General features: G+C 73.2%; 54 protein-coding genes (2 of these 54 running past the window's edge). 34 read left to right on the top strand and 20 right to left on the bottom strand.

The window, feature by feature from the left end; translation table 11 throughout:
- Positions 1-965, bottom strand: the 5' portion of a protein-coding gene (locus AC5RWQ_RS04025; RefSeq protein WP_494281619.1) for a GTPase. Its footprint begins 697 nt before the window's first position; 965 of the gene's 1,662 nt are visible here — the first part of the coding sequence; its start codon is at positions 963-965; the stop codon falls past the left edge of the window.
- A 17-nt stretch (positions 966-982) separates the two neighbouring features.
- Positions 983-2,827 carry an ABC transporter gene (locus tag AC5RWQ_RS04020; RefSeq protein WP_494281383.1) on the bottom strand — a complete coding sequence of 615 codons (1,845 nt, stop codon included), beginning with the start codon at positions 2,825-2,827 and terminating at the stop codon, positions 983-985.
- Positions 2,828-3,036: 209 nt separating this feature from the next.
- Between AC5RWQ_RS04020 and dnaK the strand changes: the two genes are divergently transcribed.
- From dnaK to AC5RWQ_RS03995, 5 genes are all read left to right on the top strand, one after another.
- Positions 3,037-4,890, top strand: coding sequence for a molecular chaperone DnaK (gene dnaK / locus AC5RWQ_RS04015; RefSeq protein ID WP_494281382.1), 1,854 nt, complete (start codon positions 3,037-3,039; stop codon positions 4,888-4,890).
- 48 nt (positions 4,891-4,938) lie between these two features.
- Positions 4,939-5,694, top strand: coding sequence for a nucleotide exchange factor GrpE (gene grpE, locus AC5RWQ_RS04010; protein WP_494281381.1), 756 nt, complete (start codon positions 4,939-4,941; stop codon positions 5,692-5,694).
- Positions 5,695-5,776: 82 nt separating this feature from the next.
- The gene (gene dnaJ / locus AC5RWQ_RS04005; RefSeq protein WP_494281380.1) at positions 5,777-6,964 is read left to right on the top strand and encodes a molecular chaperone DnaJ; all 1,188 of its coding nucleotides are present in this window, start codon (positions 5,777-5,779) and stop codon (positions 6,962-6,964) included.
- 28 nt (positions 6,965-6,992) lie between these two features.
- Positions 6,993-7,430: a heat shock protein transcriptional repressor HspR gene (locus AC5RWQ_RS04000; RefSeq protein WP_334486727.1), complete on the top strand. Its 438-nt coding sequence runs from the start codon at positions 6,993-6,995 to the stop codon at positions 7,428-7,430.
- Between the two features lie 230 nt (positions 7,431-7,660).
- Positions 7,661-7,870, top strand: a complete 210-nt coding sequence (locus AC5RWQ_RS03995) for a hypothetical protein (protein ID WP_494281379.1) — start codon at positions 7,661-7,663, stop codon at positions 7,868-7,870.
- A 166-nt stretch (positions 7,871-8,036) separates the two neighbouring features.
- On the opposite strand, the gene AC5RWQ_RS03990 is transcribed toward AC5RWQ_RS03995, so the two are convergent.
- The 3 genes from AC5RWQ_RS03990 to AC5RWQ_RS03980 form a co-directional block, all read right to left on the bottom strand.
- Positions 8,037-8,468, bottom strand: a complete 432-nt coding sequence (locus AC5RWQ_RS03990; protein WP_494281378.1) for a hypothetical protein — start codon at positions 8,466-8,468, stop codon at positions 8,037-8,039.
- A 175-nt stretch (positions 8,469-8,643) separates the two neighbouring features.
- A complete protein-coding gene (locus AC5RWQ_RS03985) occupies positions 8,644-9,849 on the bottom strand; it encodes a cation:proton antiporter (protein WP_494281377.1) in 1,206 nt (401 codons plus the stop codon).
- A gap of 5 nt (positions 9,850-9,854) precedes the next feature.
- On the bottom strand, positions 9,855-10,355 hold the full coding sequence (locus AC5RWQ_RS03980) for a cation:proton antiporter regulatory subunit (RefSeq protein WP_334486717.1): 501 nt from the start codon (positions 10,353-10,355) through the stop codon (positions 9,855-9,857).
- Positions 10,356-10,387: 32 nt separating this feature from the next.
- Between AC5RWQ_RS03980 and AC5RWQ_RS03975 the strand changes: the two genes are divergently transcribed.
- Positions 10,388-11,485: a beta propeller repeat protein gene (locus AC5RWQ_RS03975; protein WP_494281376.1), complete on the top strand. Its 1,098-nt coding sequence runs from the start codon at positions 10,388-10,390 to the stop codon at positions 11,483-11,485.
- 81 nt (positions 11,486-11,566) lie between these two features.
- Here the strand turns inward: AC5RWQ_RS03975 and AC5RWQ_RS03970 are convergent, their stop codons facing one another.
- A complete protein-coding gene (locus AC5RWQ_RS03970; protein WP_494281375.1) occupies positions 11,567-12,703 on the bottom strand; it encodes an epoxide hydrolase family protein in 1,137 nt (378 codons plus the stop codon).
- Between the two features lie 82 nt (positions 12,704-12,785).
- On the opposite strand from AC5RWQ_RS03970, the gene AC5RWQ_RS03965 reads away from it, so the two are divergent.
- The 15 genes from AC5RWQ_RS03965 (at position 12,786) to AC5RWQ_RS03895 (ending at position 25,922) form a co-directional block, all read left to right on the top strand.
- On the top strand, positions 12,786-13,427 hold the full coding sequence (locus tag AC5RWQ_RS03965; protein ID WP_494281374.1) for a TetR/AcrR family transcriptional regulator: 642 nt from the start codon (positions 12,786-12,788) through the stop codon (positions 13,425-13,427).
- A gap of 85 nt (positions 13,428-13,512) precedes the next feature.
- Positions 13,513-16,104: an ATP-dependent chaperone ClpB gene (gene clpB, locus AC5RWQ_RS03960; protein ID WP_494281373.1), complete on the top strand. Its 2,592-nt coding sequence runs from the start codon at positions 13,513-13,515 to the stop codon at positions 16,102-16,104.
- A gap of 111 nt (positions 16,105-16,215) precedes the next feature.
- A complete protein-coding gene (locus AC5RWQ_RS03955) occupies positions 16,216-16,593 on the top strand; it encodes a hypothetical protein (protein ID WP_494281372.1) in 378 nt (125 codons plus the stop codon).
- A gap of 54 nt (positions 16,594-16,647) precedes the next feature.
- Complete coding sequence (locus AC5RWQ_RS03950; protein ID WP_494281371.1) at positions 16,648-17,592, top strand: hypothetical protein; 945 nt, start codon at positions 16,648-16,650, stop codon at positions 17,590-17,592.
- A gap of 83 nt (positions 17,593-17,675) precedes the next feature.
- The gene (locus tag AC5RWQ_RS03945; protein WP_494281370.1) at positions 17,676-18,308 is read left to right on the top strand and encodes a DUF4178 domain-containing protein; all 633 of its coding nucleotides are present in this window, start codon (positions 17,676-17,678) and stop codon (positions 18,306-18,308) included.
- A 2-nt stretch (positions 18,309-18,310) separates the two neighbouring features.
- Positions 18,311-18,823, top strand: a complete 513-nt coding sequence (locus tag AC5RWQ_RS03940; protein WP_494281369.1) for a DUF2617 family protein — start codon at positions 18,311-18,313, stop codon at positions 18,821-18,823.
- Entirely contained in the window at positions 18,820-19,245 is a 426-nt protein-coding gene (locus tag AC5RWQ_RS03935; protein ID WP_494281368.1) for a DUF4247 domain-containing protein, read from the top strand. The genes AC5RWQ_RS03940 and AC5RWQ_RS03935 overlap by 4 nt, the downstream gene beginning before the upstream one ends.
- A gap of 33 nt (positions 19,246-19,278) precedes the next feature.
- Positions 19,279-19,701 (top strand): DUF350 domain-containing protein, encoded by a 423-nt coding sequence (locus AC5RWQ_RS03930; protein WP_494281367.1) that lies wholly within the window; start codon positions 19,279-19,281, stop codon positions 19,699-19,701.
- Positions 19,701-20,507, top strand: coding sequence for a hypothetical protein (locus AC5RWQ_RS03925; protein ID WP_494281366.1), 807 nt, complete (start codon positions 19,701-19,703; stop codon positions 20,505-20,507). The genes AC5RWQ_RS03930 and AC5RWQ_RS03925 overlap by 1 nt, the downstream gene beginning before the upstream one ends.
- Complete coding sequence (locus AC5RWQ_RS03920) at positions 20,504-22,072, top strand: polyamine aminopropyltransferase (RefSeq protein ID WP_494281365.1); 1,569 nt, start codon at positions 20,504-20,506, stop codon at positions 22,070-22,072. Before AC5RWQ_RS03925 ends, AC5RWQ_RS03920 begins: the two co-directional genes overlap by 4 nt.
- A gap of 81 nt (positions 22,073-22,153) precedes the next feature.
- Positions 22,154-23,194: a hypothetical protein gene (locus AC5RWQ_RS03915; protein ID WP_494281364.1), complete on the top strand. Its 1,041-nt coding sequence runs from the start codon at positions 22,154-22,156 to the stop codon at positions 23,192-23,194.
- An 82-nt stretch (positions 23,195-23,276) separates the two neighbouring features.
- Entirely contained in the window at positions 23,277-23,984 is a 708-nt protein-coding gene (locus AC5RWQ_RS03910) for a hypothetical protein (RefSeq protein WP_494281363.1), read from the top strand.
- Entirely contained in the window at positions 23,981-24,790 is an 810-nt protein-coding gene (locus AC5RWQ_RS03905) for an SDR family NAD(P)-dependent oxidoreductase (protein WP_494281362.1), read from the top strand. The genes AC5RWQ_RS03910 and AC5RWQ_RS03905 overlap by 4 nt, the downstream gene beginning before the upstream one ends.
- Before the next feature lie 157 nt (positions 24,791-24,947).
- Positions 24,948-25,487 (top strand): orotate phosphoribosyltransferase, encoded by a 540-nt coding sequence (gene pyrE / locus AC5RWQ_RS03900; RefSeq protein WP_494281361.1) that lies wholly within the window; start codon positions 24,948-24,950, stop codon positions 25,485-25,487.
- Between the two features lie 57 nt (positions 25,488-25,544).
- On the top strand, positions 25,545-25,922 hold the full coding sequence (locus AC5RWQ_RS03895) for an ArsR/SmtB family transcription factor (RefSeq protein ID WP_210777125.1): 378 nt from the start codon (positions 25,545-25,547) through the stop codon (positions 25,920-25,922).
- A 172-nt stretch (positions 25,923-26,094) separates the two neighbouring features.
- Here AC5RWQ_RS03895 and AC5RWQ_RS03890 read toward each other — a convergent pair whose 3' ends face one another.
- The 4 genes from AC5RWQ_RS03890 to AC5RWQ_RS03875 all read right to left on the bottom strand — a co-directional run bounded on the left by AC5RWQ_RS03890 (position 26,095) and on the right by AC5RWQ_RS03875 (position 32,751).
- Positions 26,095-26,982 (bottom strand): DedA family protein, encoded by an 888-nt coding sequence (locus AC5RWQ_RS03890; RefSeq protein WP_494281360.1) that lies wholly within the window; start codon positions 26,980-26,982, stop codon positions 26,095-26,097.
- 128 nt (positions 26,983-27,110) lie between these two features.
- Positions 27,111-29,630 (bottom strand): polynucleotide kinase-phosphatase, encoded by a 2,520-nt coding sequence (locus AC5RWQ_RS03885; RefSeq protein ID WP_494281359.1) that lies wholly within the window; start codon positions 29,628-29,630, stop codon positions 27,111-27,113.
- Positions 29,627-31,075: a 3' terminal RNA ribose 2'-O-methyltransferase Hen1 gene (locus tag AC5RWQ_RS03880; protein WP_494281358.1), complete on the bottom strand. Its 1,449-nt coding sequence runs from the start codon at positions 31,073-31,075 to the stop codon at positions 29,627-29,629. Before AC5RWQ_RS03880 ends, AC5RWQ_RS03885 begins: the two co-directional genes overlap by 4 nt.
- Before the next feature lie 113 nt (positions 31,076-31,188).
- Positions 31,189-32,751, bottom strand: a complete 1,563-nt coding sequence (locus AC5RWQ_RS03875) for an LPXTG cell wall anchor domain-containing protein (protein ID WP_494281357.1) — start codon at positions 32,749-32,751, stop codon at positions 31,189-31,191.
- 261 nt (positions 32,752-33,012) lie between these two features.
- Between AC5RWQ_RS03875 and AC5RWQ_RS03870 the strand changes: the two genes are divergently transcribed.
- A complete protein-coding gene (locus AC5RWQ_RS03870; RefSeq protein ID WP_494281356.1) occupies positions 33,013-33,498 on the top strand; it encodes a SigE family RNA polymerase sigma factor in 486 nt (161 codons plus the stop codon).
- Entirely contained in the window at positions 33,495-34,553 is a 1,059-nt protein-coding gene (locus tag AC5RWQ_RS03865; protein ID WP_494281355.1) for an LCP family protein, read from the top strand. The genes AC5RWQ_RS03870 and AC5RWQ_RS03865 overlap by 4 nt, the downstream gene beginning before the upstream one ends.
- 33 nt (positions 34,554-34,586) lie before the next feature.
- Here the strand turns inward: AC5RWQ_RS03865 and AC5RWQ_RS03860 are convergent, their stop codons facing one another.
- Positions 34,587-34,799 (bottom strand): hypothetical protein, encoded by a 213-nt coding sequence (locus AC5RWQ_RS03860; RefSeq protein WP_334486654.1) that lies wholly within the window; start codon positions 34,797-34,799, stop codon positions 34,587-34,589.
- A gap of 130 nt (positions 34,800-34,929) precedes the next feature.
- Here AC5RWQ_RS03860 and AC5RWQ_RS03855 point away from each other — a divergent pair, with 130 nt between their 5' ends.
- Complete coding sequence (locus AC5RWQ_RS03855) at positions 34,930-35,313, top strand: phage holin family protein (protein WP_494281354.1); 384 nt, start codon at positions 34,930-34,932, stop codon at positions 35,311-35,313.
- A 125-nt stretch (positions 35,314-35,438) separates the two neighbouring features.
- Entirely contained in the window at positions 35,439-36,461 is a 1,023-nt protein-coding gene (fbaA, locus tag AC5RWQ_RS03850) for a class II fructose-bisphosphate aldolase (protein WP_494281353.1), read from the top strand.
- 53 nt (positions 36,462-36,514) lie between these two features.
- Here the strand turns inward: fbaA and AC5RWQ_RS03845 are convergent, their stop codons facing one another.
- Complete coding sequence (locus AC5RWQ_RS03845) at positions 36,515-37,720, bottom strand: LOG family protein (protein WP_494281352.1); 1,206 nt, start codon at positions 37,718-37,720, stop codon at positions 36,515-36,517.
- Positions 37,721-37,986: 266 nt separating this feature from the next.
- On the opposite strand from AC5RWQ_RS03845, the gene AC5RWQ_RS03840 reads away from it, so the two are divergent.
- Positions 37,987-38,415 (top strand): DUF3151 domain-containing protein, encoded by a 429-nt coding sequence (locus AC5RWQ_RS03840; RefSeq protein WP_494281351.1) that lies wholly within the window; start codon positions 37,987-37,989, stop codon positions 38,413-38,415.
- Positions 38,416-38,466: 51 nt separating this feature from the next.
- Here the strand turns inward: AC5RWQ_RS03840 and AC5RWQ_RS03835 are convergent, their stop codons facing one another.
- On the bottom strand, positions 38,467-40,323 hold the full coding sequence (locus AC5RWQ_RS03835; RefSeq protein ID WP_494281350.1) for a MinD/ParA family ATP-binding protein: 1,857 nt from the start codon (positions 40,321-40,323) through the stop codon (positions 38,467-38,469).
- A gap of 75 nt (positions 40,324-40,398) precedes the next feature.
- Positions 40,399-41,397, bottom strand: a complete 999-nt coding sequence (locus tag AC5RWQ_RS03830) for a diacylglycerol kinase family protein (RefSeq protein WP_494281349.1) — start codon at positions 41,395-41,397, stop codon at positions 40,399-40,401.
- Between the two features lie 123 nt (positions 41,398-41,520).
- On the opposite strand from AC5RWQ_RS03830, the gene AC5RWQ_RS03825 reads away from it, so the two are divergent.
- From AC5RWQ_RS03825 to AC5RWQ_RS03805, 5 genes are all read left to right on the top strand, one after another.
- Entirely contained in the window at positions 41,521-42,810 is a 1,290-nt protein-coding gene (locus AC5RWQ_RS03825) for an adenylosuccinate synthase (protein WP_494281348.1), read from the top strand.
- 185 nt (positions 42,811-42,995) lie between these two features.
- On the top strand, positions 42,996-43,916 hold the full coding sequence (locus AC5RWQ_RS03820) for a type IV toxin-antitoxin system AbiEi family antitoxin domain-containing protein (protein ID WP_494281347.1): 921 nt from the start codon (positions 42,996-42,998) through the stop codon (positions 43,914-43,916).
- Between the two features lie 110 nt (positions 43,917-44,026).
- Positions 44,027-45,274 (top strand): phosphoribosylamine--glycine ligase, encoded by a 1,248-nt coding sequence (gene purD, locus AC5RWQ_RS03815; protein ID WP_494281346.1) that lies wholly within the window; start codon positions 44,027-44,029, stop codon positions 45,272-45,274.
- A gap of 59 nt (positions 45,275-45,333) precedes the next feature.
- The gene (locus AC5RWQ_RS03810) at positions 45,334-45,849 is read left to right on the top strand and encodes a SigE family RNA polymerase sigma factor (RefSeq protein ID WP_494281345.1); all 516 of its coding nucleotides are present in this window, start codon (positions 45,334-45,336) and stop codon (positions 45,847-45,849) included.
- Positions 45,842-46,693, top strand: coding sequence for a hypothetical protein (locus AC5RWQ_RS03805; RefSeq protein WP_494281344.1), 852 nt, complete (start codon positions 45,842-45,844; stop codon positions 46,691-46,693). Before AC5RWQ_RS03810 ends, AC5RWQ_RS03805 begins: the two co-directional genes overlap by 8 nt.
- A gap of 61 nt (positions 46,694-46,754) precedes the next feature.
- On the opposite strand, the gene AC5RWQ_RS03800 is transcribed toward AC5RWQ_RS03805, so the two are convergent.
- From AC5RWQ_RS03800 to AC5RWQ_RS03790, 3 genes are all read right to left on the bottom strand, one after another.
- Positions 46,755-48,320 (bottom strand): AMP-binding protein, encoded by a 1,566-nt coding sequence (locus AC5RWQ_RS03800; RefSeq protein WP_494281343.1) that lies wholly within the window; start codon positions 48,318-48,320, stop codon positions 46,755-46,757.
- Between the two features lie 168 nt (positions 48,321-48,488).
- Positions 48,489-49,703 carry an acyl-CoA dehydrogenase family protein gene (locus AC5RWQ_RS03795; RefSeq protein WP_494281342.1) on the bottom strand — a complete coding sequence of 405 codons (1,215 nt, stop codon included), beginning with the start codon at positions 49,701-49,703 and terminating at the stop codon, positions 48,489-48,491.
- A 1-nt stretch (position 49,704) separates the two neighbouring features.
- Positions 49,705-50,157 (bottom strand): SCP2 sterol-binding domain-containing protein, encoded by a 453-nt coding sequence (locus AC5RWQ_RS03790; RefSeq protein ID WP_494281341.1) that lies wholly within the window; start codon positions 50,155-50,157, stop codon positions 49,705-49,707.
- 78 nt (positions 50,158-50,235) lie between these two features.
- On the opposite strand from AC5RWQ_RS03790, the gene AC5RWQ_RS03785 reads away from it, so the two are divergent.
- A complete protein-coding gene (locus tag AC5RWQ_RS03785) occupies positions 50,236-50,880 on the top strand; it encodes a TetR/AcrR family transcriptional regulator (protein WP_494281340.1) in 645 nt (214 codons plus the stop codon).
- A 6-nt stretch (positions 50,881-50,886) separates the two neighbouring features.
- Here the strand turns inward: AC5RWQ_RS03785 and AC5RWQ_RS03780 are convergent, their stop codons facing one another.
- From AC5RWQ_RS03780 to AC5RWQ_RS03770, 3 genes are all read right to left on the bottom strand, one after another.
- A complete protein-coding gene (locus AC5RWQ_RS03780) occupies positions 50,887-51,504 on the bottom strand; it encodes a DedA family protein (protein WP_494281339.1) in 618 nt (205 codons plus the stop codon).
- A gap of 85 nt (positions 51,505-51,589) precedes the next feature.
- Positions 51,590-52,417 carry a MaoC/PaaZ C-terminal domain-containing protein gene (locus AC5RWQ_RS03775; RefSeq protein ID WP_494281618.1) on the bottom strand — a complete coding sequence of 276 codons (828 nt, stop codon included), beginning with the start codon at positions 52,415-52,417 and terminating at the stop codon, positions 51,590-51,592.
- Positions 52,418-52,644: 227 nt separating this feature from the next.
- A complete protein-coding gene (locus AC5RWQ_RS03770; protein ID WP_494281338.1) occupies positions 52,645-54,003 on the bottom strand; it encodes a 3-oxoacyl-ACP reductase in 1,359 nt (452 codons plus the stop codon).
- Between the two features lie 56 nt (positions 54,004-54,059).
- Between AC5RWQ_RS03770 and AC5RWQ_RS03765 the strand changes: the two genes are divergently transcribed.
- Both AC5RWQ_RS03765 and AC5RWQ_RS03760 read left to right on the top strand, forming a co-directional pair.
- Complete coding sequence (locus tag AC5RWQ_RS03765) at positions 54,060-55,352, top strand: acetyl-CoA C-acetyltransferase (protein ID WP_494281337.1); 1,293 nt, start codon at positions 54,060-54,062, stop codon at positions 55,350-55,352.
- A gap of 159 nt (positions 55,353-55,511) precedes the next feature.
- Positions 55,512-55,936, top strand: partial view of a glycosyltransferase family 2 protein gene (locus AC5RWQ_RS03760; RefSeq protein ID WP_494281336.1) — the beginning only. The gene runs 601 nt beyond the window's last position; the window shows 425 of its 1,026 coding nt (coding positions 1-425); it begins with the start codon at positions 55,512-55,514; its stop codon lies beyond the right edge, outside the window.

The following is a 55,936-nucleotide window of genomic DNA, read 5'->3' as shown; positions in this document are numbered from 1 at the left end:
CGGTGCCGGTACGCCCCCTCGACCGCTTCCGCGACCGACGGGACCCCGGCCGCGCCGGCCAGGGCCCGGTCCAGCTCCCGGACCGTCGCGTCGTCCGGGGCGCCCTTCGGCACCTCGGCGGTGACCAGCTCGGCCAGCCCGTCGACCACGATGTCCACGTCGCCGGCGAGCCGGCGCAGCGCGGCCTGCCGCTCGGTGACCGTACGCTCCAGCGCCTGGCGCAGCCCCTCCAGGCCGGCGGGGTCGACGGCGGTGGTGGCCAGCAGCGGCACGCCGTCCAGCCCGTCGGCGTCGAGCAGCCGGCGCAGGTCGGCCAGGACCCGGGGCAGCTCGGCCGGGACCAGCCGGTCGGCCTGGTTGAGCACGACCAGGGTGACGTCCTTGTGCCGCTGGAACTCACGCAGGTAGCTGGTGTGGATCACCCGGTCGGCGTACTTTTGCGGGTCGACCACCCAGACCACCTGGTCGACCAGGCCGAGCAGCCGGTCCACCTCCAGCCGGTGGGACCGCTGCACCGAGTCGAAGTCGGGCAGGTCGAGCAGGATCAGCCCGTGCAGGCCGGACTCGTCGTCGGCGTCCAGCGCGCTCTCCCGGACGAACCGGTGCCGGGGCAGCACACCGACCCAGTCGAGCAGCCGGTTGGCCCCGTCGAGCTGCCCCCACACGCAGGCGTGCGCCACGCCCGTGGTGGGGCGGCGCACTCCGACCGGGGAGAGTTCCAGCCGGGCCAGGGCGTTGAAGAGGCTGGACTTGCCGCTGCCGGTGCTGCCGGCGAGCGCGACCACGGTGTGGTCCCGGGACAGGGCCAGCCGGGTGCCGGCCCGCTCGACCAGGGTGTGCGCGGCGACCAGCCGGGAGTCGGGCAGCTGGCCGTCCACCGCGCCGAGGAAGCGGCGGACGGCGTCGAGGCGGGCCACCAGGGCGTCCGCGTCCACCCGCTGGTCGCCCCGGAACGCCTCGCGCATCCGGCCGACGATGTTGGTCACCGGGCGCCGCCCTCGGTGGTGGGGGCGGGCAGCGCCGACCCGTGGTGGTCGGCCAGGCCGCTGCGGTGCCGGGCCACCTCGACCCGGCCGGCGGCCCGGCGCAGCTCGGCGCCGGCGTCCGCGCCGGGCCGGGCGTCGGCCGTACGGGTCAGGTAGCGGGCGGCCTCCTCGTCCAGCAGCGCGCGGACCCGTTCCAGCAGGTCGTCCCGGGCCTTGTTGGCGAGGTTACGGACGGCCTGGTCGCCGAAGATCGCCTGGAGCACGGCCTGCGCGGCGACCGTGGTGCCGGCTCCGGTGGCCACCTCGAGGCCGGTCGGGATGAACGCGGTCGAGGCGAACACCGCGATCATCACGGCGAGCCCGGTGGCGTTGACCGCGTACGCGGCGGTGCGGGCCACGAACCGTCGGTCGCCGCCCTCCTCCTTGACCAGTTCCAGCACCCCGCGCTGCCAGTCGCGGACCATCCGCTCGGCGCGGTCGGGCAGGTCGTCGGTGGGGTGGGCGAGCGCCGGGTCGAGCAGCGCCGCGCCGGCCGGGTGCGCCCGCCACCCGGTGTACGCGTTCTCGGCCGCCTCGGAGGCCACCCCGCGCAGCAGGGTGACCAGCTGGGACTCGATGGCGTTGCGCAGCTCGACGGCGGGGGCGGGCCGGCCCGAGACCGCGGCGACCAGCCGGTCGCGCATTCGGCCGATGCGCGCCTCCAACGTACGGAAGAACTCGCCGGTGCCGACGAACTCCTGCCAGCGGGCGAGCACCTCGCCGCGGAGCAGCCGACCGTCCCTGAGCCCCTCCTCGACCGACCGCCGCGCCCCCCGGTAAGCGGCCTGGACCCGGTCGTCCAGGGCGTCGGCGGCGGCGACCTGCTCGTCGGCGGCGTCGGCCAGCGCCTCGACCGTCGGGTGCAGCGAGGCGAGCGCGCCGTCCAGGGTCTGCCGGACCACGGCGGCGCGGGCCTCGGCGTCGGCGGCGAGCCGGGCGAACCAGGCGCTCAGCGCCGCGGTGACCTTGCCCGGCAGGAGGCCCTGCCCGTCGACCCAGGTCTCCGGCAGCACGAAGAGCGGCGCGGCGGCGAGATCCTGGGCGGCGAGCATCTCGGAGAGGTGGGCGGAGATCTCGTCGGCGGCCTCCGGCGGCACCCGGTCGAGCACCATGGCGATCGCCGCGCCCCGGGCCCGGGCGCTGCGCAGCAGCTCCCAGGGGACGGCGTCGGCGTAGCGGGCGGCGGTGGTGACGAAGAGCCAGAGGTCGGCGGCGGCCAGCAGTTGGCCGGCGAGGGCGCGGTTGGCGTCAACCACCGAGTCGATGTCGGGCGCGTCGAGGAAGGCCAGACCGGCGGGGAGTGCGGGCGCGGTGACCAGGTGCAGGGTGCGGGGATCATCGCTCGGCTCGTTGGTCCGGGTCAGGCCGGGCAGCAGTTCGCCGCGGCGGAACCAGCCGGAGTCGGCCGGGTTGCAGACCAGCACCGGTGAGCGGGTGGTCGGCCGGAGCACCCCGGCGGCGCTGACCCGGGCCTGGACCAGGCTGTTGACCAGGGTCGACTTGCCGGCGCCGGTGGAGCCGCCGACGACGACCAGCAGGGGCGCGTCGAGTCGGGCGAGCCGGGGCAGCAGGTAGTCGTCGAGCTGGTCGCCGAGGGCGGCGGCGGTACGTCGGGCGGGCTCGGCCGAGGGCAGGGTCAGTGGGAACCGGGCGGCACCGATCGCGGCCCGGAGCCCGGTCAGCGCGGCCGGCAGGCCGTCCCCGGCGGTGCCGGGCGGAGCCTCCCCAGCCTCCGACGACCCGGAGCGGGCGGCGACGGTGGGCGCGCCGGACCGGGTGGCGGGATCGCCGTGCGTCGTCACCGCTAAAGCGTGCCCGACCGATGCAAGGGAAGACAACCGGACGGTAATAACGGTCGGGTTGCGCCGGGTGGACTCAACCTCGACTTGCGGTTTGGCGACGGCGTGGCACTATTGAGTCAAGTTCACTCAACTTGTGGTGCGGTCGCTGCGGGCGACCCGCCGGGCAGGCCCTCCGACCTGCTTAAACGTTATGAAGCGAGGAAGCGAAGATGGCACGTGCGGTCGGTATCGACCTCGGCACGACGAACTCCTGCGTCAGCGTTCTCGAGGGCGGTGAGCCCACCGTCATCGCCAACGCTGAAGGCTCGCGGACGACCCCGTCGATCGTCGCGTTCGCCCGCAACGGGGAGGTGCTCGTCGGTGAGGTCGCCAAGCGCCAGGCGGTGACCAACCCGGACCGGACGATCCGCTCGGTCAAGCGGGAGATCGGCACCAACTGGTCCGTCGACATCGACGGCAAGAAGTACACCCCGCAGGAGATCTCGGCGCGCACGCTGATGAAGCTCAAGCGGGATGCCGAGGCCTACCTGGGTGAGCAGATCACCGACGCGGTGATCACCGTCCCCGCCTACTTCAACGACGGCCAGCGCCAGGCCACCAAGGAGGCCGGTGAGATCGCCGGCTTCAACGTGCTGCGGATCGTCAACGAGCCGACCGCGGCCGCCCTGGCGTACGGGCTGGACAAGGGCTCCAAGGAGCAGACCGTCCTGGTCTTCGACCTGGGTGGCGGCACCTTCGACGTCTCCCTGCTGGAGCTCGCCGAGGGCGTCATCGAGGTCAAGTCGACCAGCGGTGACAACCACCTCGGTGGTGACGACTGGGACCAGCGCATCATCGACCACCTGGTGAAGACCTTCCGCGGCGAGCACGGCATCGACCTGGGCCAGGACAAGATGGCCCTGCAGCGGCTCCGCGAGGCGGCCGAGAAGGCCAAGATCGAGCTGTCCGCCGCCACCACCACCAACATCAACCTGCCGTACATCACCGCCGGTGCCGCCGGCCCGCTGCACCTCGACGTGACGCTCAGCCGCGCCGAGTTCCAGCGGATGACGCAGGATCTGCTGGACCGCTGCAAGGGCCCGTTCGAGCAGGCCGTCAAGGACGCCGGGATCAAGGTCTCTGACGTCGACCACGTCATCCTGGTCGGTGGTTCGACCCGGATGCCGGCCGTGACCGACCTGGTCAAGCAGCTCACCGGCCGCGACCCGAACAAGGGCGTCAACCCGGACGAGGTCGTCGCCGTCGGTGCCGCCCTCCAGGCCGGCGTGCTCAAGGGCGAGGTCAAGGACGTCCTGCTGCTCGACGTGACCCCGCTGAGCCTGGGCATCGAGACCAAGGGCGGCATCTTCACCAAGCTCATCGAGCGCAACACCACCATCCCGACCAAGCGCTCCGAGGTCTTCACCACGGCGGACGACAACCAGCCGTCGGTGCTGATCCAGGTCTTCCAGGGTGAGCGGGAGATCGCGGCCTACAACAAGAAGCTCGGCACCTTCGAGCTGACCGGCCTCCCGCCGGCGCCGCGCGGCGTGCCGCAGATCGAGGTCACGTTCGACATCGACGCCAACGGCATCGTGAACGTGCACGCCAAGGACCTCGGCACCGGCAAGGAGCAGAAGATGACGATCACCGGCGGCTCCTCGCTGCCGAAGGACGACATCGAGCGGATGCGCCGGGACGCCGAGGAGCACGCCGACGACGACAAGCGTCGCCGCGAGGAGGCGGAGACCCGCAACGTCGCCGAGGCGCTGCAGTGGCAGACCGAGAAGTTCCTCGCCGAGAGCGGCGACAAGCTGCCCAGCGAGAACCGGGAGCAGCTCAACGAGGCCCTCGGTGAGCTGCGCGGCGCGCTCGGCGGCCAGGACATCGAGAAGATCAAGGCGGCCCACGAGCGGCTGGCGCAGGTCTCCCAGCAGGCCGGTTCGCTGCTCTACTCGCAGCAGGCCGAGCAGGGCGAGCAGCCCGGCGCGGCCGGCCCGGGCGCGGGTGCCCCGGGTGGCCCGCAGGCCGGTGCCGCCGACGACGTGGTCGACGCGGAGATCGTGGACGAGGACAAGAAGTGACGGTCCGTCCCGGACCCCGACCCACGGCACAGAAATCGAGGTAGTCGCATGACGGAGAAGCCACGAGCCGCCGACCCGGCCGCCACCGGGTCGGCGCCGGGTGGCTCCGCGCCCGCCGAGCAGGCCGCCGGCGACGGGCCGCGGGTCGTCATCCGCAACAACCGCAAGATCGGCAAGACCGAGGAGGAGCCCGCCGCCGCCGACGCCGGGGCGGACGTCCCGGCCGAGGGTCTGGTCGAGGAGGGCGAGGTCGTGGTCGACGAGATCGAGATCGAGGCCACCTCGATCGACGGTCCGACCCCGGCCGGCCCTCCGGTGGTGGACGCCCCCGCGCAGCCGGTCGACGGTGGCGCGGCTGGCTCCCCGCTCGGCGCCGAGCTGGAAGCCCTCCGGGCCGAGCTGGACGAGCGGACCCGGGACCTGCAGCGGGTGTCGGCGGAGTACGCCAACTACCGCAAGCGGGTGGACCGGGACCGGGGCGTGGTCCAGGAGCAGGCGACCGGCTCTGTGCTCGCCGCGCTGCTGCCGATCCTGGACGACCTGGACCGGGCCCGGGAGCACGGCGACCTGGTCGGCCCGTTCGGCACGGTGGCCGAGCAGCTCACCACGGCGCTGGGCAAGTTCGGCCTGACCCCCTTCGGGGAGCAGGGCGACCCGTTCGACCCCACCCGGCACGAGGCGGTCGCGCACCAGACCTCGCCGGACGTCGACGAGCCGACCTGCGTACAGGTGATGCGCCGGGGCTACCAGCTCGGCGAGCGGCTGCTGCGGCCCGCGCTGGTCGCGGTCGCCGACCCGGAATAGTGCACGACCATCCGGTCGCCCCGCCCGCCGTCGCACGGCGGACGGGGCGACCGGGCCACATCACTCGGAAGGGGGTGGACCGGTGAGTTCCAAGGACTGGATCGAGAAGGACTACTACGCCACGCTCGGCGTGCAGAAGTCCGCCTCCGCAGACGAGATCAAGAAGGCGTACCGGAAGCTGGCCCGGGAGTCGCACCCGGACCACAACCCGGGTGACCCGAAGGCCGAGGAGCGGTTCAAGGCGGTCTCCGAGGCGTACGCGGTGCTCGGCGACGACGCCAAGCGCCGCGAGTACGACGAGATGCGGTCGCTGTTCGGCTCGGGCGCGTTCCGGCGCAACGCCCGCGGTGGTGGCGCCCAGCCGGGCGGGGTGCCGTTCGACGTCTCCGACCTGTTCGGCGCCGGTGGCGGCGGTACGGACACCCGGTTCGGTGGCGGCGGCTTCACCGACCTGTTCAGCTCGATCTTCTCCGGCGGCGGCCCCGGTGGGCCGGCGCGGGCCCGTGGCCCGGCCCGGGGTCGCGACGTGGAGACCGAGGTCGCGCTGGACTTCCAGGACGCCGTACGCGGGGTGACCCTGCCGCTGACCCTGCGCGCGCCCGGGGTCTGCGACACCTGCCACGGCAACGGCGCGAAGCCCGGCACCCAGCCGAAGACCTGCCCGGTCTGCCAGGGCGCCGGGGTGACCACCCGCAACCAGGGGTCGTTCAGCTTCTCCGAGCCGTGCCGCAACTGCCAGGGCGTCGGCACGGTGGTCGAGGAGAAGTGCCCGGAGTGCCACGGCACCGGCGGCGTGACCAAGACCCGCACGCTGAACGTCCGCTTCCCCGCCGGGGTGGCCGACGGGCAGCGGATCCGGCTGGCCGGGCGCGGTGAGCCGGGCGAGCGCGGTGGTCCGGCGGGCGACCTGTTCGTCCAGGTGAAGGTGCGCCCGGATGACCTGTTCGGGCGTACCGGGGACGATCTGACCCTGACCGTGCCGATCACCTTCGCGGAGGCTGTCCTCGGCACCGACCTGCGGGTACCCACGCTCGACGGCGCGGTGACCCTGCGGGTCCCGCCGGGCACGCCGTCCGGGCGGGTGCTGCGGGCCCGGGGCAAGGGTGTGGTCCGGCGCGACGGTCAGGCCGGTGACCTGCTGGTCACGCTGGACGTGGTGGTGCCGGCGACGGTGTCGGACGAGGCCCGCGCGGCGCTGGAGACGTTCGCCGGGTCGACGCCGCCGGCCGGACGCGAACATCTCGACGCGCGGGTGCGTCGGGTCGGCTGACCGGTCAAGTGGTGCGGAGGTGAGTGGGATGTCGGACGGGTTCGTCGGTTCGGGTGACCCTGCCTACGAGGCCAAGGTGCTGATGATCTCGGTCGCGGCACGGATGGCGGGAATGCACCCGCAGACGCTGCGCCAGTACGACCGGCTGGGCCTGGTGCAGCCCGGCCGCGCGGCCGGGGGCGGGCGTCGCTACAGCGTGCGGGACGTGGTCCTGCTGCGCGAGGTCCAGCGGCTCAGTCAGGACGACGGGATCAACCTTGCCGGGGTCAAGCGGATCATCGGGCTGGAGCGGCTGCTGGAGCAGGCGCAGCAGCGGGTGGCGCGGCTGGAGGCGGAGCTGGACGCCGCGTACCGGCGGATCGCTGAGCTGGAGTCGCTGGGTGGTTTCCCGCGCGGCGACCTGGTGCCGACCAACCGCACCTCCACCGCGCTGGTGGTCTGGCGCCCCCGGCGTACCGACCGCTGATCCACCCGCCCCCTCCGCGTCGGCGTGGCCCGGACGGCGGGTGGAACACCACGGCTGTCTCGGCGGCCCGGTGACGTACCTCGTGTTCCACCGACCGTCGTTTTTTCCTTCACCGGGCCCGGCCTGGCCTGCGGTTCCCGGATTTATCCGGCGCGGGCCGGGCCGGTTCCGTTAGCCTGGCAATCAGGTCCAACCAGCTCAATCCGGACTCCGAACTGGCAGGGGGAGCCATGGCGGAATCGGCGAAGAAGGTGGCCCAGCAGGCGGAGGACCGGCTCGAGAAGGTGGCCGAGAACGTCCGGGAGGGATTCGGCCGGCTCGGCGACGGCAGGCTCGCCGACATGATCAAGAATGGCCGGTTCGCCGACCAGGTCGACCACGGGATCGACCAGGGACGCACCGAGGCCAGACGCCGGAACCAGGGTGGATCGCAACGCTGACGGTCCACCGACGTGCGGGCCGGGACCCACGGGGGGTCCCGGCCCGTTCGCCGTCCAGACGTGCGGGCCGGGACGCGGTGACGCCGGTCAGGGGGTCCCGGCCCGTTCGCCGTCCCCGACGTGCGGGCCGGGACGCGGTGACGCCGGTCAGGGGCCGTGCTCGCAGTCAGGCGAGCCGGCGGTTCTCCCGGACCAGGCCGCCCTCGCACCAGTCCCGGTAGACGAAGAGGTCCTGCCGGGCCAGCAGCATCCGGCTGTTGTGCGCCCAAATGCCCATCAGCTCGTCGCCGTCCCGCTCGGCCTGCTCGACCAGCTTGCGGAAGCGCCGCTTCGGGTGCGCGCGGAAGTTCGTCCGGATGCCGTCCGCGGCGTAGATGTAGAGGCAGTGCAGCGCGAACCGGCGGGCCGGGCAGGCCGGATCCATGGCCAGGTCGAAGAGGGTGAGCACCAGGTGATCCCCGGCGACCAGCAGGTCCCAGTCCGGCGGCATGGAGGTCAGCGGGACCGAATCCGGCTGGTATGCCCAGGCCCGCAACTCCGCCGGCGACGGATCGACGGGGTTGGCGAAGCCGTGGAACGTCGACTCCTGCACGTTCACCGGCAACCTTCCGCTCGTGTACCCGCGGGGGCACCCCGCCCACCTGCGGAGACTGGCCTGCTGGGGCGCCACGGTAGCGCGCCCTCGCCAGCTGGCGGAAGCCCCTGATGGGAGCAATTCGGCGACGGCCGGACCGGCGCCGGGTCGGCCGTACGGCCGACCCGGCCGCCCGCGCTCAGTCGATTGTGGGCAGCGGCTCGGTACGGCGGGCCGGGCCGCGCCGGCGCAGCCACGCCTTGAACCAGCCCATGTCGGGCAGTCGGGCCAACATCGGACCGGTCACCACGGTGATCAGCACGTACGCCGTGGCGAGCGCCGCCAGCCGGGGCTCGACGGTGCCGGCGGCCACCGCCAGCCCGGCGATGACGATGGAGAACTCGCCGCGCGGCATGAGCGCGAAGCCGGCCCGCCAGCGGCCGGGTTCGGCGATCCCGGCGCGGCGCGCCGCCAGGTAGCCGGTGAGCAGCTTCGTCCCCATGGTGACCACGGCCAGGGCCAGCGCCGGCAGCAGCACCGGCGGCATGTCCCGGGGATCGGTGACCAGCCCGAAGAAGACGAAGAAGACCGCGGCGAAGAGGTCCCGCAGCGGGGAGAGCAGCTCGGTGGCGTGGTGCGCCACCGGCCCGGAGAGGGCGATGCCGACCAGGAACGCGCCGACCGCGGCGGAGACCTGGAGCTTGGCCGCCACGCCGGCGACCAACAGGGTCAGGCCGAGCACGCCGAGCAGCAGCGCCTCCGGGTCCTTCGCCGACAGGGCCGCGGAGATCAGGTGGCCGTACCGGATGGCGACCACCAGCACGACGACGACGGTGAGCACCGCCACGCCGAGCGCGATCCCGCCCTTGACCAGTCCCACGCCGGCCAGCAGCGCGGTGACCAGCGGCAGGTAGAGCGCCATCGCCAGGTCCTCGATGACCAGCACGGAGAGGATCACCGGGGTCTCCCGGTTACCGACCCGGCCCAGGTCGCCGAGGACCTTGGCGATCACCCCGGAGGACGAGATCCAGGTGATCCCGCCGAGCACCACGGCGGCCACCCAGCCCCAGCCCAGCAGCAGTGCGAACGCGAAGCCCGGCAGCGCGTTGAGCGCCGCGTCGATCAGGCCGGCGGGCGCCGCCGAGCGGAGGTTGCCGACGAGCTCGTTGGCGCTGTACTCCAGGCCGAGCATGACCAGCAGCAGGATGACGCCGATCTCGGCGCCGACCGCGAAGAACTCCTCGCTGGCGTTCAGCGGCAACAGGCCGCCGTGCCCGAAGCCGAGGCCGGCGAGGAGGTAGAGGGGGATCGGGGAGACCCCGAACCGCCGGCTGAGCCGGCCGAGCAGACCGAGGAGCAGCAGCAGCGCGCCGACCTCGACGAGCAGTGTGGTGGTTTCGTGCATCCGCCTCAGCCGTCCGGGTCACTGTCGGCGAGGATGGCGGTCACTCCGTCGAGGCCCTTGCGGGTACCGACCACGACCACCACGTCACCGGCCGCGAAGCGGAAGGTGGGATCGGGCGAGACGATCACCTCGCCCTGGCGCAGCACCGCCACGATGGAGGCGCTGGTGCGGGTACGTGCCCTGGTGTCGCCGAGCCGCCTGTTGACGTACTTCGACCCCGCCGGGATGGCGATCTGCTCGGTGAGCAGCCCGGCCGCCTGCTCGCGCAGGCCGGAGAGCTGGCCGAGCATCAGCGACGCGCCGAGGATGTCGGCGAGCGCCTCCGCCTCGTCGTCGGTGAGCGGGATGTCCGCCTGGCAGGCGTCGGGATCGTCCGGGTCGTACAGGACGAGGTCGCGACGGCCGTTGCGGTGGGAGACCACACCGAGTCGGCGGCCGGATTCCGTCACCAGGTCGTGACGCACACCGATCCCGGGTAGGGCAGTCTGTTCGACACGTACTCGCACCCGGGCAAGGCTACCCGGTGGAGGGGGAGGTCATGATCGATCGCGCGCGGCGGTCGCTGGCCGTCCTGCTGCTCGTACCCGTGCTCGCCGCCTGCTCGGCGATCGGCGACATCCGGCGGGAGCCGCCGGCCCGGACCTCCGCGCCGCCCCGGCCGGTGGCGACCGCGCCGGCGCCGCTGCCCTCCGGCGGCTTCGACGAGGTACGCGCCGTCCGGGTCGCCGTCGCCCAGCGGTACGACGACCCGTACGTCGAGTTCGCCGACGCCGCCCACGGCTGGGCGCTCTTCGCCAGCTGCGACGGGCGCCCGCCGGACCGGAACTGCCCGGCGCTGCTCTTCTCCACCCTGGACGGTGGCCGCTCCTGGGTGAAGGTGCGTCATCCCCGCCCGGTGGCCGACAACCAGCAGCTCTACACCGCGCCGGGGCTGGTCACGCTCCTGACCGAGCCGCACGGCTGGTACGCGTCGACCGACGGCGGCGCGAGCTTCGTCCGCACGGACGGGGAGCCGCCGGCGTGGCGGGCCGCGCAGGGGCGGTTCCAGATCATCGAGGGCGCGGAGCGGGTGGGTGAGTGGGACGGCCGGACGCTGCGCCCGCTCTCCGTCCAGCCGCCGGTGCCGGCGCTGAACAGCGTCGCCTCCGCCGACGATCTGCTGGTGGCGGCGGGGGTGACGGGCGACGGGCCGTCCGCCGCGGTCTCCACGGACCGGGGTCGGAGCTGGCAGCGGACCCCGGTGCCGGCGGCCGACGGGGAGCTGTCGATCGTCCGGGCGCAGGTCGCCCCGGACAGCCAGGTCTGGCTGGTGGGTGAGCGGCCGGACCGGCTGGACTTCCCGGCGCTCTGGCGCTGGCAGGGGCGCTGGGAGGCGGTGCCGGCGCAGTCCTACCCCTCCCGGATCCTGTCGGTGGCCCCGGTCGGCGCCGGCCGGGTCGCGGTGACCGGCCCGTACGGGGCGGGTGTGGTGATCGACGGCCGGTACACCCCGGTCGCCTGGCCGGTCGGCCCCGACCACTACCTGACCACCCTCGACGACGGCACCGTCTTCGCCCGCGGCTCGTCGGACGTGGTGCTGGGCACCGGCGTCGGCACGGACCGCCGGTGGATCCGGGTGACCGTCGAGGGCGACTGACGGGCGACCGTCGGGTCCACCCGGCGAGCGGACGATGCGCCCGGCCGGGGATCCCCGACCGGGCGCCCGCCTGCCGCCGGCTCAGCGGAGCGCGGCGAAGAACTCCCGGATGTCGGCGACCAGCACGTCGGTCGCCTCGTGGGCGGCGTAGTGCCCGCCCACGTCGCCGCGCCCCTCGACCTCGGTCTGGTACGCCGTCCAGCGCACAATGTTCCCGTGGTCCCGCTCGGCGAAGCGGCGGATCGACTGGAAGTCGCCGGGGAACATCGCCAGCCCGGTCGGGCTCGTCGTCGGCCCGGTCGGGTGCTCGGTGGTGTGCGCGTCCTCCCAGTAGAACCGCATCGACGAGGCCGCCGTGCCGGTGAGCCAGTAGATCGACACGTTGGCGAGCACGAAGTCGGGGTCCAGGCTCCGGTCGAAGAGCTGGCCGTTCCAGGCGAGCAGGCCGACCGGCGAATCGGCCAGCGCGAACGCCAGGGTCTGCGGCTGCTGGCTCTGCACCTGGTTGAAGGAGAACTTGTTCTCGAAGAACCACTGGAGGTGCGCGAGCGCCGCCTGGTCGGCCTCGGAGAGCTCCTGGAACTCGCTCGGGTCCCCGGACGGGAACGAGAAGAGCTGGGTGACGTGGACGCCGAGCACGTGTTCGGCGTCGATGCGGCCGATCTCCGGCGAGATCATCGAGCCGGCGTCGTTGCCGACCGCGCCGTAGCGGTCGTAACCGAGCCGGGCCATCAGCTCCGCCCAGGCCCGCGCGGTGCGGTACCGGTTCCAGCCGGCGCTGCGGGTCGGCCCGGAGAAGCCGAAGCCGGGCAGCGACGGAATGACCAGGTGGAATGCGGGCGCCGTGGGGTCGGTGGGCTCGGTGAGCGGGGCGATCACGTCCAGGTACTCCAGCACCGATCCGGGCCAGCCATGGGTGAGCACGAGCGGGGTGGCGTCGGTGCGGGACGACCGGACGTGCAGGAAGTGGATGTCCTCGCCGTCGAGCTCGGTGACGAACTGCGGGTGGGCGTTCAGCCGCGCCTCCACGGCCCGCCAGTCGAACTTCTCCAGCCAGTACGTCGTCAGCTCGCGGATCCGGTCGGTGGTCGTGCCGTACGCGTCGCCGACGCCCGGGAGCTCTCCGGGCCAGACGGCCCGGCGGAGCCGGTCGGCGAGGTCGTCGAGGGCGGTCTGCGGGATGTCGACGCGGAACGGGCGGATGGCGGTGTCGGACATGCGCTGCTCCTCAGAACGGAATGTTTCGTTCCGCTCCACGATAGCAGAGCGGAACGATCCGTTCCACTGATACTCTGGGGTCATGCCGAACCCGACCGACACCCCGCCGCTCGCCGGGAGGCGTGCCCAGGCGGCGCGCAACGACGCGGTGATCCTGGAGGTCGCCCGCGCGGTCTTCCTCGCCGACCCGAAGGCTCCGATCGCCGCGGTCGCCGAGCATGCCGGCGTGGGCATCAGCGCCCTCTACCGGCGCTACGCCGGCAAGGAGGACCTGCTGCGCAAGCTCTGCCACGACGGCCTGCGGCGGTTCATCGAGGCGGCCGAGGAGGCGGCCGGCGACCCGGACGACTGGTACGCCTTCGCCGGCTTCCTGGAGCGCGTCGTCGATGCCGACGTGCACTCGCTGACCGTGCACCTGGCCGGCACCTTCACCCCGACGCCCGAGATGGGTCGGGACGCGGCGCGGGCCAACGAGCTCACCGCGGCGCTGGTGGAGCGGGCGCGGGATGCCGGGCGGCTCCGACCCGACCTGGTGGTGCAGGACGTCGGACTGCTGCTGGAGGGGTGTGCGGCGATCCGCGTACCCGATCCCGAGCGGACCCGGCAGTTGCGCCGGCGGCATCTCGCGGTGCTGCTGGCCGGCCTCGCCGTCACCGATCCCCCGCTGCCGGGGCCGCCGCCCGCCGCCGGGGAGTTCGACTGGCGGTGGCGGCGACCCGAGTGACCCGGGTCACATACCTGGAGTTGAGCGGAATACGCTCAACTCTGGTTTCGTCCTTCCTAGTGGACACGCCGATCCGGGGGAGCCCATGAACACGGAACGTCTCACCACCAAGAGCCGCGAGACCATCACCGGGGCCGTCGCGCTGGCGAACCAGCGCGGTCACGCCACCGTGGAGCCCTGGCACCTGTTGCTGGCGCTGCTGGACACCGACGGCTCCACCGCCGCCGGCCTGCTGCGCGCCGTCGGCGCGGACCCCGCCGAGCTGCGCCGGGTCGCCCAGCGCGCGGTGGACGCGCTGCCCGCCGCCCGCGGCTCCAGCATCGCCGAGCCGACCCTGGCCCGGGAGTTCGTCAACGCCATCGGCGCCGCCGAGCAGATCGCCCGGCCGCTCGGCGACGAGTACACCTCCACCGAGCACCTGCTCGCCGGCCTGGCCCGGGTGGGTGGCGCGGTCGCCGGCGCGTTGAAGAACGCCGGGGCCACCGAGGAGAACCTGGTCGCCGCCTTCCCGACCGTCCGGGGCGGGGACCGGCGGGTCACCACCGCCGACCCGGAGCAGACCTACCAGGCCCTGACCAAGTACGGCGTCGACCTCACCGCCAGCGCCCGGGACGGCAAGATCGACCCGGTGATCGGCCGGGACTCCGAGATCCGCCGGGTGATCCAGGTGCTCTCCCGCCGGACCAAGAACAACCCGGTGCTGATCGGTGAACCGGGCGTCGGCAAGACCGCGATCGTCGAGGGGCTGGCCCAGCGGATCGTCGCCGGTGACGTGCCCGAGTCGCTGCGGAACAAGAAGCTGGTCTCGCTCGACCTCGGTGCGATGGTCGCCGGCGCGCAGTACCGCGGCCAGTTCGAGGAGCGGCTCAAGTCCGTCCTGGAGGAGATCAAGAACTCCGACGGGCAGGTCATCACCTTCCTCGACGAGCTGCACACCGTCGTCGGCGCCGGCAAGGGCGAGGGCTCGATGGACGCCGGCAACATGCTCAAGCCGATGCTCGCCCGCGGTGAGCTGCGGATGGTCGGCGCGACCACGCTGGACGAGTACCGCGAGCACATCGAGAAGGACCCGGCCCTGGAGCGCCGCTTCCAGCCGGTGCTGGTCGGCGAGCCGACCATCGAGGACACCATCGGCATCCTGCGCGGCCTCAAGGAGCGCTACGAGGTGCACCACGGCGTCCGGATCACCGACGCCGCGCTGGTCGCCGCCGCCGGCCTCTCCGACCGCTACATCACCGACCGGTTCCTGCCGGACAAGGCGATCGACCTGGTCGATGAGTCCGCGTCCCGGCTCCGGATGGAGATCGACTCCCGTCCGGTCGAGGTGGACGAGATCGAGCGGGCGGTCCGCCGGCTCGAGATCGAGGAGATGGCGCTGGCCAAGGAGCCGGACGCCGCCTCCGCCGAGCGGCTGGAGCGGCTGCGCAAGGAGCTGGCCGACAAGCGCGAGCAGCTCACCGCCCTCTCCGAGCGCTGGCAGACCGAGAAGAGCCACATCACCAAGCTCTCCACCGCCAAGGAGGAGCTGGAGCGGCTCGGCGGCGAGGCCGAGCGGGCCGAGCGCGACGGCGAGCTGGAACGCGCCGCCGAGCTGCGCTACGGCCGGATCCCCGCGCTCAAGGCCGACCTGGCGACCGCCGAGGAGGAGCTGGCCCGGCTCCAGGCCGATGGCGCGATGCTCAAGGAGGAGGTCGGCGCGGACGACATCGCCGCCGTGGTCGCCTCCTGGACCGGCATCCCCGCCGGCCGGCTGCTGGAGGGCGAGACCGCCAAGCTGCTCCGGATGGAGGAGTCGCTGGCCTCCCGGGTGGTCGGCCAGGCCGAGGCGGTCGGCGCGGTCTCCGACGCGGTCCGCCGGGCCCGGGCCGGTGTCGCCGACCCGGACCGCCCGACCGGCAGCTTCCTCTTCCTCGGCCCGACCGGCGTCGGCAAGACCGAGCTGGCAAAGGCGCTCGCCGAGTTCCTCTTCGACGACGAGCGGGCCATGGTCCGCATCGACATGAGCGAGTACGGCGAGAAGCACTCCGTCGCCCGTCTGGTCGGCGCCCCGCCCGGGTACGTCGGCTACGAGGAGGGTGGCCAGCTCACCGAGGCGGTGCGCCGCCGGCCGTACTCGGTGATCCTGCTCGACGAGGTGGCGAAGGCCCACCCGGACGTCTTCGACGTGCTGCTCCAGGTGCTCGACGACGGCCGGCTCACCGACGGCCAGGGCCGTACGGTGGACTTCCGCAACGCCATCCTGATCCTCACCTCCAACCTGGGATCGTCGGTGATCGGCGACCTGACGCTGGGCGAGGAGCAGCGCCGGGAGGGCGTGCTCGCGGTGGTCCGGTCCCACTTCAAGCCGGAGTTCCTCAACCGCCTCGACGACATCGTGGTCTTCGCCGCACTGCGCGGTGACGACCTGCGCGAGATCGTCGACATCCAGCTCAACCGGATGCGGAGGCGGCTGGCGGACCGCCGGCTCGGCCTGGACATCACCGATTCCGCCCGGGGGTGGCTCGCCGAGCACGGGTACGACCCGATCTACGGTGCCCGTCCGCTGCGCCGGCTGGTCCAGTCCGCCATCGGCGACCAGCTCGCCAAGGCCCTGCTGGCCGGGCAGATCCGCGACGGCGACACGGTCCGGGTCGACCTGGCCGACACCAAGGACGCCCTGGCCGTCACCGCCGCCTGACCCCACTCCCCCCGGATGATCATGAAGCTGTTGTCCCGACACGCCGGTACGGCAGGCAACAACTTCATGATCACCGGGGTCGGGGGCGGGGCGAGCGGGCAGTAGGAGGACATGTTGGGAATCGGGAAGCGGGACCGGGAGCTGGACGCGGCGATCCGGGAACTCGCGAAGGCGGACACCCTGGCCTTCGGCGGCGTGGGGATCGCCTCGCAGATCCTTCCGGCCACGGAGGCGTACCGGCACGTGGAGGCGGCGCTCCGCGAGCACCCGGAGAGGGCCCGGAAGAAGGTGGACTGGCTGCTCACGCACGCCTCGCCGGCCGGTCGGGCGTACGCGGCGGCGCTGCTCGAGGAGGTCGATCCGGGGGCGGCCCGGGAGGCCTGGACGGCGATGCGCGACGACGAGGGTGGGTTCACCACCTTTTCCGGCTGCGTGATGGGCACGACCACGCTGCGCGAGTACGCCACCGACCGGCTCGCCGGGAGCTGAATCCGGCCGGAAACGGGACAGCGGAGAGCGCCGGCGCTGCCGTAGCTCTCCCGCATGACCGCACCTGCCGCCCCGCCGGTACGCCCGCCCCGGCCCCGCCTGGTCACCGTCGCGTTCTGGTTGCAGCTCACCATCGCGGCGCTCCTGCTGGTGCTGGCCGGTCTGGTGGTCTGGCAGGCCGTGCACTGGAACGGCGAGATCGACCGGGCGCTGCGGCTGGTGCCGGACGCCGACCCGGAGGAGGTCTCCGGCGAGCGGTTCGGCAACGTCATGATGGCCTGCGTGATCGGCGTGCCCGCCGTGCTGCTGGCGGTCGCGCTCGCGGTCACCGCCCTCGGGATCCGCCGGGGCAGCAACGCCGCCCGGATCACGGTGTTCGTGATCGCCGGTGTGCAGGTGCTGATCATGCTCGGCCAGGGCTGCTCGGGCGTCCTGTTCCTGCCTTTCCTCTTCTTCCTCGACGAGGGCCCGGGCGAGTACGCCCCGGACGAGTACGACCCCGGCTTCCCGGAGGACTCGAAGTTCCTCGACGCCCTCTACGGCAGCGGCCCGGACCGGTCCGAGGACGTCCTCTTCGCCGTCGGCGGGCTGAGCCTGCTGCTGGTCTTCTGCCTCACCCTCGCCGTGGTGGTGCTGCTGGTGCAGCCGACCGTGCACCGCTGGTTCGTGCCCCGGTCCGCGACCGACGCCCGACCGCCGGTCGGCTACCACCCGATGCCGGCGGCCTTCGTGCTGCCGCCCGGCTACATGGTCTGCCCGGATCCGCGGCTGCACGGGGTCCCGCAGCCGGGCCAGTACCCGCCGGCGCCGTACCCGCCGGCGCCGTACCCGCCGTACCCGTCGCCCTTCGCCCCGACGCCGCCGGTGGAGGCCACCGCGCCGGCGCCCGAATCGACGCCCTCGACACCGGGGGACGCCGGGCAGGGGCAGCAGGACGCCGGGGGCGCCATCCCGCCGCCCGCCGACCCGACCGCTCCCGGCGGACCGCACGGTAGCTGACCGAACACACAGCAACCGGCCGATGTCCCCCGGTGCGCGCGGTTGTTACCGTTCCCGCCAACGCACGTGGGAAGGCGGTCGCAGTGGACGGTTCGGTGGCGTACCTGGTGACGGCGGTGGGGTGTCTCGTCGGGGTCGTCGGAGTGGTGATCGCGGTGATCGCGATCCAACGTGGACGGAAGCGGACGGCGACGACGGCCCGGCCCGGTGACCCGTTCCGGGACAGCGACGCCGATGCCCTGCGCGGCGACCCACGCAAGCTCAAGCCCGGCGACATCGTCGAGATCCGCCAGGTGTCGTACGCGGTCCGGGGATCGGTGCACCTCGTCGAGGGGGCGTGGAGCTGGGCGGAGCACCTGCTCGACGACGCCGGCGGGGTGAAGCGCTGGCTGTCGGTCGAGGAGGACCCGGACCTGGAGCTGGTGCTCTGGGCCGCCGAGCCGGGCACCCCGCTCACCCCGGGCGCCCCGACCCTCGACTTCGCCGGGCGCAGCTACTCCTGGGAGGAGTCCGGGCAGGCCCGCTACTCGGCCACCGGCACCACCGGCCTCGACCCGAGCGGCACCGTCCGCTACCACGACTACCGCGCCTCCGACGGCTCCCGGCTCGCCTTCGAGGCGTACGGGGAGGCCGGCTGGGAGGTGGCCCGGGGCGAGCGGCTGCACCGCACCGAGGTGATGGTCTACCCGCAGGCCGGCCCCGGGACGGTGGACTGAGCGTGCTCGTCTCGCTTGACACCCCGTACGTCGACACCAGCGCCGCCGACCTGAGCCTGGACCTCGGCGGCCCGGAACGCCCGGCCCTGCACGTCCGCGACCTCGACCTGCCCGGCGGGGTCCGGCTCCGGCTGCGCCTGCTCGGCGCCTCCCACCAGGTCGTGCTGACCGTCGACGGCAGCGCCGCTCCGCTCACCGAGACGGTCGCCTGCCTGCCCGGCGGGCCGCCGCACCTGCCGGGCACGCTGCACGACGAGGCCGGCGGCTACCGGTTCACGGCCACCGTGCTCCGGCCACCCGCCGGTGAACTGCGTACCCGGGTCGCCGCGCTCCGCGCCGACCTGGCCGACGACCCGTACGCGCTGGTCGGCGTCTTCCCCGGCGACCCGGACGCGGTCACCGCGCTGGCCGTCCGCCCGGACCCGCCCGACGGCTCGGTGGCCTGGCGCACCTGGCACGCGTATCCCCAGACGAACGAGTTGGTCCTGACCGAGACGGTGGTGGCACTGCGATGACGTACCGGCGATGGTTCGTGCTGGGGGTGGGCTGCGCCGTCGTCGGCGCCCTGGTCGCCGCCTTCGCGATCTTCTACGGCAACTTCTCGGCACGCGGCTACGTGCAGGACCGGTACACCCGGGCGGCGAGTCGGGACATCGGCCGGGACGCCATCGCGTACACCTCGCCCCGGTCCCCCAGCCAGGTGGCGAAGGAGGTGACCGACGCCTGGAAGCCGGCCGACCAGTACGTCGACGGCAGCGGCGTCTACCTGCGCTACGACGACGACTCGCTGGTGATCCTGCCGATCGCCACCGGCTCGGTGATCCTGCTGGAACGGATGCGCACCGCCTACCCGCGCTACCACTCCACCGTCGGCAACTACTGGGGCTGGGGGCGGGGCAGCACCGTACGCGGTGGCGGCCCCGGCGCCGGCAAGTAGCCCACCCACCGACCCCTCATTCCTGGAGCTGAAGTGCAGAACCTCGTCACCGACCTGCTGGTCACCCTCGCCTACGGGGTGGTCGGCGTCGTCCTGATGGGCATCGGTTACCTGCTGGTCGACCTGGCCACCCCGGGCCGGCTCAACCACCAGATCTGGCACGAGCGCAACCGCAACGCCGCGCTGCTGCTTGCCTCCAACCTGGCCGGGGTCGGAGTGATCGTGGTCGCCGCCATCGCGGCCAGCGAGGACGACTTCGTCCTCGGCCTGGTCGGCTCCGCCGCGTACGGCATCCTCGGACTGGTGATCATGGCGGTGGCCTTCGTGCTGCTGGACATCGCCACCCCCGGCAAGCTGGGTGCGCTGCTGGTCGACCCGGAGCCGCACCCGGCGGTCTGGGTCTCCGCCGTCGTCCACCTCGCCACCGGCGCGATCATCGCGGCCGCGATCAGCTGATGGCAACCGGCGACGGGCCGGCGGACCGCTCGGCCTTGACCGGGGCCAAGAGCCCGGTGAGCAGCGGGAAGACCCCCGCCCGGAAACAGGCGCTGGGTGCGCTCGGCATCCTTGCGGTGATCGGGCTCTGCGCCCTCGGCTCGATCGGCGGCAGCAGCTCCGACACCCGCATCCCCGCCCCGGCGGTCGACGAGCGTGCCGGTGCCGTGTCCCTGCTCCAGCGCGCCGCCGAGAGTCAGGGCATCTGCTACGGCTGGCAGCTCAACGGCGGTGCCACCCCGATCAGCGTCGGCTCCAACCGGGGCGACGGAGCGACCGCCCACAGCTGCCCGCGCTGGGTGGAGGTGGTCGCCGACGTCACGTACACCTCGGAGAGCAGCGAGGCCGCGGACTACGCTTATGTCCGGGTGGTCGGCTCCGACGACCTCACCGTCGCCGACCGCTCCGCCCTGCGCGCCGGCCTGGACCGGTTCGGGCTGACCGAGGACGTCTTCATCGACGACCCCGGCTGGGCGGCCACCCGGGCCGCGACCGTGCTCCCGCTGCTGGCCGTGGAGGTCGGGCTGGCCTCGCCGGCGCCGACCCCCACCCCGGACGCCGCCGACCCGTCCCCGCTGCCCGCCGCCGGCAGCGACCTGTGGCGGGACCGCTGGGGCTACCTGCTCACCGCCGTCGGCCTGCTGCTGCTCTGTGCGCTGCTGCTCGCGGTGGGCGTGGTGCAGCGCCGCCGGCAGCGCCGGGGAGTCGTTCCCGCGCAGCGCGCCGGGGCGGAGCCGGCGACGCGGCGTACCCGGGAGGGAGCGTGACCACCGACGCGCCCGCGCGCCCGCACTGGCGTGCGGCCCGCGCGGCGGTGCTGCTCGCGGTCTTCGTCTGCGCCGCCTGCGGCCTGGTCTACGAGCTGGCCCTGGTCGCGCTCGGCAGCTACCTGATCGGCGACGCGGTCGGCCAGGCCTCGATCGTGCTCGGCGTGATGGTCTTCGCGATGGGTGTCGGCGCGTTGGTCGCCAAGCCGTTGCAGTCCCGGGCCGCCGCCGCGTTCGCCGCGATCGAGCTGACCCTCGCCCTGCTCGGCGGGCTCTCCGTGCTCGGCCTCTACGCCGCCTTCGCCTGGCTGGACCTCTACGGCCCGGCGCTGGTCGGCACCGCCTTCGTGCTCGGTCTGCTGATCGGCGCGGAGATCCCGCTGCTGATGGTGATGCTGCAACGCATCCGCGCGCAGTCCGCCGGCAGCGCGGTGGCCGACCTCTTCGCCGCCGACTACGTCGGGGCGCTGCTCGGCGGGCTGGCCTTCCCGTTCCTGCTGATCCCGGTCTTCGGCCAGCTCAAGGGCGCCCTGGTGGTGGGCGCGGTGAACGCGGTCGCCGGGCTGGTGCTGGTCGGCACGGTCTTCCGCCGGGAGCTGAGCCGCCGGGCGCGGGTCGCGCTCACCGCCGGCTCCGTCGTGGTCGCCCTCTGCCTGGGGTACGCCTGGATCACCGCCGCCGACTTCGAGCTGACCGCCCGGCAGCAGCTCTACCGGGACCCGGTGGTGCACGCCGAGCGCAGCCGCTACCAGGAGATCGTGCTGACCCGGTCGGTTCGCGAGACCGGTCACGCCGACACCGACCTACGGCTCTTCCTCAACGGCGACCTCCAGTTCAGCTCGGTCGACGAGTACCGCTACCACGAGGCGCTGGTGCACCCGGCGATGCGCGGGCCGCGCGGCGAGGTGCTGGTGCTCGGCGCCGGCGACGGGCTCGCGGTGCGGGAGATCCTGAAATACCCGGACGTGCGCCGGGTGACCGTGGTCGACCTCGATCCGGCGGTGGTGGCGCTCGCCCGCACCGAGTCGCAGCTGCGCGAGCTCAACCGGCGCTCGCTCGACGACCCGCGGGTGCGGGTGCTCAACCTGGACGCGTTCGGCTGGCTGCGGACGGCCACCGAACGGTTCGACGTGGTGGTGGCCGACCTGCCCGACCCGGACGAGACGGCGACCGCCAAGCTCTACACGGTCGAGTTCTATGCGCTGATCCGGGCCCGGCTGGGCGAGGGCGGCCGGCTCGTGGTGCAGTCCGGGTCGCCGTACTTCGCGCCCCGGTCGTACTGGTCGATCGAGGCGTCGGTCCGGGCGGCCGGATTCGCCACCGTGCCGTACCACGTGGACGTGCCGAGCTTCGGCGACTGGGGGTTCGTGCTGGCCGCACCGGGCGCCACCCCGCCGACGCTGGAGTTGCCCGCCGACGTGCCGCCGCTGCGCTTTCTGGACCCGTCGGTGCTCCGCGCGGCGGCGGCCTTCCCCGCCGACCGGCGTCGACTGGACGTGCCCGCCTCCACGTTGTTGCAGCCCAGGGTGCTGGAGTACGCCCGTACGGAGTGGCGCGGCTACTAGCGTCGACGGGGCGTCCGGCGCGTGTCGAGCCGGGTTGGGGCGGAGTCGATACGGTGAGAGCCGATCAAGGGAAGGAGAATCATGGTCGATTCCCACAGCACCCCGGCCCGGACCCGTCCGTCCGTCGTGACCATTTCCAGCTATCTGCTGATCCTCTTCGCCGTCATCCAGGTGATCGCCCTGATCGTGGCGCTCTCCACGATTGGCGCGGTGCGGGACGCGATGACCGACGCCTTCCGGGACAGCGGCGTCGAGGGTGCGGAGACCGTGCCCGACATCGCTGTCGCGGCCACGGTCGGTGGCGCCATCTTCGCCCTGCTGCTCGCCGTCGGTCTGGTCGTGCTGGCCATGCTGAACAACCGGGGCAGGAACGGCTCCCGGATCACCACCTGGGTGCTCGGCGGCATCCTGATCTGCTGCAGCGGCGGCGGACTGGTCAGCAACGCCACCGGTGGCTTCACCGGCGGGGCTTCGGGCGGGAACGGGCCGAGCCCGGAGGAGATCCAACGCCGGCTCGACGATGCGCTGCCGTCCTGGTACGGCCCGGTCAACATCCTGCTCGGCGTGCTCGGTCTGCTCGCCCTCATCACCGCGCTGATCCTGCTGGCGCTGCCGAAGTCGAACGAGTTCTTCCGCAAGCCGCAGCCGGCCTGGGAGCCGCCGGTCCCCGGCGCCGCCTACCCCGGCTACCCGGCCACCCCGGGCCACCCTGGGCAGGGCTACCCCCAGCAGGGGTACCCGCAGGCCGGTTACCCGCAGCAGGGCTACCCCCAGCAGGGTTACCCGCAGGCGGGCCATCCCCAGGCGGGTCACCCGCAGCCGGGCTACCCGGAGGGCGGCTACCCGGCCCCGCCCGGTCACCCGCACGCCGGCCAGCCCGGCCAGCAGTCGGACTGGCAGTCCCCGCCCGCCGCGGACACGTCACCGTCGGCCCCGTCGCCCGGTACGCCGGACGCCGGCACGCCGGACACCCCGCCCTCCACGGGCGGCCCGGACCTCCCGTCGTCCGGCGGCTCCGACAGTTCGTCGTCCGGCGGCTCCGACAGTTCGTCGTCCGGCGGCTCCGACAGTTCGTCGTCCGGCGGCTCGGACAGCTCGTCGTCCGGCGGCAGATCGGACTGATCCGCCCAGCGGGCGCGTAGCAGCGACGCCGACGATTCCCTCCGAGTAGGTTGCATCCCGACGCCTACCGGAGGGAATTGTCGTGTCGTACCCGGATCAGGTGCCCGCGCGTCGGCCGGTCGCCGTCACGCTGGCGGCGGCGGTGCTGGCGTTGATGGCCCTCGCCGCCGCCGTGTACGCCGTCGTGTCCCTGCTCGCCCTCGGTGGCACGGTGGACCGCTTCCGGGCGGCCGCGGCCGGGACGACCGCGAGCGCCGACGACGTCGACGGCGTGGTCCTCCTGCTCCGCGTGCTCACCATCGTCTCGGCGGTGCTGACCGTGCTGGTCGGTCTGCTGCTCGTCGGTCTCGCCGCCGGCCTGCTGGCGCGCCGCGCCGGCGCCCGGGTGGCCACCTGGGTGGTCTGCGGCCTGGGGCTGCTCCTCGGATGTTGCGGGGTGGCGGTGCTGGTCGCCCAGCGGACCAACCCGGTACGCGGCCAGAGCAGCACCAGCGGGGAACTGGTGGGCCTCCTCGGCGACGCCTACCCGTCCTGGTGGATCCCGGTGAACGGAGGGCTTTCGGTGGCCCAGGCGCTCGGCTACCTTGTGGTGGCCCTGCTGCTGGCGCTGCCGGCAGCGAACGCCTGGTTCCGTCGGCGCGGGCCCGCTCCGGCCGGCCCCCGCCCAGCCCCGCCGTACGGCCCGGCTCCGCAGCCGCCGCCCCGCGGGTCGGTCCCGCCGGGTCCGCCGCCGTACCAGCCCTATCCGCCCCCGCAGTCCCCGCTGCCGCCCGTTGAGGACCGCCCGTGACGTCCGAGCCCCCGCCCACCGAGCGACGTGCCCTGGTCACCGGTGCCACCGCCGGCATCGGCGAGGCGTTCGCCCGACGGCTCGCCGCCGACGGCTCGCACCTGGTGCTGGTCGCCCGGGACGCCACCCGGCTCGCCGACGTGGCGGCCGACCTGACCGGCCGGTACGGCCACCAGGTGGAGATCCTTCCCGCCGATCTGTCCACCGACGACGGTTGCGCGACGGTGGAGCGGCGGCTCACCGGCGGTGCTCCGGTCGACCTCCTGGTCAACAACGCCGGGGTCAGTCTCAACCGGCCCTTCCTGCGCTCCACCGTCGCCGACGAGGAGCGGTTGCTCCGGCTCAACGTGCACGCGGTGCTGCGGCTGACGCTTGCCGCCCTCGGTCCGATGACGGATCGACGGAACGGGGCAGTGATAAATGTCTCTTCCGTCTCGGGTTTTGCCCCGGTCATGCCCGGCTCGACGTACCCGGCCAGCAAGGCGTGGGTGACCAGCTTCAGCGAGTCGATCGACCAGTCGGCGCGGCCGTTCGGCGTACGGGTGATGGCGCTCTGCCCTGGTTACACCCGGACCGGGTACCACGAGCGCAACGGCATCGACATGTCCGCGACCCCGGGGTGGATGTGGCTGCGGGCCGAGGACGTGGTCGACGAGGCCCTGCGTGACCTGCGCAAAGGCAAGGCGGTCAGCGTTCCCGACTGGCGTTACAAGCTGGCCGTGGCCGGGCTGCGGCACGCGCCCCGACGACTGCTGCAACTGGCGTACCGGGACCGGCGGGGCCGGGTCGACCCGACCGGGGGCTGAGCCGCGGCGGTGCCCCGTCCGCCGGCCGCGGCGGCGGACCCGATCGACGCGATCATCGCGGAGCGTAGCCGTCCATCGCCACCCATCGTCGCCCGCGAGGTTGACCTGGGTGGACCCCACAGACGGCGCACAGACTCGCGCAGTACCCTCTATCGCCATGGGGGACCACGACGACCTGCGTAAATTCATCACTGACCTGGCGGTGGTCCACGGGCGGGTGGTGCTCTCCTCGGGCCGCGAGGCGGACTGGTACGTGGATCTGCGTCGCGTCACGCTCCATCACCGGGCCGCACCGCTGGTCGGTCGGGTGATGCGGGATCTGACCGCCGACTGGGAGTACGACGCCGTCGGCGGGCTGACCCTGGGCGCCGATCCGATCGCGGTGTCCATGCTGCACGCCGCGGCGGAGACCGACCGGCCGCTGGACGCCTTCGTGGTCCGCAAGGCCGGCAAGGCGCACGGTTTGCAGCGACGCATCGAGGGGCCTGACATCGCCGGCCGGCGGGTACTGGCGGTGGAGGACACCTCGACGACGGGCGGCAGCGTGTTGACCGCAGTCGAAGCATTGCGCGAGGGCGGGGCGGATATCGTGGGTGTGGCGGTTATTGTTGATCGAGGCGCCGGCGACGCGGTGCGAGCCGCCGGACTGCCGTATCGGGCGGCCTATACGTTGGCTGACCTCGGCCTTGTGGCGTAAAAATTTGCCGATTCGGATCTGCTGATATGCAGGCGGATCGATGCTGCTGGTGGAAGGATGGAATACGTGGGAACTGCGTTGGCTGAAATGACCATGCCTCAGATCTCGCCGCTTGCCGGCGAGCCGATCGAACGTGCCGATGCCGAGCGGCTGGCGGGGGTCCTCAAGGCCCTTGCCGACCCCGCGCGGCTGCGGCTGCTCAGCCTGATCCAGTCGGCCCCCGAGGGCGAAGCGTGCGTGTGCGACCTGACCGCGCCGCTCGGCCTCTCTCAGCCGACGGTCAGTCACCACCTGCGTATCCTCACCGAGGCCGGCTTGCTGGAGCGGGAGAAGCGCGGTGTCTGGGCGTACTACCGGCTGGTGCCGGCGGCGATCGCCACGATCGCCGACCTGCTCACCCCGCCGCGCAAGCGGGCCACCAAGAAGGCTCGCTGACTCCTCGCGCCGTCCCCGCCGGGGGCGGCGTCCGGTGGCGTACCAGGGGTGGCGTCATCGGGCGGTGACGCCTGCCCGTCACCACTGAGCTCGTTGCACCACCACCGGCTCCCGGTGGCGCACGTCGACGAACGGCCGGTCCCGCCCGGGACCGGCCGTTCGTCGTACCAGGTCAGTGGCCCTGGCCGGGCCCGCCCTGCGGCGGCTCCTGCCGGTACGGCTGCTGCTGCGGGTGGGGCTGCTGCTGGTACGGCTGCTGCGGGTGGCGCGGCTCGTCGTGGTGCAGACGGTGCTCGATGGTGTCGCGGACCGCGTCCACCGCGCCGGCCGCGCTCGCGGCGGCGATCACCGCGACCGCCTCGCCGCGCTTGCGGGCCCGCCGGTCGCGGAGAAACTCGAAGAAGATCGGCAGCACCGAGATCAGCACGATCAGCACCACCACCGGCAGGATGTACCGGTCGATCTTGTCGCCGATGGCGTGGTAGATCTGGTCGGCGAGCAGGTAGCCGATCAGCAGGATGCCGTCCACCCAGAGCACCGCGCCGACGATGTTCCAGATCAGGAACTGGCGGGCCGGCATGCCGAGCACGCCGGCGACCGGGTTGAGGAAGGTCCGCACGATCGGGATGAACCGGGCCAGCACCACGGCCTTGGCCGGGCCGAACTTCTGGAAGTAGTACTCCGCCTTCTCCACGTACTCCCGCTTGAAGAGCCGGGAGTTGGGGCGGTCGAACATCCGTCGGCCGTACCGGGCGCCGAGCCAGTGCCCGAGCTGGGCGCCGAGGATCGCGCAGATCGGGCCGCCGATCAGCAGGCCGATCAGCGAGAGCCGGGTGCCGTCGCCGAAGATCGCGTCCGCCACCGGCGACGCGGCGACGCCGGCCAGGAAGAGCAGCGAGTCACCGGGGAAGAAGAAGCCGACCAGCAGGCCGGTCTCGGCGAAGAGGATGGCCCAGACGCCGACCAACCCGAAGGTCTGCAGCAGCTCCTTGGGATCGAGCGGGTTCAGGGCGACCGTCTCGACGACCACCCGGGTCTTCTCACCTGTGTCCACGGCCACACAGGCTACCGAACTCCCCTGTGGCTCCACTCCGCCGGCCGTACCTACCCGGAAAGAGTGGCCGCGGCGGGCGGGACAGCCACTCCTTCCGGGAACGTGCCCCGGCACCGGGGCCCGGGCGGGTCGGGTCAGAGGCGGGGGTCGACCGGCTCGGACTCGCAGGCGAGGATGGCGAAGACCAGCTCGTGCCGGCGCCAGAGCGGGGCGTTCTCCGCGAACGCGTCCAGCGCGGCCAGCCCCAGGGCGTGCTCGCGCAGCGCCAGGCCCCGCTTGCGCCCCAGCGACCTGCGGCGCAGCGCGGTGAGCTGACCCGGGTCGGTGTAGCCCGGACCGTAGATGATCCGCAGGTACTCCCGACCGCGGCACTTGATCCCCGGCTGCAGCAGCGAGCCCTTCGGCGACCGGGCGGTCAGCCCGGCGTACGGCTTGACCACCATGCCCTCCCCGCCGGCCGCGGTGAGCGACAGCCACCAGTCGGTGGCGGCCGCCTCCGCCGCCGGGTCGGCCAGGTCGACCACCTGCCGCCGGGTCGGGGTGAAGAACTCCGGGTCGGCCGCGCGGAGCCGGTCGGCCAGCGCCAGGTGCCAACCGTGGTCCCGGTCTGCGAAGTTCACCCCGGCCCCCGCCAGCACCGCGAACGGCGCCAGGGTCACCCCGCGCAGCCCGTCCGTCGGCGCCACGTACGCCCGGTAGGCGGCCGAGTAGCCCTCGACCTCCTGCCGGCGGGCCGCCATCCGGTCCCGCAGGTCGCCCACCGGCAGTCCGCGTCGGGCGGCGACGTCCAGCGTGGCGAGCACCGCCGGCAGCGCCGCCCGACCGGCCGCGCCGACGCTGGCGTACTGCTCGCGGATCAGCGCGCCGGCCTTCGCCGACCAGGGCAGCAGCTCGCAGTCGAGCAGCAGCGCGTCGGTGCCCAGCTCCGCCCAGAGCCCGGCCGCGGTGACCGCCGCGCGGACCCGGGCCAGCAGCTCGGAGTCCAGCGGCGGGCCGAAGAACGGCCGGCCGGTGCGGGTGTGCACCACCCCGCCGCCGAACGGCCCGCCGGTGGACTCCCGCTCGACCAGCACCACCGCCCGCGAACCCATGTGCTTCTCCTCGCAGACCACCACGTCCACACCCGCCGAGCGGAAGTCGTCGAACGCCTGCGCCGGGTGCTCCAGGAAGCCGTCGACGGTCGACGTCGAGCAGGGCGCCATGGTCGGCGGCAGCCAGACCAGCCGCCCCGGGTCCACCGCGAACCGGCTCATCACCTCCAGCGCGGCGGCGGCGTTCTCCGCCGGCACGGTGAGCGTCCCGTAGGCGTGTTCGAGGTGCCGCCGACCGGTGACGTCCGCCAGGTCCAGCACGGTGTCCGGGCGGGCCGGCGCGGCGACCAACGGGCGGACCGGCGCGTACCACTCCTTGACCGCCGGAACGGCGACCAGCTCCTTCTCCGGGTAGCGCAGCGCGGTCAGCTTTCCGCCGAACACGCAGCCGGTGTCGAGGCAGATGGTGTTGTTCACCCACTCCGGCTCCGGGGTGGGGGTGTGGCCGTACACGACCATGGCCGAGCCCCGGTAGTCCCGTGCCCACGGGTAGCGGACCGGCAGGCCGTACTCGTCGGTCTCGCCGGTGGTCTCCCCGTACAGCGCGAACGACCGCACCCGGCCGGACGCCCGGCCCTGGTAGGCCTCCTTCAGGCCGGCGTGCGCCACCACCAGCCGGCCGCCGTCGAGGACGAAGTGGCTGACCAGGCCGTCGACGAAGGTCGCCACCTCGGCCGCGAAGCTTTCCGGCTCGGCGGCGAGCTGGTCCATCGTCTCGGCCAGCCCGTGGGTGAGCCGCACGTCCCGGCCGCGCAGCTTCCGCAGCAGCTTCTGCTCGTGGTTGCCCGGCACGCAGATCGCGTGTCCGGCCGCCACCATGCCCATCACCAGGCGGAGCACGCCGGGGGAGTCCGGGCCGCGGTCCACCAGGTCACCCACGAAGACCGCGGTACGACCAGCCGGGTGCACCGCGTCCACCGGGCGGCCCGCGTCGTCGCTGCGCAGCGTCCAGCCCAGCCGGAGCAGCAGCGCCTCCAGCTCCTCGCGGCAGCCGTGCACGTCGCCGACGATGTCGAACGGCCCGGTCAGCTCCCGCCGGTCGTTGAAGAGCTTCTCGTAGCGGATCTCGGCGGCCTCGATCTCCTCGACGCCGCGCAGCACGTGCACCTTGCGGAAGCCCTCCCGGGCCAGCTGCCCGTACGTCCGCCGCAGGTCGCGCTGCATCCGGCCGAGCACCTGGCGGCCGAAGGTCCGGTCGGCGCGGCCCTGCGTCCGATCCCAGGCCAGCGCCTCCGGCACGTCCAGCACGATCGCCACCGGCAGCACGTCGTGCTCCCGGGCGACCCTGACCAGCCCGGCCCGGGCGTGCGACTGGAGGTTCGTCGCGTCGACAACGGTGAGCCGGCCGCGGCGCAGCCGGGTCGCGGCGACGTGGTGCAGCGCGTCGAAGGCGTCGGCGGAGGCGGACTGGTCGTTCTCGTCGTCGGCCACCAGCGCCCGGAACGCGTCCGAGGAGAGCACCTGGCTGGGGGCGAAGTGCCGGCGGGCGAAGGTCGACTTGCCCGAGCCGGAGACGCCGACCAGCGCCACCAGGGCGAGTTCGGGAATGTCGAGGGTGATCATCGGCTCTCCTCCTTCCGGGTGCCGTCGACGCGGGTCAGCACGGCGAGCTGGGTCGGGGCACCCACCTCGGGATCGTCGTCGCCGACGCCGCTGATGGTGGCGGTGTAGCCGTACGCCGCCCTGACCCGGCCGATCCAGTCGGCGAACTCCGCACGGGTCCACTCGAAGCGGTGGTCGGCGTGCCGGAACCGCCCGGCCGGCAGCCCCTCGTAGCGGACGTTGTACTCGGCGTTCGGCGTGGTCACCACGACCGTTCCCGGCCGGGCGTGGCCGAGGACGGCGTCCTCCAGCGCCGGCAGGCGCGGTGGGTCGAGGTGCTCGATCACCTCCATAAGCACCGCCCCGTCGTACCCGCGCAGCCGGTCGTCCCGGTAGGTCAGCGCGGACTGCCACAGCCGGATCCGGTCGCGCTGCCGCTCGGGCAGCCGGTCCAGCCGCAGCCGGCGGGCCGCCATGGTCAGCGCGTGACTGGACACGTCGGTGCCCACGATCTCGGCGTACCGCCGGTCGGCGACCAGCGCGGTGAGCAGCGCGCCGCCGCCGCAGCCCAGGTCGAGCACCCGGGTCGCGCCGCTGGCAGCCAGCGCGGCCAGCACCGCCTCGCGGCGGCGTACCGCCAGGGACGGCCGTCGAGGCGCTTCCGCCTGCTGCTCGCCGGCCAGGCTGTCGTCGGTCGCCGGTTCGTCGGCCAGTCGCAGCTCGGCCAGCCGCGCCAGGGCCTGCCCGGCCAGGGCCCGGCGGTGCGCCAGGTAGCGGCGGGTGATCAGCGAGCGGTCCGGGTGGTCGGCCAGCCAGCCGGCGCCGGCCCGGAGCAGCTTGTCGATCTCGTCCGGCGCCACCCAGTAGTGCTTGGCGTCGTCCAGGACGGGCAGCAGGACGTACAGGTGGTTGAGGGCGTCGGCGAGCCGGACCGTGCCGGTGAGCAGCAGGTCGACGTAGCGGCTGTCACCCCAGTCGGGGTGCTCCTCGTCGAGCGGGAGCGGGGTGGCGGTCACCGTCCAGCCGAGCGGGGCGAAGAGCCGGGCGGCCAGCTCGGCGCCGCCCCGGCAGCGCAGCACCGGCACCCGTACCTCCAGCGGGAGCGCGCTCGCGGCCAGCTCCGGCCGGTCCCGGGACTCGCCGCGCAGCGCCGAGCGGAACACCGTGGACAGTGCCGAGGAGAGCAGGCTGGACGCGGCGTACGCCCGGTCGTTGACGTACTGCCCGAGGGTGAAGCTCTCCGGGGTGGCGGTGTTCCCGCGACCCCGGCCCCGACCGACGCCGAGCCGCTGCGGATCCACCTCGACCAGCAGCGCGGCCGTGCACCGGTCCTCGTCCGCCTGCGGGTAGAACACGTGCGCAACGCCGGCGGGCAGCGCGAAGCTCTGCACCCGGTCGGGATGCTTGACCAGCAGGTGACCGAGGTCGGTCGCCGGCTGGTGGGTGGTGGTCAGAGTCAGCAGCACCCGGTCATGGTTCCAGGCGCGTCGATCATGCGTCGTCCCGTTTTCGCCGCCGTCGCGTACGACGGAGCCCCGCCGACCGGTGGTCGACGGGGCTCCGGGTGGGACGAGGTGGATCAGGCCACGAAGCGGGTCTTGCGCCGGCGGGCCAGCACGTAGCCGCCGGCGCCGGCGGCGAGCAGCAGGGCGCCGATGCCGGCGATCAGGCCGGTGGCGGTGCCGGTGATCGGCAGGCTGCCGCCGTCACCGCCGCCGTTGCCACCAGCGCTGCCGCCGTTGCCACCAGCGTTGTCGCCGTTGCCGCCGGTGCCCGTGCCGGTCGGATTGATCACGATCTTGGCGGTGTCGTTCTTGCTGTTCGGGTCGCCGTCCAGCCGGACCGCGAGGGCACCGGAGGCGCCCGGCACGACCTTGTCGATCCGCAGGCTGAACTGGTACGGGTACCGCACGCCCTTCGGGGTCTCGCTGGCCATGCACCCGTACTCCCGGGCGCCCGGCTCACCCCACTTGCCGTTCCACTGGTCCCACTCGGCGTCCGAGGTGTACGGCTGGCAGTCGCCCGACACCTCCACGGCCGTGGTGCCCTCGGGGATCGAGACCCGGAACAGCGGCTGGTCCTGGTACTCGAGCAGGGCCGGGCCGAGGTTGGTGAAGCCCGGCTGCACCTCGACGGTGTCGCCCTTCGCGCCCTTGGCCGTGGCGCCCTCGGCGGCGAGGTCCGCCCGGTTGTCGCCGGTCACCTTGACGGTGATGAAAGTGAAGTCGTTCGTAGTGTCGGTGTCGGTCTGCGGCGCGAACGACTTCGCCCCGCTCTCCTCGACCAGGTGCAGCTCGGCCCCGGTGCCCGGCTTGCCCTGCGGCAGGTCCCGGCTGACCAGCTCCCAGTCGTCCTTGGTCCACCAGACGCTCGCCGCCTGGAGGCTCGCGCCGGTCCGGGCGTCCTTGTCGACAGTGAACGGCACCGGCTCGGAGAGCCGGTAGGTCTTACCCGGCGCCAGCTCCTCGTCGAAGGTGCAGACGGCCGCCACGAACTCGCTGTCGACGCAGTTCGAGAAGGTGCCGGCGTACCGGGTGAGGTAGTCGCTGTTCAGCATCAGTACGGCGCCGTGGCTGGTCGCCTCGCTGCCGTTGTGGACGACCGACGGGATGTCCACCCGGGCACCCGGGGCACCGCTGACGATGGCCGTCTCGGGAGCCTGAAGGTCGACGCCCTCGGCGATGGTGACCGTCGAGGTCGCGCTGACCGTCCGGCCGCCGGCAGTCATCACGTACTTCAGGTCGCCCTTGCTGCCCGGCGTGGCCTCGCTCCGGCCGGACACCTGGAAACCGAATGCGGGCCCCTCGTCGTCGGGGACGTCGGTCTCGCAGTGCAGCTTCGTGGCGGCGAGCTCGCACGCCCAGCCGTCACCCTCACCGTGCTGCTCGATGGCAGCGAAGCCCGAGATCCCGGAGAAGTCGATGTCCAGGGTGGTACGACCGAAGCTGGCCGGCCCGCCCTCCGGATCGGTCGGGCTGGCGAAGACGTACGTGTAGCCCGAGTGGTCCGGAGCGACGAGCAGGTCCTGGGTGATCAGCTCGAACGGCGCGGTCGCCGCGACGGCGGGGGTGGCGGAGGCGGCGACGAAGGCGCCTGCGACGCCCAACCCGGCGAGCCAGCGCCGGGTGGAGTGCTTGAGCATTGGGGGTTCCTCCCGTGGGAATGTCCAGGTGGAGCCTGCGGATCTTAAGTTGTCCTTAAGACTTCGCGTCGCCCCGGACGTCCTTCCGGGCTGCTGAATGGGCCGAACGGCTGACTCTGGCCGGCGAGTGGCCCCTGCGACTGTCACGTCTCGTGACCGTACGACCGCCCTCGCATGACACGGCGATGCTGCCGAGTCCGCGCGGATCGCAACGTTCCGGCCGCCCGCTCCCGTCATCATGTCGGGACACCGGGAGGTGCAGTGACGTACGAGGAGTTCGCCGACTCGCGGCTGGCCGCGCTGCTGCGTTACGCGGTCATGCTGACCGGTGATCCGCACCAGGCGCAGGACCTGGTGCAGGACACCATGGTGCGGGTCCAGCTGAACTGGCGCCGGGTCGCCCGGGCCGATTCGCCGGAGCGGTACGTCCGCCGGATGCTGACCAACCAGTACGTCGACTGGCGGCGGGGGTCCTGGGTACGTCGGGTGCTGCTGCGCGGCGAGCCGGAGGAGACCGTGCCGGTGCGCGCCGACCACGCCCAGGACGCCGTGGAGCGGGACCAGGTCTGGTCCTGGCTGGCCCGGCTGCCCCGCCGGCAACGCGCCAGCCTGGTGCTCCGCTACTACGAGGACCTGCCGGACGCGGAGATCGCCGAGATCCTCGGCTGCGCCGTAGGGACCGTCCGTTCGTCCATTTCCCGGGCGCTGGCCACCCTGCGCGCCGAACACATGGAGGTCTGCTCATGACCGTCGAGGAGGAGCTGCGGGCCGCCTTCGTCCGGCACGAGCCGCTCACCCCGCCCACCGGGCCGCTGCGCGCGGCGATCGACCGGATGGTCGTCGGGCGGCGACGGCGTCGCCGCCGGCTGGAGGCGGGGGCCGCCGCGCTGGCCGTGTTCGGCCTGATGGGCGTCGCGATCCCGCAGTTCACCCCGGACCGACCCGGCGGGGAAGCCGTGCTGCTGGGGCAGCCCAGCCCGCCCCCGCCGGCGCCGGCCGGGGCGGTGAACGTGCTGCTGCTCGGCCTCGACGGATCGGCCCCACTGGCGGACTCAGTACTGATCATCCACGTTCCCGCCGACCGCAGCCGGCCCTATCTGGTCTCGCTCCCCCGGGACATGGAGGTGCCCATCCCCGGGCACGGGACCGGCAAGCTGAACAGCGCGTTCCTGAAGGGCGCGGGCGAGGGGCGACCGGACCTGAAGGACGGCTACGAGCTGACCCGGCGCACGGTGTCCGAACTGACCGGCGTACGGGTCGACGCGGGGGCGGTGCTGACGTACCCGGTGCTGCGCACGGTCACCGACGAGTTGGGCGGGGTCGAGGTCTGCCTGCCGCGCCCGGTGCGTTCCACGCACACCGACCGGCTCTTCCCGGCCGGCTGTCAGCGGCTCAACGGCGCGGCGTCGGTGGACCTGCTCCGCCAGCGCAAGGGGCTGCCGGACGGGTCGCTCGACCGGGACCGGAACGCCCAGCTCTTCGCGGCCGGGCTGGTGCGCGGGGCCACCGACGAAGGGCTGGTCACCAACCCGGCGCGGTTGTCCCGGCTGCTGGCCGCGGTGGGCTCGGACCTGACGGTGTCCAGCGCCGACGGCTCCCTGTTGGAGCTGTTCCGGGTCGTGCCGGAGTTGAGGTCGGTCGAGCCGGTGGGGCTGAGCGTGCCGGTCGGGCCCCCGCGGGGGCAGAGTTGGCGGCTGCGGCCCGACCCGCAGGAGGCGCCGGCGTTCCTCGCCGCGCTGCGCGGCGACCGGTTGGCCGGGTGGGCCGCGGCGCACCCGGACCGGGTAAGCCGGCTGCGGTGACCGGGACAGCTCACCCGGCTGGGGTGCGCGCCGTCAGCGGTAGTCGTCCTCGTCCCCGGTGACCACCCGGGCCTGCTCCATCGCGTCCCAGTCGCCGACCTCCAGGCCGCGGTGCGGCTCGGCGTCGATGTCGCCCGGGTCGATCGAGGCGGCCTGCTCGACCGCGTCGGCGGGTTCGGCCTCCGGGTCCCGCTCCTCCGGGCTGAGGTGGTCGCTCGGGGCGAAGTCCTCGTCGGGCTGACCCATCGTCCCTCCCTGGTTCCGGCGGAATACACCCACACCGTACGGGTTGTGCGGGGTCGTCGCGCGGTTGGCGCGGTAAGCGGACTCGGTGGATCGTCCCTCCGGAGGTGCCGGCCGGTGTCAGGATGGAGGCGTGGCTTTCCTGATCCGACTGGTGATCACCGCGGTCGCGCTCTGGGTCACCACGCTGATCGTGCCCGGGGTCGACGTCACCGGCCGCAACGGCGCCAACCAGGCGCTCACCCTGCTCGCGGTGGCGCTGATCTTCGGGGTGGTCAACGCGGTGCTCAAGCCGGTCATCAAGGTGTTCGGCTGCGTGTTCTACCTGCTCACCCTCGGGCTGTTCGCGCTGGTGGTGAACGCGCTGCTCTTCCTGCTCACCGACGCGATCGCCCGCGGGCTGGACCTGCCGTTCCGGGTGGACGGTTTCTGGGCCGCCTTCTGGGGAGCCATCGTGATGGCGGTGGTGAGCTGGCTGATCAGCGTCGCCGTACCGGACAGGCTGGAGGCTCGGTGAGGGAGCCGGTTGTGCCCGGCGCCACCTTCTACGGGATACTTCCCGCGGTGGACAGCGCGGTCCGGCGCCAGCTAAGGAAGACAGCGGCCAGACCGGCCGACAGCGGTAAGTAAGGAGCGTTCGACATGCCCATCGCTTCCCCCGAGGCCTACGCGGAGATGCTGGACCGGGCCAAGGCCGGCCGGTTCGCGTACCCCGCGATCAACGTGACGTCCTCGCAGACCCTGAACGCGGCGCTGAAGGGCTTCGCCGACGCGGAGAGCGACGGCATCATCCAGGTCTCCACCGGTGGCGCGGAGTACCTCTCCGGCCCGTCGGTCAAGGACATGGTGACCGGCGCGGTGGCGTTCGCCGCGTACGCGCACGAGGTGGCCAAGAAGTACCCGGTCAACATCGCGCTGCACACCGACCACTGCCCGCAGGAGAAGCTGGACAAGTTCGTCCGGCCGCTGATGGGGATCAGCCAGGAGCGGGTGAAGCGCGGCGAGGAGCCGCTGTTCCAGTCGCACATGTGGGACGGCTCGGCCGTGCCGGTGGCGGAGAACCTGGAGATCGCCGCCCAGCTCCTCGACGAGGCCGCCAAGGGCAAGATCGTCCTCGAGATCGAGGTCGGCGTGGTCGGTGGCGAGGAGGACGGCGTCGAGAACGCCATCAACGAGAAGCTCTACACCACCGTCGAGGACGGCCTGGCCATGGTCGACGCGCTCGGCCTGGGCGAGAAGGGCCGCTACATGGCGGCGCTGACCTTCGGCAACGTGCACGGCGTCTACAAGCCGGGCAACGTCAAGCTCCGTCCCGAGATCCTCAACCAGATCCAGGAGGCGGTGGGCGCCAAGTACGGCAAGGAGAAGCCGCTCAGCCTGGTCTTCCACGGCGGGTCCGGCTCCCTGCTGTCGGAGATCCGCGAGGCGCTCGACTACGGCGTGGTGAAGATGAACATCGACACCGACACCCAGTACGCCTTCACCCGCCCCGTCGCGGACCACATGCTGCGCAACTACGACGGCGTGCTGAAGATCGACGGCGAGGTCGGCAACAAGAAGCAGTACGACCCGCGGACCTGGGGCAAGGCGGCCGAGGCCGGTCTTGCCGCCCGCGTCGTCGAGGCCTGCGAGCACCTGCGCTCCACCGGCACCACGATGAAGTAACCAGCTCCACTTCCACGGCCGGCGCCCCGCTCGGGGCGCCGGCCGTCGGCGTCTCAGGCCGTGAGCACCGTGACGGCCTCCCGGACATCGTCGGTGAGGTGCACGGTCGACGACAGGTCGCCGAACGGGGACGCGGCGAGCAGCGGCCGCAGCAGCGCCTCGATCGGCAGTTCCGTCGTCCAGTACGCCCGGTCCAGGAAGACGTACGCCCCGCTCGCCCCGTCGGTGCCGTAGTACGTCTTCGTCGCCGCCTGGAACACCTCCTGCACCGTGCCGGCCCGGCCGGGCGCGAAGACGATCCCGCCCCGGGCCAGCCGCAGGATGGTGTCCTCCCGGATGGCGTTGGAGAAGTACTTGGCGATCCGCCCGGCGAAGAGGTTCGCCGGCTCGTGCCCGTACAGCCAGGTGGGGATGGCCAGCCCGCCGGAGCGGGCCCAGTCCAGGCCGGGGGAGCGCTGCTGCGGGACCGCCGGCGGGGTCGCGTACCGCGCGCGGACGGCCAGCGCCGCCGCGGTGTAGCGGTCATGGTCGATGAAGTCGGGCGCCGCCGCGAGCAGGTCGATCGCCGCGGTCAGCTCGTCGGCCGGCCAGGCCGCGAGGAACGCGCCGAGGTTGGCCGCCTCCATCACCCCGGGGCCGCCGCCGGTCACCACGAGCCGGTCGGCCCGGGCCAGCTCCCAGCCCAGCACCGCCGCCATCCGGTACGGCACGCTGCCGCGCGGCACGGCGTGCCCGCCCATCACCCCGACCACCGACTGCGGACCGTGCGCGGCCAGCCAGGCGCGGGTGGCGTCGCCCAGGGCGTTGTCCACCCCGTGGTCGTGCAGCCGCTGGCCGAGCGCCTCCCGGACGTCCGGCAGCGCCCCGCCGTGCGCCCGGAAGTGGTCGTACACCCGGGTGTCGTACATCCCGGCGAACCCGCCCTCGGCGAAGCCGGCGGCCAGGTCGTCGGGGGTGTAGAGGTGCGTCGGCTGGGTCGGGTACGGCAGGCCGGAGAACGGGGGCACCACGTTCGCCCCGCGCCGGACCAGGTCGGCGCCCACCTCCCGGGAGGCGAACCGGCAGCCCACGAAGAGGGTGCCGGCGACGTCGGTGCCGGTCAGGTCGGGCACGGGGTCGAGGTCGAGGCGGAGCCCCTGCACAGTCAGGCCGGCCAGGCTGCCGGTCGCCCGGCGTCGGTCGAACTCCTCCCGGGTCTCGATCTCGTCATGGTGGCTTTCGTGCGGCGCGAGGACGTCCGCGGGAGGTGGGGTCGGCACCACGCCATCCTGCCCCGGCCCGGCAACCCGCCAAACCAGGGCCGCCGGATACGACAGGAGCCCGGTGACCGAGGCCACCGGGCTCCTGCGTAACCGGTTCCTGGGGAGGCTCCGGACCAATAGTTGTAGTGGAAAACATCTCGCGGCGGCATGGGCCGCAGGGCCGGGGGCGGAAGCCGCAGGCGTGACGAACGCCTCCACCGTTCAGCCAGCGCATCGCCCGGACCCCCTCGCGCGGCGGGGGGCGAAGCGGGTTGAATGGGGCGATGCAGAACCTGTTGCCGGAGCCCCCGGCCACCCTCCTGCCCGCGTACGACGAGGCCGACGCCGCCCTGGCCGACGCCGGGCAGGCGGACACCGACGAGGCGTACGCCGAGGTCGCGGCCCGCTTCCCGACGCACAGCGCGGCCTGGGCGGCGCTGGCGACCCGGGCGTTCAACGCCGGGCAGACCATCGCGGCGTACGCCTACGCCCGGACCGGCTACCACCGCGGCCTGGACCAGTTGCGCCGCAACGGCTGGAAGGGCCACGGCCCGGTGCCCTGGTCGCACGCGCCCAACCAGGGCTTCCTCCGCTGCCTGTACGTGCTCTCCCGGGCCGCCGGCGAGATCGGCGAGGCGGACGAGGCGGCCCGCTGCGCCCAGTTCCTGCGCGACTGCGACCCGGCCGCCGGGGACGCCCTGGCCGGCGCCTGACCCCGGTCGACGGCCGGCCCGGTTCCGCACCGGGCCGGCCGTCGTACCAGCTCAGAGGCCCTCAGCCACCGCCGCGGCGATCTTCAGCCAGGCGTCCCGGGTGGCCGAGGAGAGCCCGCCGTACCGGATCGGCTCGCCGGTGTCGATCAACCGCTCGTACGGCGCCAGCAGCACCGCCCGGGTCCGGGCGGCGAAGTGCTCCTGGATCGCCGGCAGGTCGATCTCCTTGCGGGACGGTGGCATCGAGACGACGGTCACCGCCTGCCGGACCAGCCGCTGCCGGCCGCTCTGCTCCAGGTGGTCGAGCATCCGCGCGGCGGTCTCCGCCGAGTCGTTCCGCGCCGACATGGTGACCACCAGTTGGTCGGTGGCGTCCATCGCGGCCTGCCAGTTCTGCGCCCGGACGTTGTTCCCGGTGTCCACGAAGATCAGCTTGTAGAAGCGGCTGACCACCTCGCGGATCTCGGCGAACGCCGCCGCGGTGAGCATCTCGCCGCCGGTGGCCGACTCGTCCGAGGCGAGCACGTCGAACATCCCCTCGCCCTGCGAGCGGACGTACTGCGACAGGTCGCCGATCCGGCCGTGCGCGCCCTGGAACTGCCCGAGGTCACGCAGCATGTCCCGGACAGTACGGGAGTGGAAGTCCTGCTGGGCGCGCATGCCCAGGGTCCCCTGGGTCTCGTTGTTGTCCCACGCCAGCACGTACCCGCCGCGCTTCTGCCCGAAGGTCATCGCGAGCAGCAGGATGGCCACCGTCTTGCCGGCGCCGCCTTTCGGGTTGACCACGGTCACCTGGCGCAGCCCACCGAAGTTGCGGCGGACCATCTCGATGTCCTGGCGCAGTTCCTGCTCGTGCCGCCCGGGCGGGAGCTTCACCAGCCCCATCCGGTTCACCACCGCCCGTACGCCCATGGTGGCGACCGGGTCGGCCGGGCGGATCTGCCGGCGGCGGGCGAAGTCCTCCGCGGTCGGCGCGACGCCACCCTCCGGCGTCCAGGCCGGTTCCGGGAAGCCGGCCGGCGTCCGCTCCGGCTGCTGGGGGTACCGCTGCTGCGGCGTACCGGCCGGCGGCCACGGGGTACCCGGCCAGCCGGCGGAGGGCTGCGGCGGCCCGGTGCCGGGTGCCGGCGGCATGGGCTGGCCGTTGTGCGCCGCCGGGCTGGCGTGCGGGGTTGGGCCGGGTCGCGCCGGCGGGCCGGGTTGCGGGGCGGGTATCGACAGCGTCGGACCGGGTGGGTACTCCGTCGGCGGGTGTGGCCCGGGCGGGTTCAGCGGCGTGCCGGGCGACGGTGGGAACGGGCCGAGCCTCGGCGGCGCCGGGGTGCCGGTGCCCGGGACGGTGGCGCTGCCGATCGCCTCCTCCATGCCGGCGGACGTCCGCTGGGGAGGCTGGGCCCACGGCGACTCGCCCCGCCCGCCGGCCACCACCGGGGTGCCCGGCGCGGCCGACTGCGGCGTGTCCTGCTCGACGGTCCCGGGCGGCGGTCCCGGCGTCGCCGACTGCGGCGTGCCGTGCCCGAGGGCCCCGGGCGGCGAAACCGGCGCCGGCGGATCCACCGGCGGCGGCGCGCCGATCGCCTGGTCCAGGGTGAACGGCAGGTCGAGGTTCACCGGAGCCGGCTGACCGACCCGAAGCGTCGGCACGAGGCCCGGCGCGGAATCGCGGCCCTGCCCCGGTGCGGTTGCGGGCTGGCCGCCCAGGTCCGGTGCGGGCGGAGACCAGCCGTCGGCCTCGGGCACGGGGTCGACCTCGGCCGTCAGCGAGGGGTAGGCCGCGGACTGGTGGGCGGCCCAGACCGGGCCCGTCGGGCCGGGGTCGGTCGGGTCGGGCCAGAGCGGTTCGATGTCCCGCTCCGGCACCGGTTGCTGGCCGGGCAGCCTCGCCCGGTCGGCGTTCTCGTCCACCACGATTCCTCCCCGTTCCTCCTGCCGAGGATAGGCCGTCCCCTTCCGGTTACGGAAAGTAGCGGAACCCGGGCGAGGTCAGCCGGTGAAGGCCGCCCAGGCGCCCGGCTCGATCCACCAGGAGCGCTTGCGGCTCAGCTCGCCCTCGACCCCGTCGTCGAGGAACGGCACCTTCTCGTCCCGGGGTACGACGGACACCGCGCGGCCCCGGGCCCGGCGGACCTCGAAGCGGATCCGCTTTCTGCCCAACGCCGACCGGGTCACCACGGGAACGGCCACGGCCACCTCCACCAGCCCGTCCGTGGGGTCGGGGGCGGTGAGCAGCGGCAGTTGGTCGAGGGTCGCGTACCCGCCGGCGTTGCCCACCGCGCAGGCCAGGATCGGGTCCTCACCGTCGGAGAGCACCGCGTCGTCCACCTCGACCCGGCCGCGCCAGTGCAGCGGCCGGCCGGCCTCGTCGGCGGCGCCGAGCAGCGCGCCGTCCAGGGTCACCGAGCCGGCGTCGTTGCGCAGCAGATCGAGCCGGCGTACGTCGCCGTCGAGCACCGCAGCGGCCACCACGGCGGGGTCGCGCGGCAGGCCGAGCTGCGCGGCCAGGTCCCGGTGCGTGCCACCCCGGGCCGGATCGAGCGGCAGTACGCCGATCGGCGGCAGGTCGGGCACCGTACGGTTGCCGGCCAGGTCGGCGGGGCGGCGGCTGGGCGGTGGGGCGTACCGGCGGACCAGTCGGCGCACGACGGCGCGCAACTGGGCGTCGCTGGCCGTGGCAACGACCAGCCTGGTCTTCGAGTCGGGATCGGGCCAGGTCAGGCCGTCGGGGCGGGGCGGGCCGTCGAGCCGGGCCAGCACCTCGTCGACCTCGGCGTCCGAGCGGGCGGTGACGGTCTCCACCCGGGCGCCCCGGGCGGTGAGCGCGTCCGCGCAGGCCAGCACCGGTACGCGTGGCGTCTCGCAGCGCTCGTCGGGCTTGTCTCCGGCCGCCTCGGAGGCGCCGCCGCAGCAGGCGTCGCCGCTGCCGCAGCCTCCACCGGGAGCGTCCCGCTCCGAGCCGAGGGTGAGCAGCACCACGTCGTACACGAAGGAGCCTCCTGCCTCTCGACGCGACCCCTGCCGGGCACGCCGTCACTACTTGTTAGCCTGACACCCCGGGCTCGCCAACCGGTCGCCACCTGGCACCCGAGCCTTCTGGAGGCGGAAGAGATGCCAGCGATCGTGCTCCTAGGCGCTCAGTGGGGCGACGAGGGCAAGGGCAAGGTTACCGACCTGCTTGGTGAGCGGGTCGACTACGTCGTGCGCTACTCCGGCGGCAACAACGCCGGCCACACGGTGATCACGCCGGATGGGCAGAAGTACGCGCTGCACCTGATGCCGTCGGGGGCGCTCTCCCCGAGCGCGATGATCGTCATCGGTAACGGTGTGGTGGTCGACCCGAAGGTGCTGCTCGCCGAGATCGACGGCCTCGCCGAGCGCGGGGTGGACGTCTCCCGGCTGCGCATCTCCGGCGACGCGCACCTGATCATGCCGCACCACCGGGCGCTGGACCGGGTGGTCGAGCGCTACCTCGGCACCCGCCGGATCGGCACCACCGGACGCGGCATCGGCCCGGCGTACGGCGACAAGGTCGCCCGGATGGGCATCCGCCTGCAGGACCTGCTCGACCCGGGCATCCTGCGCAAGAAGCTGGAACTCGCGCTGCGCGAGAAGAACCAGCTCCTGTTCAAGATCTACAACCGCAAGGCGATCGACCTCGACGCGACGATCGAGGAGTACCTGGAGTACGCGGAGCGGCTCAAGCCGTACATCGCCGAGACCCGGGTGATGCTCTGGGACGCGCTGGACCGCGGCGAGACGGTGCTGCTGGAGGGTGCCCAGGCCACCATGCTCGACATGGACCACGGCACGTACCCCTTCGTAACCTCGTCGAACCCGACGGCCGGTGGGGCGTGCGTGGGTGCCGGCATCCCGCCGACCGCGATCACCAAGGTGATCGCGGTGAGCAAGGCGTACACCACCCGGGTGGGTGCCGGCCCGTTCCCGACCGAGCTCTTCGACGACAACGGCCAGCACCTGCGCAAGATCGGCCACGAGTACGGCACGACGACCGGCCGGGAGCGGCGCTGCGGCTGGTTCGACGCCGTCGTCGCCCGGTACGCCTGCCGCCTCAACGGCGTCACCGATCTGGTGGTCACCAAGCTGGACGTGCTCACCGGCATGGCGAAGGTGCCGATCTGCGTCGGTTACGAGATCAACGGCGAGCGGTTCGACGACATGCCGATGACCCAGACCGACTTCCACCACGCCACGCCGATCTACGAAGAGCTCGACGGCTGGTGGGAGGACATCACCAAGGCCCGGACCGAGGAAGACCTCCCCGAGAACGCAAGGCGCTACATCGCCCGCATCGAGGAACTCTGCGGCACCCGGGTCAGCGTCGTCGGCGTAGGCCCCGGCCGCGAAGAAAACGTAGTCCGCCACCCCCTCCTCCCCTAACCCCACCCCCACCCCGGGCCGTGACCCCGGTCTGGCCCCGTTGATCAAGAAGTTTGCGCACGGATTCAGCGCGAACTGGTGCGCAAACTTCTTGATCAACAGGCGGAGGTGGCGGCTGTCCACAGGCTGGGGAGGGTTGTCCACAGGGGCGGCGCGGCGGTGGGGCTGGTGGGCAGCCTGGGTGGATGGCGGAACTCGAACTTCTCGGTCGGATCGCCGCCCAACAGGACGGGGTGGTGACGACAGCACAGGCACTGTCCGCCGGCTTCAGTCGGGACCAGATTCGGTACCTGTGTCGCTCCGGGCAGTGGACGCGGGTGGCACGGGGCTGCTTCGTTCCGTGCCGGTCGGCAGGTGGGGTCGCACTCCGCCGGGCGCGCATCCGGGCAGCGGTCGCGAGCCTCGGTCCCGGAGCGTTCGCGGTCCTCGGCACGGCCGCCGAGCTGCACCGGATCGCGGGGCTCCGCCCGACGTCGACCGTCCACGTCTCGGTGCCCGTGGACTGTCCGCGACCGCAGCGTCCCACTGACGTCGATCTCGTGGTGCATCAGCTCACCGTCGACCCGGTCGACGTCTGTGAGGTCGCCGGTGTCCGCACGACCACGCCGCTGCGTACCTTGGCCGACGTCATTCTCCGAGTGGACCGGTACTCCGCGGTCTGTGCGCTCGACTCGGCCCTGAACTGGCGACTCGTCACTCCCACCGACCTGTCACTGATCCCGTCCCTCGTCGCCCGGCGAAGGGGTGCTGTCGCGGCTCGCGGTCATCTCGCCGAGGCGGACGGGCGGGCGCAGTCACCGCTGGAGACGCGGGCCCGGTTGCGCTGCGTCGACGGCGGCGTCGCCCCCGACACGCTCCAGATCGAGGTACGCGACGACGACGGCTACCTGCTCGGCGTCGGCGATCTGGGGTGGCGGACGGCTCGACTGATCGCCGAGGTGGACGGAAGGGCCCCGCACGATAGGCCGGAGGCGGTCTACGAAGACCGGGCGAGACAGAACCGCCTGGTCAACGCCGGTTGGCGGATTCTCCGCTTCACCTGGGCCGACACCCTGCGCCCGGACTACATCCCGTACACCGTGAAGGCGGCGCTCCGCGCCCGCTGACCGCTGGAGTCGGCATCGATCAAGAAGTTTGGGTCGTCCATCGGCCGGATTTGGGACGCAAACTTCTTGATCAACAGGGCGGGGTGGGGTGGTCGGTAGGATCCGGGGTCGTGCGGGTTCTTCTTGTGGGTGGTGGTGGGCGGGAGCATGCGCTCGCGCTGGGACTTGCCGGTGATCCCTCGGTGGAGGCGTTGGTGGCGGCGCCGGGGAATCCCGGCATCGCTTCGCTTGCCGAGCTGCGGGGCGTCGCTCCCGCCGATCCGTCGGCGGTCGCCGCGCTGGCTGTGGAGGTGGGCGCCGACCTGGTGGTGATCGGGCCGGAGGCGCCGCTGGTCGCGGGCGTGGCGGACGCGGTCCGCGCCAAGGGCATCCCGGCCTTCGGGCCGTCCGCCGAGGCGGCCCGCCTGGAGGGCTCCAAGGCCTTCGCCAAGGAGATCATGACCGCTGCCGGCGTACCGACCGCGCGGGCCTTCACCTGCACCGATCCGGAGGGCGCCGGCCGGGCCCTGGACGAGTTCGGTCCCCCGTTCGTGGTGAAGAACGACGGGCTGGCCGCCGGCAAGGGCGTGGTGGTCACCGATGACCGGGAGATCGCCCTGGAGCACGCGCGCGAGTGCGGCCGGGTGGTGATCGAGGAGTACCTCGCCGGCCCGGAGGTCTCCCTGTTCGTGGTGACCGACGGCGAGGCGGCGGTGCCGCTGCTGCCCGCGCAGGACTTCAAGCGGGCCGGCGACGGCGACTCCGGCCCGAACACCGGCGGCATGGGGGCGTACGCGCCGCTGCCCTGGGCCCCGCCGGACCTGATCGACGAGGTGATGCGCGACGTCGTGCACCCGACGCTGGCCGAGATGCGCCGCCGGGGCACCCCGTTCGCCGGCCTGCTCTACGTCGGCCTGGCGCTCACCGTCGCCGGCCCCCGGGTGATCGAGTTCAACGCCCGCTTCGGCGACCCGGAGACGCAGGTCGTCCTCGCCCTGCTGGAGACCCCGCTGGCCGGTCTGCTGCACGCCGCGGCGACCGGCACGCTGGCCGCGCACCCGCCACTGCGCTGGCACGACGGCGCGGCCGTGACGGTGGTGGTGGCCGCCGAGGGCTACCCGGCGTCGCCGCGTACCGGTGATGTGATCACCGGCGCGGACCGCGCGGGGATCATCCACGCCGGCACCGCCCGCCGGGCCGACGGCACCCTGCTCTCCGCCGGGGGCCGGGTCGTCTGCGGTACGGCCACCGGCCCGGATCTCGCCGCCGCGCGGGACGCCGCCTACGCCCTGGTACGCGGCGTCGAGCTGGCCGGCTCGCACCACCGCACCGACATCGCCGCCGCGGCCCTGGACGGCAGCATCACGATTCCTGACTGAGCGGGCAACCTCGGCGCTGCTCGCTTCCGTTTGACCGGTGAGGCGAGGAGGTGGCGGGATTGCCTGCCGACATCGAGGGTTACCGCGAGTTCGTCGCGGCGCGGCTGGAATCGCTGCGTCGGACGGCGTACCTGCTCTGCGGTGACTGGCACACGGCCGACGACCTGGTGTCGACGGCTCTGGTCAAGCTGCTGCGGCACTGGCGGCGGGTGTCCGCGATGGACAGTCCGGACGCCTACGTCCGGCGGACCCTGCTCCGGGTCTGGCTGGACGAGCGCCGCCGACCGTGGCGGCGGGAGGCCGCCTGGGCGGAGGTGCCGGACAGCGCGGTCCGCGCCACCACCGACGGTACGGCGGACCGCCTCACCATTCTCGCCCTCCTCGCCGAGCTGCCGCCGCGCCGCCGAGCGGTGCTCGTGCTGCGCTACTTCTGCGACCTGTCGGTCGAGGACACCGCCCGCGAGCTGGGCTGCACCCCGGGCACCGTGAAGAGCCAGTCCGCGCGGGCGATCGAGGCGCTGCGGGGTCGCCTCGTCGCCACGCCGACCAGTCGGGAGGCACGTACCAATGGATGAGATCTCGCACGAGTTGCGCGTCGCGGTGGCCGACGCACCCCCCAGCCGGATCGACGTCGACCAGCTGATCCGGGTCGACCGACGGCGTCGCCGGCACCGGACCTGGGTGTGGAGCGGCACCGGGGTGGCGGCGGCCGTCGCCGCGGCGGTCGTCACGCCGGCGCTGATCGCCGGGGGACCGGCGCCCCGGGCGGTCGTGCCTCCGGCGATCGGCTCACCCACCGCCAGCCCTGCCACTGCCGTGAAGCTCTGCACCGGCGTGACGCCGAAGCCGACCGGCCCGCAGCCACCCCTCCAGTCGTACGGCACGGTGCGCCCCCGGCCGACGGAGGAGCCGGCCGCCGGGGTGGCCCGCCTGACCGCGGCGCTGCGGGACGGACTCCGCACCCGGCTGCCCGCCGGGTTACGCGTCGACCCGGCCCAGCAGGGCTGCGCCGATCCGCAGTTCCAGTACCACCCCAGCTACCGCGAGTACGAGGTCGGCGCCACGCTCCGGCGGGGGAGGGAGAGCGGATTCTTCATGCTCCGGGTGCTGCCGACCCCTCGTGAGGAGTCCACCCTGGACTGCGCGCGGTCGATGAACTCCGAGGACTGCCGGATCGTCCGATACCCGGACGGCTCGACGGCCATGGTCAGCCGCCTGGAGGCGAAGCCGGGCCAGCGGCAGCTGTGGGTGTCGCTGTCCCGGCCGGACGGCACCTCGGTGCTGGCCATCACCAACAACTTCCGCAGCCAGCCGGTGGGCAACAGGATGCAGACCTCGACGACGGCCGACGCGCCGCTGCTCACCATGGACCAGCTCGTCGAGATATGCCGGGCCCCCGGCCTGACCCTCTACCCGTGAGCGCCCGCCGGGGGTCACGCCGACCGTACGGCCCCCGGCTCGGCGCTGAACCACTCGACCGTCAGCCGTAGTAGCGGCGTAGTTCCCGGCTGAGCACCTTGCCGGTGGCGTTGCGTGGCAGGTACTTCACGAAGATCACGTCGCGGGGCACCGAGAAGCGGGCCAGGTAGTGCCGGACGTACTCGCGGACCGCCTCCGGGTCGAGGGTCTCGCCGGGGTGCAGACCGAGGAAGGCGGCGAGCCGCTGGCCGTACTCGGGGTCGGGCACCCCGATGACGGCGGCCTCGCGGACCTGGGGGAGGCGGGAGAGCAGATCCTCCACCTCGGACGGGAAGACGTTCTCGCCTCCGGAGACGATCATGTCGTCGGCCCGGCCGTCGACGAAGAGCAGCCCGTCGGCGTTGATCCGGCCGAGGTCGCCGGTGTCGAGCAGCCCGTCGTGGGTCTCCCGCCGGGCGCCGGAGGTGTAGCCCTCGAACAGCATCTCGTTGCCGACGAGGATCCGGCCGACCCGGCCGTCGGGCACCGGCTGGCCGTCGGCGTCGAGGATCTCCAGCCGGGTGCCGTGCGGCGGCCGGCCGGCGGTGGTGGGCGCCTCGCGCAGGTCGGCCGGGGTGGCGATGGACGCCCAGGAGACCTCCGTCGAGCCGTACAGGTTGTAGACCACGTCGCCGTAGACGTCCATGAAGCGGGGCGCGAGCCCGCCGGGCAGCGCCGAGCCGCTCACCGCGACGACCTTCAGCGGGGGCAGCGGGTCGGGCGGCGGCACGTCGAGCAGCCGCTGCAGCATCACCGGTACGGCGAAGAGCGCCTGGCACTGGTGGGTCACGAGCGCGGCCAGCGTGGCCGCCGGGTCGAAGCGGTGGTGCAGCACGATGGTGGCACGCAGCGCGAAGGCGACCTGGAGGGCGGCGTACCCCCAGGTGTGGAAGAGCGGCGCGGCGATCAGCACGGTGTCGCGGGTGTGCAGCGGGATCCGGTCGATGATGGACACCAGCGGGCCGAAGCCGTTCGGGGTGGGGCGGCGGGCGCCCTTCGGGGTGCCGGTGGTGCCCGAGGTGAGCACGATGGTCCGGCCGTCGCGCTCGGGTGGTTGCAGTTCCTCGCCGGGGAGCGCCCCCGCGATCAGCTCCTCGTGGCCGCGCTCGTCCACCCGCTGCACCTCGGCGGGGAGGCCGAGGACCCGCTCGGCGAACTCGGCGTCGTGCACCAGCAGCCGCAGCCGTTGCTCCTCGGCGACGGTGGTGAGTTGCGCGGCGGAGAGGCCGGTGTTGACCAGCACCGCGTCCGCGCCGAGGACGGTGGCGGCGACGATCGCCTCGATGAGTCCACGGTGGTTGCGGCAGAGCACCCCGACCCGGTCGCCGGGCTGTACGCCGAGGGCCGTACGCATGGCCCGGGCCAGCCGTTCGGCGCGGTCGAGCAGTTCCTGGTAGCTCGTCTCCGCGCCCTGGTCGTCGACGACCGCGACCCGGCCGGGGTCGCGGGCGGCGGCCTGGCGCAGCTCACCGGCGAGGCTCCAGCCCCACTTGCGCAGCGCCCCGAGCTGGGAGGCGACCCGGATCGGTCGGCCCGGGGTGAGCAACCCGCGCCGGGTCAGCGTGGCCACGACGAACGGCAGGTCCATGCGGCGGGCCTCCTTCTGGGCGTGCGGTGAAGGGGCCCCGGCGGGGGCCCCTTCACCGGGGCGTCACCTTTCGATCATGCACCGGATGCCTGCCGGAGCCCAGCCGGTGTCTGCCGGGCCACCCCGTCCGGCACCCGGGGTGGAGGGTGCCGGCACCGAGGGTGACGGTCAGCGGATCTGCATCCCGGAGATGGCCCGGGAGATGACCAGCCGCTGGATCTCGGAGGTGCCCTCGAAGATGGTGTAGATCTTCGCGTCCCGGTACCAGCGCTCGACCGGGTGGTCGCGCAGGAAGCCGGCCCCGCCGAGCAGTTGGACGGCCTTCTCGGTGACCGAGACGGCCACCTCGCCCGCCTTGAGCTTGGACATCGAGCCCTCCCCAGCGGTGAAGGGCCGGTTGTTGCGGCCCATCCAGGAGGCCCGCCAGACCAGCAGCCGGGCGGCGTCGATCTCGGTCCGCATGTCGGCGAGCGCGAACGCCACCGCCTGGTTCTCGATGATCGGCCGTCCGAACTGGACCCGGTCCTTGGCGTAGTCCAGGGCGTACTCGTAGGCGGCGCGGGCCACGCCGAGCGCCTGTGCGCCGACGGTGGGGCGGGACAGCTCGAAGGTGCGCATCGCGGCCTGCCCGGAGGCGCGCCGGCCGGAGCGGGCCCGGTCGAGGCGTTCCAGGAGGGCGTCCCGGCCGCCGAGCAGGCAGCGCCCGGGCACCCGGACGTCGTCGAGGAAGACGTCGGCGGTGTGCGATGCGCGCAGGCCGAGCTTGCGTAGCTTGCGGGTGGCGGTGAGCCCGGCGGTCCCCGGCGGTACGACGAACGCGGCCTGCCCCCGGGACCCGAGCGACGGCTCGACGGAGGCGGTGACCACGTGCACCCCGGCGATCCCGCCGTTGGTGGCGTACGCCTTCTGCCCGCGCAGCACCCACTCGTCGGTGGCCTCGTCGTAGACGGCCCGGGTACGCATCGCGCCGACGTCGGAGCCGGCCTCCGGCTCGCTGGTGCAGAAGGCGGCGACGGCGGGCTGGTCGACGTCGCCGAAGCACTGCGGCACCCATTCGACGAGCTGGTCGGGGGTGCCCGCGCCGTAGATGGCGGCTACCGCGAGGGAGGTGCCGAAGATGCCCAGGCCGATGCCGGCGTCACCCCAGAAGAGTTCCTCGCTGGCGATCGGCAGGGAGAGGCCGGTGGGGTCGGCCCAGCAGGTGGCGAGGAACTCGAAGCCGTAGAGGCCGACCTTCGCCGCTTCCTGGATGACCGGCCAGGGGGTTTCCTCCCGGGCGTCCCACTCGGCCGCGGCCGGGCGCACGACGTCGGCTGCGAAGCCGTGCACCCAGTCGCGTAGATCCCGCTGTTCCTCGTTCAGGTCGAGCGAGAACTCGGCCATGTCAGGCCTTGGGGATGTCGAACAGGTTGGCGATGTTGGCGGCCAGGCCCAGGTCGCCCTTGGCCTTCAGCTTGCCGGTCATGAACATCATCACCGGGTTACCGCCACCGGAGACGATCTTCAGGAATTCGACCGGGCCCATGGTGAGGCTGAGCTTCGGGTCGTGCTGCGGAGTCTCGTTGACGACGCACTTGCCGTCGGCAATGGCGATCTCGTAGGTGTCGGTGCCACCGTCGGGGCGACCGGTGATGTTCCAGTGGATCACCGCGTTGGTCGCACCGGCCCGGTCGGGGCGGAACAGCTCCGGCATCCGGCCGAAGACCGTGCTCAGGATCTTGCCGCGCAGGTCGCCGGACATGACCTCGGCGATCTTGTCGTCGGGGGTGGACTTGACCAGCTGGGCGAATTCCTTGGGGCCGACGTTGCCGAAGTTGGCCGGGTCGAAGTCAGTCATTGGGGGATGCACCTCTCGGGCGGGCCGACTTTGGTTACTCGGGCGTAACCTTACGCACGAGTAGGTATGCTCGCAAGAGTGTCCAGCACACCCACCTTCAAGCGCCTGCCCCGGGCCGTACGCGAGCAGCAGATGCTCGACGCGGCCGTCAAGGTCTTCTCCCGACGCGGCTTCCATGCCGCGAGCATGGACGAGATCGCCGAGGACGCCGGCATCTCCAAGCCGATGGTCTACGCGTACCTCGGCACGAAGGAGGAGCTCTTCGTCGCCTGCCTGCACCGGGAGGGCACCCGGATGATGGAGGCCATCGCCGGGGCCGCCGCGCCGGACCTGCCCGCGGACGAACGGCTCTGGCGCGGGCTGCGCGCCTTCTTCGGCTTCGTCGGCGCACATCGGGACGGCTGGGCGGTGCTCTACCGGCAGGCCCGCGGCTCCCAGCCGTTCGCCGGCGAGCTGGCCGCGATGCGCGCCCGGCTGGTCGAGGTGGTCGCCGGGATGCTCGACCACGCGCTGCGCGCCGAGGGGCGCGAGGTGGGCGAGACCGAGCTGGAGGTCGTCGCGTACGCCCTGGTCGGGGCGACCGAGTCCCTCGCGGACTGGCTCGCCGACCACCCGGAGGCCGACCCGGAGAAGACCGCCACCCGGATGATGAACGCGGCCTGGCTCGGCGCCGGCCAACTGCTGCGCGGCGCCACCTGGCGCCCGCCCACCCCGCCCACCTGATCAGCTTCAGCGGCGGGCGGCGGCCCGCCGGTGCGCCCGGCGACGCAGCCACCGGCCCAGCTCCAGCAGGCCGGTGACGGCGAGGGAGAGCCCGACGCCGACCAGCAGGGCGCGGCCCGGATCGTGTTCGAAGGCCAGGCCGCCGAAGTAGCCGAGCAGCCCGCAGTAGGTGGCCCAGCTGCCGGTGGCCACCGCGTCGTAGAAGAGGAAGCGGGACAGCGGGTACCGGACGGCACCCATGGTCAGGGTGACCGCGGTGCGGCCACCGGGCACGTACCGCGACGTGGTGAGGATCGAGCCGCCTCGCCGATCCACCGCCCGCCGGGCCCAGTCCGACCCGGTTCGGCGGCGGCTCTCCGCCGGCAGCCGGGCCAGCCGGTGCGCGCCGCCGCCCCGGCCGATGCCGTACGAGACGTGGTCGCCGGCGAGCGCGCCGACCGCGGCCACCACGATCACCGCGACCAGGTTCGGCTCGCCGGCCGCGGCGAACACCCCGGCGGTGATCACCACCGTCTCGCCCGGCACCACCGGGAAGAAGGCGTCGACCGCGGTCACCACGAAGATCACCAGGTACACCCACGGCGAGGTGACGGTGTGGTGGAGCAGGTCGAGCACCGACTGCATGCCCTCATGCTCCGGTGACCGACCCTCGGGCGGAGGCGCATCCGGGGAGAACGGGTGCCGGGGACGCCGCCCCGGCACCCCGCCGTCAGCGGATCGTGCCGACCAGGTGCGGCCGGCCGGTCCGGGCGTCGTGCAGCGCGAAGTCCCAGCCCGGGGTGGCGCTGAAGGCCACCGTGGTGGGCAGCGGCACCGGCAGCTTGAACGCCACGTCGACGGTGTAGGCGTCCGGCAGCCGGCTCTCCAGCGCGGCCAGGCAGCGGGCCTTGCTCCACATCCCGTGCGCGATCGGGCGGGGGAAGCCGAGCAGCCGGGCCCCGAGCTTCGAGGTGTGGATCGGGTTGTGGTCGCCGGAGACCCGGGCGTAGTCCGCACCCACCCGCGGCTCGACCCGCCACCGGGCGGAGGCGGCCGGCGGCGCGGGCCGGTCACCCGGGTCGCGCCGGGCGCCGCCGCCGGGCGTGCGCTCCTTCCCGAGGTACGTCGAGACGCCGCGCCAGACCTCCTCACCGGCGACCGACCCGACCAGGACGACGTCGATCTGCCGTCCCCGCTCGTGCGGGCGCAGGTGCTCCGCGTAGGTGACGAAGTCCAGCGTCTCGCCGGCCTCGATCGGGCGGTGCACGGTGATCCGGTTGCCCACGTGCACCACCCCGGTGAGCGGGATGGGGAACTCCGGCGTGGTCATCAGCCGCAGTGCCAGTGGGAAGCCCATGACGTGCGGATACGTGGCCGGCAGCCGGTCGGCGAGCCGGAAGCCGCAGACCCGGTCGTAGTCGGCCAGGTGCGCCCGGTCGACGGTGGCCCCGGTGACCGCCAGCTCGACCTGCGGCGGCGCGTCCGGGCGTCGGGACCGGCCGATCACCGGCACCGCGTCGCGCAGCGCCCGCCGGTAGAGCGCCCCCTGCGCCGGCATCCGGGACAGCTCCAGCCGGGCCCGTCTCCCGGCGGCGGCCGGCTCGTCCGTGGCGTACCGCGACAGGTCGTGGGTGGCCTCGGTGCTCGCGTCGTGCCCCGACGGGCCGGCCGCGCGGACGGCGGCCAGCTGCGCCGGCGAGATGACCTCCGTCGGCCCGTCGATCAGCTCATGGACGGAGAGGTCCTCGGTCGAGGCGTCCTCCGGTCGTTCCTTCCGCCGCGCCATCACGCCCCCAGCAGGCTCTGACCGCAGACCCGGACCACGTTGCCGCTGACCGCGCCGCTGGCCGGCCAGGCCAACCAGCCGATGGTCTCGGCCACGTCCACCGGCAGCCCGCCCTGCGACATGCTGTTCATCCGGCGGCCCGCCTCGCGCAGCGCCAGCGGGATCCGCGCGGTCAGCCGAGTCTCGATGAACCCGGGCGCGACGGCGTTGACGCTGATCCCGCGCCCACGCAGCGCCGGGGCGAGCGAGTCGACCAGCCCGATCACGCCGGCCTTACTGGTGGCGTAGTTGGTCTGCCCGCGGTTGCCGGCGATCCCGGCGATGGAGGAGACCGAGACGATCCGGCCGCCGGCCGGGATCAGGTCGCGCTCCAGCAGTACGTCGTTGATCCGCTCCTGACTGGAGAGGTTGACGTCGATCACCTGGTCCCAGCGGTCGGCGTCCATCCGGCCGAGGGTCTTGTCCCGGGTGATGCCGGCGTTGTGCACCACCACGTCGACCCGGCCGTGCCGGGCGGCGAGGTGCTCGGCGAGCCGGGTCGGGGCGTCCGGGGTGGTCAGGTCGAGCTGCAGGGCGCTGCCGCCGATCTCGTTCACCACCGCGGCCAGCGCGTCGCCGGCCGCCGGGATGTCCAGGGCGACGACCTGAGCGCCGTCGCGGGCCAGCACCTTGGCCAGCGCCGCGCCGATGCCCCGGGCCGCTCCGGTGACCAGCACGACCTGCCCGTCCAGCGGCCGGTCCCAGTCCGCCGGCGGCGCCGCGTGACCGGCGCCCACCCGGACCACCTGCCCGGAGACGTACGCGGACCGGCCCGACAACAGGAAGCGGAGGGTCGATTCGAGGCTGGTGAGCGTGCCAGCGTCGCCGTCCTTCGTCACGTACACCAGCTGAGCGGTGACGCCCCGGCCGAACTCCTTGCCGATGCTGCGGGTCAGCCCCTCCAGGGCCCGCTGTGCGGTGGCCTCGCGGGGAGAGCCGCACTCCGCCGGCGGGGTGCCGAGCACGACCACCCGGCCGCTGGGCAGCACCGCGCGGGCGTGCGGGTGGAAGAAGTCGTAGAGCTGGCGCAGGCCGGTGGAGTCGGTGATGCCGGTGGCGTCGTACACCAGGGCGCCGAACCGGGCGGTGGGGTCGGTGTCGGCGGCGGGGTCGCGCAGCTCGACCCCGGCGGCGGTCAGGATCTTGCCGACCGGCTCGGCGAGCCGGCCCCCGGTCGCCGCGCCCAGCAGGACCGGCCCGGGCAGGAGCGGGTCGCCGGGCGTGTGCCGGCGCAGTCGCGGCGGGTCGGGCAGCCCGAGGCGCTTGACCAGCGCGCGGCCGGCCCCCGATTGGACGAAGCTCGCGTACCTGTCGGTCATAGGCGTAGCCTACTGGCCAGTAGGTTGTGGGCAAGCCCTGAAACGGAGGCGGGATCGTGCAGAGCATCCGGCGGGTCGCGGTCATCGGCGGCAACCGCATCCCCTTCGCCCGGTCCAACTCGCGGTACGCCAGCGCGTCCAACGCCGACCTGCTCGGCGCGGCCCTGGACGGGCTGATCGCCCGGTTCGGGCTGGCCGGCCAGCGGGTCGGCGAGGTGGTGGCCGGCGCGGTGCTCAAGCACTCCAAGGACTTCAACCTGGCCCGCGAGGTGGTGCTCGGCTCGCGGCTCGACCCGCACACCCCGGCGTACGACATCCAGCAGGCCTGCGGCACCGGCCTGGAGGCGGCCATCCTGGTCGCCAACAAGATCGCCCTCGGGCAGCTCGACGTGGGCATCGCCGCCGGCGTCGACACCACCTCCGACGCCCCCCTCGCGGTCAACGAGGAGATGCGCCGCACCCTGCTCAAGCTCAACTCCGCCCGCACCCTCGGTGAGCGGCTGAAGGTCGCGGCCAAGCTGCGCCCGCTCCAGCCGTTCCAGCCGGAGATCCCGCGCAACGCCGAACCGCGCACCGGACTCTCCATGGGCGAGCACGCCGCCCGCACCGCCGTGCGCTGGAACGTCGACCGGGCCGCCCAGGACGACCTGGCGCTGCGCTCGCACCAGCGGCTCGCCGCCGCGTACGACCGGGGCTTCTTCGACGACCTGATGACGCCGTACCTCGGGCTGACCCGGGACCAGAACCTCCGGCCGGACACCAGCCCGGAGAAGCTCGCCTCGCTCAAGCCGGTCTTCGGCACGAAGGGCCCGGACGCCGAGCGGGCCACCATGACCGCCGGCAACTCCTCCCCGCTCACCGACGGCGCCTCGACCGTGCTGCTGGCCAGCGAGGAGTGGGCGCGCGAGCACCACCTGCCCGTGCTGGCCTGGTTCTCCTGGTCCGAGACGGCCGCCGTCGACTTCGTGCACGGCGACGAGGGTCTGCTGATGGCGCCCGCGTACGCGGTGCCCCGGATGCTGGCCCGGGCCGGGCTGACCCTTCAGGACTTCGACTACTACGAGATCCACGAGGCGTTCGCCTCCCAGGTGCTGGCCACCCTCGCCGCGTGGGAGTCGCCGGAGTTCTGCAAGGAGCGGCTCGGCCTGGACGGCCCGCTCGGGTCGATCGACCGGGAAAAGCTGAACGTCAACGGCTCCTCACTCGCCGCCGGCCACCCGTTCGCCGCCACCGGTGGGCGGATCGTGGCCACGCTGGCCAAGCTGCTCGCCGAGTCCGGCAGCGGTCGGGGCCTGATCTCGATCTGCGCGGCCGGCGGCCAGGGGGTGACCGCGATCCTGGAGCGCTGAACCGTCAACCGATAGTTCACCCGCAGGTGACCGGTCGGAGACCTCGGCACGGAAGTGTGGTCCCTCGCGCCGGGCGTCGGCCCCGTGTAGCGTTTCTAGGTCGAACAGCGTTACAGATTCTCTGCGTCCGGGACGGGGCCGGCAACGATGGGATCAACCATGTCCGGACCGATCACGCTCTCCGTGGTCGTTCCGATGTACAACGAGACGGCGGTCATCGGGGCCCTCGTCGCCCGGCTGCGGCCGGTACTCGACGCCCTCGACGTCGAGTACGAGGTGGTGGCCGTCGACGACGGCAGCCGGGACGGCACGGCCGGCCTGGTCAGTGTCCACGCGCGCCAGTGGCCGCAGCTGCGCCTGGTCCAGCTGCGCCGCAACAGCGGGCACCAGGCGGCGCTGACCGCCGGCCTGCACCGGTCCCGCGGCCGCTGGGTGGTCAGCATCGACGCGGACCTCCAGGACCCGCCGGAGACCATCGCCGAGATGCTCCGGGTGGCCCGGGAGGACGGCGTCGACGTGGTTTACGGCGTCCGCTCCGACCGCAGCACCGACACCGTCTTCAAGCGGAACACCGCCCGCGGCTA

Source organism: Micromonospora sp. BS32 (assembly GCF_059089345.1).
This window is presented reverse-complemented; position numbering and strand designations above follow the sequence as displayed.

Excerpts from the sequence above, each read along its gene's own strand:
- dnaK (WP_494281382.1), top strand. The coding sequence starts at position 3,037 with ATGGCACGTGCGGTCGGTATCGACCTCGGCACGACGAACTCCTGCGTC.
- grpE (WP_494281381.1), top strand. The coding sequence starts at position 4,939 with ATGACGGAGAAGCCACGAGCCGCCGACCCGGCCGCCACCGGGTCGGCG.
- AC5RWQ_RS04000 (WP_334486727.1), top strand. The coding sequence starts at position 6,993 with ATGTCGGACGGGTTCGTCGGTTCGGGTGACCCTGCCTACGAGGCCAAG.
- AC5RWQ_RS03995 (WP_494281379.1), top strand. The coding sequence starts at position 7,661 with ATGGCGGAATCGGCGAAGAAGGTGGCCCAGCAGGCGGAGGACCGGCTC.
- AC5RWQ_RS03985 (WP_494281377.1), bottom strand. The coding sequence starts at position 9,849 with ATGCACGAAACCACCACACTGCTCGTCGAGGTCGGCGCGCTGCTGCTG.
- AC5RWQ_RS03975 (WP_494281376.1), top strand. The coding sequence starts at position 10,388 with ATGATCGATCGCGCGCGGCGGTCGCTGGCCGTCCTGCTGCTCGTACCC.
- AC5RWQ_RS03970 (WP_494281375.1), bottom strand. The coding sequence starts at position 12,703 with ATGTCCGACACCGCCATCCGCCCGTTCCGCGTCGACATCCCGCAGACC.
- AC5RWQ_RS03965 (WP_494281374.1), top strand. The coding sequence starts at position 12,786 with ATGCCGAACCCGACCGACACCCCGCCGCTCGCCGGGAGGCGTGCCCAG.
- clpB (WP_494281373.1), top strand. The coding sequence starts at position 13,513 with ATGAACACGGAACGTCTCACCACCAAGAGCCGCGAGACCATCACCGGG.
- AC5RWQ_RS03955 (WP_494281372.1), top strand. The coding sequence starts at position 16,216 with ATGTTGGGAATCGGGAAGCGGGACCGGGAGCTGGACGCGGCGATCCGG.
- AC5RWQ_RS03950 (WP_494281371.1), top strand. The coding sequence starts at position 16,648 with ATGACCGCACCTGCCGCCCCGCCGGTACGCCCGCCCCGGCCCCGCCTG.
- AC5RWQ_RS03935 (WP_494281368.1), top strand. The coding sequence starts at position 18,820 with ATGACGTACCGGCGATGGTTCGTGCTGGGGGTGGGCTGCGCCGTCGTC.
- AC5RWQ_RS03925 (WP_494281366.1), top strand. The coding sequence starts at position 19,701 with ATGGCAACCGGCGACGGGCCGGCGGACCGCTCGGCCTTGACCGGGGCC.
- AC5RWQ_RS03915 (WP_494281364.1), top strand. The coding sequence starts at position 22,154 with ATGGTCGATTCCCACAGCACCCCGGCCCGGACCCGTCCGTCCGTCGTG.
- pyrE (WP_494281361.1), top strand. The coding sequence starts at position 24,948 with ATGGGGGACCACGACGACCTGCGTAAATTCATCACTGACCTGGCGGTG.
- AC5RWQ_RS03895 (WP_210777125.1), top strand. The coding sequence starts at position 25,545 with ATGGAATACGTGGGAACTGCGTTGGCTGAAATGACCATGCCTCAGATC.
- AC5RWQ_RS03885 (WP_494281359.1), bottom strand. The coding sequence starts at position 29,630 with ATGATCACCCTCGACATTCCCGAACTCGCCCTGGTGGCGCTGGTCGGC.
- AC5RWQ_RS03875 (WP_494281357.1), bottom strand. The coding sequence starts at position 32,751 with ATGCTCAAGCACTCCACCCGGCGCTGGCTCGCCGGGTTGGGCGTCGCA.
- AC5RWQ_RS03865 (WP_494281355.1), top strand. The coding sequence starts at position 33,495 with ATGACCGTCGAGGAGGAGCTGCGGGCCGCCTTCGTCCGGCACGAGCCG.
- AC5RWQ_RS03860 (WP_334486654.1), bottom strand. The coding sequence starts at position 34,799 with ATGGGTCAGCCCGACGAGGACTTCGCCCCGAGCGACCACCTCAGCCCG.
- fbaA (WP_494281353.1), top strand. The coding sequence starts at position 35,439 with ATGCCCATCGCTTCCCCCGAGGCCTACGCGGAGATGCTGGACCGGGCC.
- AC5RWQ_RS03840 (WP_494281351.1), top strand. The coding sequence starts at position 37,987 with ATGCAGAACCTGTTGCCGGAGCCCCCGGCCACCCTCCTGCCCGCGTAC.
- AC5RWQ_RS03825 (WP_494281348.1), top strand. The coding sequence starts at position 41,521 with ATGCCAGCGATCGTGCTCCTAGGCGCTCAGTGGGGCGACGAGGGCAAG.
- AC5RWQ_RS03820 (WP_494281347.1), top strand. The coding sequence starts at position 42,996 with ATGGCGGAACTCGAACTTCTCGGTCGGATCGCCGCCCAACAGGACGGG.
- AC5RWQ_RS03805 (WP_494281344.1), top strand. The coding sequence starts at position 45,842 with ATGGATGAGATCTCGCACGAGTTGCGCGTCGCGGTGGCCGACGCACCC.
- AC5RWQ_RS03800 (WP_494281343.1), bottom strand. The coding sequence starts at position 48,320 with ATGGACCTGCCGTTCGTCGTGGCCACGCTGACCCGGCGCGGGTTGCTC.
- AC5RWQ_RS03795 (WP_494281342.1), bottom strand. The coding sequence starts at position 49,703 with ATGGCCGAGTTCTCGCTCGACCTGAACGAGGAACAGCGGGATCTACGC.
- AC5RWQ_RS03790 (WP_494281341.1), bottom strand. The coding sequence starts at position 50,157 with ATGACTGACTTCGACCCGGCCAACTTCGGCAACGTCGGCCCCAAGGAA.
- AC5RWQ_RS03780 (WP_494281339.1), bottom strand. The coding sequence starts at position 51,504 with ATGCAGTCGGTGCTCGACCTGCTCCACCACACCGTCACCTCGCCGTGG.
- AC5RWQ_RS03775 (WP_494281618.1), bottom strand. The coding sequence starts at position 52,417 with ATGCCGGCGCAGGGGGCGCTCTACCGGCGGGCGCTGCGCGACGCGGTG.
- AC5RWQ_RS03770 (WP_494281338.1), bottom strand. The coding sequence starts at position 54,003 with ATGACCGACAGGTACGCGAGCTTCGTCCAATCGGGGGCCGGCCGCGCG.